We start from the raw sequence: 57,671 nt of genomic DNA, 5'->3' as shown, positions 1-57,671 counted from the left end.
CAATAATTATCAAACACGATTGAATGGTTACGGTGCTTACCCTTATTCCGGGTTATATAATAATGCCTATCCTGAACAGACTTACTATTCGAATCAGGGGTATGCAGGATATTACTCTAATGCTCAGTATCCGCAGAACCAGTATCAAGCTCAATATTATGCACCTAACGCAATACCTGGAATGACGCCTTTTGGACTTAATCAATATAATCCATTTGCGAGTTATGCTGGCTATAATAATTTTGGACAATCTTTTCCTGCTTATAACGGAGGAATGCCAATGAATGCCTTTGGCTCTTCGGCTTATCCATCGCTGGGTTTTCCGATGAGAAATGGACTAGGTTCAACTGGCTTTGGTTACGGCTCACCTATGAGTGGTTTCGGGTCACCTATATCTCCTATGTCGCCAATGTCCACGATGCCAATGGCAGGATTTGGGGGATCACCATTTGCTAGTAATGGCTTCACTTCGTTTAGATAGTATGATTTTATAAAAGAGCAAAAAAAGTCGCTCAAAGTAGGGGGGTGGGTTTTTATTCTATTTTTTAAAGCTAAAAGTACATTGAAGAGTTAATAAGCATTACATCAATGTAAAACGCATATATCGTGATTATTGTATTTACGATATCTAACGTCTATTAAAATCAACTCAGTTTATTTCAACCGTGCTAAATTCGGCAGGTTTATCTAAGGCGGTAATAGATTTTATTTTATCCAGTCTGATCTGGGTTATATCTTGATTGATATCGGCCGCTACTTCAGTACTGACAAGCAAAAACTCCTGTTTATTTGCGATTCTGGTTGTTTCGGCGCGCCCTTGAATTTCGCTTCCATCCATTAATTTTATAGAGAGTTTATAATGCCTTAAACAGGCAATCTCAATATAGTCGTATAATTGACATTGAATTGGGGTATAGGTCATTTCTCGTCACTTTCCTTTCTGCCTGCGTGTGTTTTAGGATAAGCGATATTTTCATACTCAACGACTTCAGCTTTGCCATTGTGACGATAGATTCGTTTATTTTGATTAGGATAATCGCCAATATCGTGTTTTAAGCGCTGTCCCATGACTAGGCAGAAAAGTGTCTCATTGCTGTTATTAAATAGACTGTGGGCGACTTCATTCGCAGGAAAACCAATAAAGTCACCTTTAGTCACAGTATAGGTATCTTGTTCTATCGTTAGCTCACCACTACCCTCAAGAATATAAATGCATTCTTCTTCGTATTGGTGTTTATGAAATTCAGTGGAATCACGATCCGGTTCAACAGCGATCATGTGAACGCCCATCTGGGACATGCCGACAGCATCTCCCAGAGACTTATTCAATCTTATAGCGTTAGGATTGAGAAAGTGGGTAATTTCCTGTCCTTCTAACGCCCCTATATCAGAAGCGGTTAAAAGGTATTTACGGGTATTATCTGTGATGTTACTCACTCTCGGCAGGAGGGTTGATTCCTGTCATTCCTACGGTGCTGTAACCACCATCAACATACATAATTTCTGCTGTGATACCGGAAGCCAGGTCAGATGATAAGAAAGCTGCTGCGTTACCTACTTCTTCAATAGTAACATTACGGCGTAACGGAGCCGCCCCAGAGAATTGCTCTAACATCTTACGGAAACCTTTGATTCCCATTGCGGCAAGGGTGCGAATAGGGCCAGCAGAGATGCAGTTGACACGAATACCTTCTGGTCCAAGGTCTGATGCCATGAAACGTACAGCCGACTCAAGACTTGCTTTTGCCATGCCCATGACATTGTAGTTTGGTATAGCGGATACAGCGCCTAAGTAGCTAAGTGTCAGCATAGAAGGATTTTCACGACCTTTCATTAGTGGTCGAGCCGCTTTGGCCATAGCGAGGAAACTATAAGCACTGATATCGTGCGCGATTTTAGAACCTTCGCGAGTAGTATTATCGACAATACTGCCTTCCAGTTCTTCTTTCGGGGCAAAACCAATTGAATGGATAAGGATGTCTAAGCCATCCCATTTTTTACCTAACTCGGCAAAGCATGCATCAATCGATTCATCACTACCTACATCGCACTCAAGCACGATATCTGATCCAAACTCATTGGCGAATTTTTCAACACGACCTTTTAGACGTTCATTCTGATAGGTGAATGCCAGTTCAGCACCTTCACGATGCATAGCTTGTGCGATGCCGTAGGCAATTGATTTATTACTTGCGATACCCGCAATAATGGCGCGTTTTCCGGTTAAAAAGCCCATAAAATTCCTTTTGCTTGTTTCTAATTGAAAGAGGGAATAATACGACTCAGGCGAGGTTTTTACAATCTTATGCACTTACAATCTGTAAGCGGGGTCTTGAGAAAGGTGATTCCCATGAAATTCATCATGGGAATCGTTTTGATTTTATCTTTTAGCATTAGTGTTATCTAAAAATATCACTAAATGAAAATGATTAATCTAGAACAAATGTTACTTTAAGGCGTACATTGTAAGCAGATACTTTTCCGCCTTCTACTGATACGCTTTGATCCGCAACCCATGCGCTCGTGATGTTCTTAAGTGTTTTATTAGCGCGTTCTACGCCATTATCGACAGCATCTTCAAAGCTCTTTGTTGATGTTGATGTGATTTCTGTTACTTTTGCTACTGACATATTTAACTCCTTTGATTAGTAATTATTTTTTTCGTCTTTCATAGTTTCTTACATTTTTGTCTTTTATCGAGACTTTGTGACGTCTATAGCTTAATGCTAAATTACAGCTGACCTACAGACGTTAGCAATTGTTTGTAGGCAATTAAAGTGTAGTCGTTCAAATTAGAAGGTGTTATTTATTTGCGATGACGTGAATGTGATGAATCGACTGTCTTTATTAGTTTAAAATATATTTTAAAGACTATTTTAAGATGGTTGCACCATCAGCTTCATCGAGAAAAACTTTATTTATTTTGTAGCCATTAATTTCGACATAACCGTCTAAGCGACTATCTCTGTCTAAACTAAAGTTGAATCGATAAACACGCTGGAATCCCATTCGCCCAGTGTTAGTACGAATTAGTTTTAAAGACTTCAGTGAGGCCGTTTGGTCCAGAAATTGTGCGTGAATTTCCTTACATGCGTTCGCTGAAGCCTGCAGAGCTATTTCTTTGGCGCGAACGGAATTCATCCAAAACCATGCGATGCTAGCCAATATGAGTAGTATTATTATGCTTGTCATTTGTTAGTATATGTAAGAGCTTATGGATAAATATGATGCCGAATAATTAAAATTCAAGATGAAAAGTATGTTACCAGAGATAGAGTTGCCAGAACTAAGAGAACTAGAAGATATTATTCGAGAGGTTGCGAAAGAAGAAATTCTGCCTCGTTATAATAAGATAGATTTTGTGGTGAAAGGAGATGGTAGCTTATTAACCGAAGCAGATTTATCTACAGATAAGCGAATTCGCCAGTCCTTGGCAGAGCGATATCCAGATATCGATTTCTTAAGCGAGGAAATGGAACCAGAGCAACAGGAAGCTTTGGTCAAGAACTCGGAAAAGCTCTGGTGCTTAGATCCTCTAGATGGAACCAGTAATTTTGCTGCCGGCATTCCTTTGTTTGCTACCTCGCTCGCATTATTTGTTAACGGTGAAGTGCAAATTGGAATTACTTACGATCCACTTCGAGATGAGATGTTTAGTGCGGTTAAAGGGCAGGGGGCTAAGTTAAACGGTGAAGTGCTAAAATGTGGCGAGAGTGGTTTTGATTTGAACAAGTCTATTGCTATTGTTGATTTTAAACGATTAAAGCCTGATCTCGTGCAACGCTTAATTTCCCATGCACCTTATAAATCCCAAAGAAATTTGGGTAGTTGCGTACTTGAATGGGCGTGGATGGCTGCCAATAGAGGGCATTTGTATTTGCACGGTGGAATGAAGTTATGGGATTTGGCGGCAGGTACTCTAATTTTGTCCGAGGCAGGAGGTCATGCCTGTACACTTGAAGGTGAAGATGTTTTTAGACCGTCGATGAAGCCTCGTTCTGTTTTGATCTCACCGGATAAAAAGCTATTTGATCAGTGGAAATATTTTCTAATTGATCAAGAGAAACAATAAGCACCAACTATGAAAAGCAAATCACTGTGGGCAGGATTCTTGTTGTTAACGTTTGTCATAACCTTGCCTGTCAGCTGGGGGATGTTAGCTAAAGTAAATTTTTTATATCCGGTGCTACATGATGTGGTCGGTATTGATAAGCATATAGAGATTTATGCGCCTAAGAATAGAAAAAATAAGTTAGGTTTCGAAAAGACTTCTAAAGAGGAACGGGCCCGCCTGTTTTTAGGCATTGTTGATGCCATACATAACCATGGTGAGGGTTTATCTGCACTTAGCTATGCGACGAGCAATCAACAAGGCACAACCCAGTTAACGCCATTGCTCACTGAGCCTGAGATTGTACATTTGAAAGACGTGGCTGTATTGCTGGATAAAATTAAGCCGCTAATGCTTGTATTAATCACTGTTTGGCTGTTTGTTGTAATTGTTCTTAAAATGAAAAAAGTGGGGATGCCTGATGCTGTCCAATTTTTGTGGAGTGCGCTGATTTTAATAATCTTATGTGGATTATTATTGTTATTAGGCCCTGAGAAAATATTCAATCAATTACATGTCTGGGCATTTCCAGATGAACATCAATGGTTTTTCTTCTATGAAGACTCATTGATGAGTACCATGATGAAAGCGCCTGTAATTTTTGCTTATATCACTGGGATATGGATTATTTTATCAATCGTTTTGACGAGTATCATTTTGAAGCTATTTAGCTTGCCAATACTATTAGGTGCATATAAAAAAGCCCATGCATAACGAATGCATGGGCTTTTTAGAAAAGATAAATTTATTGTTAGTCGAGCTTATCTACTAACGATTTAATGTAAGTCATTCTGGTGTGAACTTCCTCTTCGAGTCTGTTGATTTCATCAAGTATGATCGCTTTATGCTCTTGATGAGTATGTTTCAGTTCTACCACCTGATGTAGTTCATCGATAACTTTATTCAAGAACGGAGAAATTTCACTAAGAATTTCAGTGCTGTTAGTTCCACTGTCTGCTACAACCATGCGCTTAGATCGAGCAAATCTGAATTTCTTGCTATGCGGCAATAAAGAGCCTTTCTGACGTTTATAGACAACGCGTAAAATGTCTACGTCATTAACATTCTGTAATGAGTATCTTGATATGTCTTCTGGGTTTTGGATGCCCATTTCATGAAGAGAAGGATAATTAACTGACATATTGTCTCCTAATTAAAAGTAGTGTTGGTATTAACATTCTATCAATTACTTTAGCTGGGAATTGATATGCTAATTAAAAATTCACATATTAAAAAACCCCTTATAAGTAGGGGGGTGTGTTAAATAGAGATATTAGACCCATTTTGCTGTTTGTGCATGATTTTATGCATAATAAAGCGATATAAATCAAAGTTGTAATGATCTTCAACGCTAAGAAATATAAGTCTTTAAGGTATAAATGGCAGATAAAAAAAAGCCCGCGATGAAATTAATCATCGCAGGCTTTTCAAGCTTAATGCTTTTTAGCTTATCTGTCGTCTTCGTCAACAAATGTGCCAATAGGCTGCTTCTCTACAACTTCCATATCACTATCAGCATCTGGAGTAACGATTACTTTAACAGTAGTCTCTACATCAGTGTGTAAGTGAATAAGTACATCGTACTCGCCAATAGCGCGAATAGGACCTTCTGGCATACGAACTTCACGACGTTCGATATGTACGCCTTTAGCAATAATTGCTTCAGAGATTTCGTGGTTAGAAACCGAACCAAACAACTTGCCTTCCTGACCAGCTCTTACTTCGATATTAAGCTCGCCAACACCGTTGATAGCAACAAGACGATCTTCGGCTGCTTTAGTCGTTTCTGCTGCTGCTTTTTCTAGTTCAGCACGAATAGTTTCAAATTCTGCAATGTTAGTTTTCGTTGCAGTTTTTGCTTTTTTCTGAGGAACTAGGAAGTTACGTGCGTATCCAGATTTAACTGAAACGATATCGCCGATCGCTCCTAAGTTCTCAATTCTTTCCATTAATATAACTTGCATGGTTATCACCTTTTCGACCCTTGGGCCGGTTATCTATTTAATTAACGTATTCTTTAAGTATCTTTAATTTGAGTTGCCTGGTTTCTTACGGCGAAAATCAACAAAAGTGTCAATAATTCCGAAAGTTGCAAGCAGTACAATCATTTGTATCAGCAATAAAAACATCATTAAATAGAGGCCAATTAACCAGGCTTTATTCAAGTTATGTTTTTTTACCAAGGCATGTGCCAGAGCTAAGCCCTGAAACATAAAAACTGCAATCCCCACCATAATGAGTTCAACAACTAGCTGATTCATGGTGAGTACTGCTATTGCTATACCTACTAGTACTGCAATAGCGGATTGTTTGCCCAAATTAATCTGGCGAAACTCTTCACCAAAACCACCCGGGTTATACAATACTGCTTGCCAATTCCTCGCGATGATCAATGATAGTATTGATATCAATGCTAGGGCAGCGGCAAATGTTCCTGTCATCCACTTTGCGACATCATTGATACTCTCATCAATTTTGGCATCGCTAAGTTGATAGCCTTGTTTAAGCAGGGGCTTGAACTGTTCTAATACAGGCTTCCAGTATGCTGCTGCATCTGGTTGCATGAAATGAAACAATAAAACACCTGCTGTTGCTGTTAGCAGAACTAGCTGTAAGGTTTTACTCCATGATTTTGTTATGGCAAGCGCACTTGCTATAACTACCATAGGCAACCAGTTGGCTAAACCTGCTAAGAAGCCTCTACTTGCTTGTTGATCTAAAGCGACACTAATGATTAAAAGAGTGACACTAGCAAGTAGAGTGTAAATGATCCCTTGTTGCCAACCCTTACGTAACGTTATTAATGCAATAGCTGCATTATTGAAAACGATAAGGGGTGGAAATAGTAATGAAATCAGGGTGGATAAAACAACAAATATCGCTGCTTGTATCCGGCCTGCCATTATAAAGCCGGCCATCATTTAGTTCTTCCTATCTATTCTTAATATTACTTGTGTTGATCCGTGTAAGGAATCAACGCAAGAAAACGAGCGCGTTTAATAGCAGTTGCTAATTGGCGCTGGTATCTAGCTTTAGTGCCTGTAACACGGCTAGGTACAATTTTACCTGTTTCAGTAATGAACGCTTTTAAGGTATCAAGATCTTTATAATCTATCTCTTTAACACCTTCTTTGGTAAAACGACAAAATTTTTGACGACGAAAACGTTGTGCTGACATGATTAACTCCTATTAATTAAATGATTTTCTTTCTGGCTTCTTTTCATTCTCTTTGCTGAGAATTGAAGGGTCAGTGTCAGCTTCATCGCGACGGATAACCATATTGCGAAGTACTGCATCATTGAAACGGAATTGATCTTCAAGCTCACTTAATGTAGCTGAATCACACTCGATGTTCATAAGCACATAGTGTGCTTTGTGTAATTTAACGATTGGGTAAGCTAAAGGACGACGACCCCAGTCTTCTAGACGGTGGATTGTGCCTTTATTGTCTTCGATAAGCTTGCGGTAACGCTCTAGCATGCCTGGAAGTTGGTCGCTTTGATCTGGGTGTAGCAGAAAAACGATTTCATAATGTCTCATAGTTATCTCCTTATGGACAAGTTGGCTATGATTTTTGTGTTTTTTACTGTGTAAATTACAGCAAATTTCATAGCAAGGAGGGGTCATAGACCCACGGAACGCGGCATTATTATGGAAAGCAAATTAAATGTCAAACAGTACCCGCTATTTCTTATGCATTAAGGAATTTATACGCTGAAATGATAAAAGAAAACTGCTTTATGTTAATCATGGCGGAAGAATATTTCAGTCAATCAAGCGCTTATGTCCTAGACTATGCTCTAGGAGGAAACAGAATAAGAATGAGTTTATCAGTATTGTTGATTCAAAATACAGGTGTCCCTGAGGATATCAAGGTAATGCTTGAGTCGAAAATACCACATTTGACGTTAGCTCAATATGATTATGCTTGTTTGCAACTTCTGAGCAGGGAAGAGCTGCTACAAAAGCTCAAGCCTTTTGATCTGGTTTTTTTTGATAATAAAAAAGAATGTAAAAAACGATCTTTGCAGCCGAATAAATGTTTGTATTGGAAAAATATTTCAGATCTATCGTCGAAAATAGATGTTTATCTACAGCTGCGAAGGTGTTTAGCGCTTTTCCCTCTTAATCTGAAACACTGGGTGTTAGTAGAGGTTCTACATAACAGTCAGGATTGTATTATCTATCGGGGCGTCAATAAAAAAGGTGAGTCTGCCGCGATTAAACGCTTTAAATTTAAACCGAATGAATTATCCGATGAGATGATTCAAAAGTTTTTAGAGCGTGTCGAAAGGCAATGCGCTATCCGCTCTGAGGGTTTAGTGCACTTCTATGATGGCGGTATCTGCAATCATGCCTTCTATCTGGTGATGGAGTATCTCGAATTTGGTACATTGAGACAGGCTCTTAATAATTGTGAGAGATCTCTTCCTTTATTACATGCCTTGGAATGGTTTAGAGAAATCACGTCTGCCCTCGATTGTGTACATAATGCTAATTTAATTCATCGCGATTTAAAGATAGATAATGTAATGCTCAGAAGTGACGGTGTGCTAGCACTCACCGATTACGGTGTATCTAAAAGGATATTGCTCGATGCGGGTTTTTTGAAAGAAGATGAACTGCATTGTTCGCCACATTATGTAAGCCCTGAATTAGTTGCAGGGGAAGATTGCACAAAAGCGTCCGATATCTATAGCTTGGGTGTGATCTTCTATGAGTTACTGATGGGGGAGAAGCCCTTTGCGGGAAATAGCCCGACAGAACTTATGATGCAACATGTTATGGCACCCATACCGATTTTGGATGAATCCATTGCTCATCTTCAGCCAGTGTTAAATAAAATGATGGCTAAGTGCCCGGATGATCGGTTTTTAAGTCCGGGTAAAGCGTTGAAGATGCTTGAGTCTCTATTGAGAAAAGAGCCTTCTTATCAGTATGAACAACATGCACCCCCCACCTTATAGGGCTTTTTTTAGTTTTGATACGCTCTAAGTCTATTAAAGGTAGCCCACCATTTTCATTTCTTTTTCGCAGGCTTTAACTATGCGATTTTGTAATTGAGGTTCTAATTCAGTTTTCCAGCGGTTTGCTTCACCTTTGTGGAAGAATTCTTGACCAACAGTCTCGCGAAACCCTGATTTTTTTTCCTGTTGTTTTAGTTTGTCAAAAGCACACGCTTCAATGCTCTTATGCACAAGGTCTTTATCATAGTCCAGATTGAGGAATTGTATTATTTCACTTAAAACTTCAAAAGTATTAGATAGAAGATCTTCGTATCGAAGCGCATAAACTGGGTAGGGTAGGTTTCGCATCCAGGAAGCCACATGGATATTCCAGGAAAGCTGGGGAACAAAAAGACCTTTATTAGGGAAGCGAGTAACAAACTTATTATCTAAGAGTTTATCGACTGCTTCTTTATTAGTGGACGTGTTGTAATGATTTTTAAATGACAAAGCAACATCTCTAGGGTCTCTTACGATATAAATAGCTGCTCTGGTAATATCGTGTGGAATTTGTGCAACACCTGACAGGTCAATATTACAGTCGTGTGTTTTTAGCATTAAATTGCCACCGGCGTCTTCTAGCATTCGCATCATTGCCGCAGGTTTGATCAAGGCCTGGTCAGATGTTGACCATTCTTCAATAGGTTTTTTTATAATGCCATCATAGTACTCTGGATTTTTGTCACCGGTTTGCATGATGTTGTTAATCGTTACTTCACCATTGTTTGAGTACGCTGTTATTAGCGCTCTTACCCAGGTGTTGCCGCTTCTAGGAAAGCTGGCGATCCAAGTGATTTTGCCCGTATCTTGTGTCATTTTAGTAAAACCCTAATAACTCTATTGTTTTAATCAGTTGAGTGAATTGCGGCAATATTATAAGCTGTAATCTAGCCTGATTGATAGTTTGTCTATTTCTTACCATTAAATATTTTGTTGTAAAATTGATACACTTTTGTGTGACTGTTGTTTTTTTTTAACAAAATTTGTTGCAAAAAATCTAAATTAGGCTAAAGTAACCATGTCCTAGCGAAGGTCTTAATTGATTTTTGCGGGTTTTTATTAATTTTCGGGGTTAATTCGATGAAAAAGAATATTATGATTAAAACAGCAATTGCTGGCGCGATTGTTGCTGCTACAACTGCTACAACTATAGCTGATACTACACTATACGGTCGTATGCGTGCAGGTCTTGTATGTACTGATGACGGTTCTAACACAGATTGTGGTTTAGAAAATCGCTCTTCACGTTTCGGTATCAAAGTAAACCAGGAAATCTCTGATGGTTTAACTGCATTTGGTAAGTACGAATTCGGTGTAAACCTTGATGAAGGTGCACTTTCTAACGGCGAAGATACAAACCGTTTAGCTTATGTTGGTGTTAAAGGCGGTTTCGGTGAAGTTTCTATCGGTACTCGTTGGTCTCCATTGTACAGCTACGTAATGAGCCCTGTTGACCCATTCCAACTTCTTGGTGGAACTTCTGGCAACAACGTATGGGATTTAGCTGGTGGCGGATACCGTAAAGGCGATTCTATCAACTACAAGAACAAGTTTGGTACTACTGGTATGCACCTTATGGTAGTAATGGACGACGACGACGCTGATTACGGCGGAGCTGACGCAAACGGCGATACTGATGCAATCGATGAAGTACAAATCGGTGCTGGTACTAAAGCTGGTCCAGTTAACCTAGGTTTTGCTTACCGCGACGTAACTGATCAAGGTTCACAGATTGGTATTCATGCTGGTGGTAAATTCGGTATGGCTAACCTTGGTGTTTCTTTGTTAAACACTGATCCAGAGAATGGTGATGATGTTCTTTCTGTTGCTACTCTTGCAGGATTTGGTCTTGGTGGCGGAAAAAGCGTTAACGTAAGTATCCAGACTACTGACGAAGATAACGAGCCATTAATCGTTTCTGCTGAATATGCTCACAAGCTTAGCAAAAATTACCAGTGGTTCGCAGCAGTACAAAATGCTGACGACGGTGATGATTCTACAGATGACGTACTTAAGTACGGTGTTGGTATGCGTCTAGAGTTCTAATCTAGTCTCATAACTATGCACAATAAGAAGGACGCCTTTGGGCGTCCTTTTTTGTGCCTGAAATACTCTTAATTTATCTTAAAATTACAATATCTATTTTATATGTCATATTTTGGGTAATTATTAGTATTTAAGAATGTAAAATAACTAAGTACAATAAGCTTCTTACAAGTAAAAAAATAAAACTAAAATGATTTCTAAAAATAAAATTATATATCTGACATTGTGTTCATTTTTGTCATTAGCGCTGATGTCTGTTTCATTTGCAGAAACTCGCTACAAAGTTAAATCTACAGATAATCTAAATAAAATTATCGAAAGGTATTATTCGCAAAGTGATTTAACAAGGTCTCAATTATTAATAGGATTGTTAGCCAGGAATCAAGAGGCATTTCGAGGTGGTAATATCAACTTCTTGCTCCGTGGAAAACAGCTTATATTGCCCAATGAGTCTGATATTGAAACGCTGTCTGACGAAGAAGCAAAAGCTTTGCTAAGCGAACATGCGCGTTATTTCAGAAGAGGGCAGACGGGAGATTTTGGTTCGCCGATCGCCAACGGTTATCTTGTTAACAAAAGCAAGAAGGCAGATGTTATTCAAAATAAGCAAGAATTACAGACCATTAAAATTGATCAATTAGAGAAAGAAAGCGATGATCTTCGTAAACGATTAGATCAACTTATCGCCGACAAGAATGAGAGCGATGCGCAATTACGTAAAGTTGAAGAGGCATTACAAAAGACCTTAAGTAAACCGCAAGCTGCTGATACAGATGCTACTGCAGCATCTCATGCTCAGAAATTTGAGGAATCTAAAAAAAAACTAGATGAGCAAGCAAAGGAAAAAATTGATATTTTCCAAAGTATTAATGCTGAGAAATCTCAAATATCAAATGCTCAAAATCAACTAGAAGTAGAGGGCAAATCCACAAACGTTAGCGCAAACAATGAAGCCTCTAAAGAGGCTGGTATGAAGTCGATTATGTCGATGTTAGAGAAATACTATTTGCCTATTATCGCTTTCCTATTGCTTCTATTTGGGTGGATGTTCTGGGTTAAGAATAAACAAAATAGATTGATTGCAGATGAAGTGAATATTCAGCCGGAAATTGAAAAGGCTTATCTGGAAGAGAAAGATTTTCTTAATGTTGATATGGAACAAGAGCCTTTAAAAGATAGCGTAAAGATTGATATGGCTGTAGCTTATATTGATGCAGGGGATATTGATTCTGCTAAAGATATTTTGCATAAGTTGATCAATGAAGGTGATTCTCCTCAAAGAGACAGAGCGCAAAAACTATTGAATACTATTTAGTTTTTCTAACTAGTGCGTATCAATAAAAATGCGCGAGTCATTTCTTTCAATTGTCCAATAAATGAATCCAGTGAATAACAGGAACGTTGCTAGCTGCTTGTAAGTGAGTCTGGCAGCCTATGTTTCCAGTTACGATCATCTCTGGCGTATGTTTCTGTAGACTTTCTATTTTATTTTGCTGAAGTTTACTTGAGATTTCAGGCTGTAAAATGGAATAGGTGCCGGCAGAACCGCAACATAAGTGTGAATTTTCAACGGGTAGTAAATTATATCCACAATCACTTAGAATTTTTTCCACTACTCCTGTTATTTTTTGTCCGTGCTGTAAAGTGCATGGAGGGTGCCAACTAATTTTGGTTTTCTCTGGTGCATTTAATTGTTTGTAATCTTCATTAATTACAATCTCGGAGATATCTTTGCAAAGCTCTGAAATACGCTGAGCTTTGCTGGCATATTCTGAATCGTGTTGTAAGTGGTGTGCGTATTCTTTTACCATTGCTCCACAGCCACTTGCTGTCATGACAATAGCTTCGGCGCCGCTTTCAATTTCGGGCCACCAGGCATCAATATTATTTCTCATAAACACTAATGCTTTTTCTTCTTCCCCTAGATGCTGGCTAACCGCTCCACAGCAGCCTGCTTTTTTTATTGTGAGTAGAGATATTCCGAGTTTATCCAAAACGCGTGCAGTAGCAGTATTTATATCTGGTGATAGCGCAGGTTGCACGCATCCATCAAGAATTAGCATTTTGCGGCTATGAGAATTGCCAGGAAGTAATCCTTTTGTGGTCTTTCTTGGGATTTTTTTGCGCAATACTTTAGGTGTAAATGGCTTGAAAAACTGACCGGCTTTCAATAAAGTGGTAAAGCGTTTCTCATAAGGAAGTATATTCAGAATGAGCTTACGAGTGATTCTCTCTTTGAAGCTTCTTGGTACTTTTTCTTCAATTAAACTACGACCTATATCGAGTAGTTGAGAATACTTCACGCCTGAGGGGCAGGTAGTCTCACAACTACGACAGGTCAAACAGCGGTCTAGGTGGAGCTGAGTTGATTCGGTAACATCTTTGCCTTCCAGTAGCTGCTTAATGAGATAAATGCGACCTCGTGGGCCGTCATTCTCATCACCTAATAGCTGATAGGTAGGGCAGGTAGCATTACAAAAGCCGCAATGTACACAGGTTCTGAGAATTGCATCAGCCTGCTTGCCTTTTGTAGTATTCAATAAAGAAGGTGTGATATCAGTTTTCATAGTATTAAGCCCTAGGTGTTATAAACCAGAGTAGATTCGTCCAGGACTAAAAATGCCGTTTGGATCCATATTACGTTTGAGTTGTTTGTGTAATAGCATGAGTGGTTTATCTAGCAAAGGGAAGCAAGGTGTTTCTGGTAAGTCCCCTTTAAACATATATGCATAACCATTGTTTGAAGTTGCAATATTCTGGATGATGTTGGCAGGAGCATTGCTATTAATCCACCGCTGAGCGCCACCCCATTCTATGAGCTGATTGTCATCGACACTTGATATTTGTTTTGTCGCAGGCGGTAAGGATAAACGCCATAGCGGCTTATCAGTGCGTCCGAAAAAGTGATGTTGATGGTCTCGAATATCTGTCCAGAAATCATCGTAATCGCTTAATAAATCAAAGCCTAATTTCTTTATGGACTGCTCAAGTACGGTTTCACTTTCTGATAGGCGCAAATAGACTTGATCATTAAACCAGGTACTAGCAGTGATCGGTAATTGCTGCAATCTGGATTCTTGAAAAAACTGTAGTGCTGATTTCTGATCAGAGTCGAACGTGAGTGTAATTTCTTTTGGTGGTTTGGGTAATAGCCTCAATGAAACTTCAAGAATTACACCCAGTGTTCCTTGCGAACGAACCATCATGCGAGACAAGTCGTAGCCAGCTACATTTTTCATCACTTGTCCGCCAAAACTAACAATTTCGCCGTTACCATTTATGATCTTTACACCGAGAATGGCGTCCCTAACTGATCCGGTATAAGCGCGTCTGGGGCCGGAAATTCCAGCAGCAATTGCGCCACCAATGGTTGTTTCTGCTGTGTATTGAGGTGGCTCAAAAGGTAGAATTTGATTGGTGTTATTAAGTAATGCTTCTAGATCAGATAATAAAGTACCTGCCCTCAATGTAACGCAGAGTTCTGTTGGTTCATAGCTGATTATGCCGGTATGTGGGCTAATATCTAATGGTGTGGCATCAACCGTATTGCCGTAGAACGCCTTGCTATTTCCGCCGTGAATATAGAGTGGTTGTTTGCTTGCTATCGACTCTAGTACGCGTTGTTGCAGGTCAGAACTAATATCGTTATCTTGTATTGTCATGTGTGTCACAAAGGATAAATTACCCAAAGCCTTTTCGTAGTTGTTTGCGTTACTAAAAAAGTGGCTAAAAGTAGGGGGGTGTCATTTTAAAATAATTACTCGTTTTTATGTGTTTAAAACGCTAAAAACGAGGGATTTCAGGATGTGGCAATTGGCCGTTATGTACATGCATTCCGCCGAGTTCAGCGCAGCGGTGTAATGTGGGCACCGCTTTTCCGGGATTGAGTAATGCATCCGGATCAAAAGCATTCTTAACGGCAAAAAACTGAGTGAGTTCTTCGGGTGAAAACTGTACGCACATCTGGTCAATTTTCTCATGGCCTACGCCGTGTTCGCCGGTAATAGTACCGCCCACTTCTACGCAAAGCGTCAAGATATCGGCGCCGAATTTTTCAGTTTTCTCAAGCTCGCCTTCTTTGTTTGCATCGTACAAAATTAATGGGTGAAGATTGCCGTCTCCTGCATGGAAAACATTGGCTACACGTAAACCACATTCTTCAGATAATTCGCTAATTCTTTTGAGTACGTAAGCAATCTGTTTTCGGGGAATGGTGCCATCCATGCAATAGTAATCAGGTGAAATTCTTCCAACAGCGGGAAATGCAGATTTCCTTCCTGCCCAAAGTCGTGCTTGCTCATCTGCAGAGTCAGCAATTACGATATCGTCTGCATTTGCGTTGCGCAGTGTTTCTGAAACGGTCTCGATTTGCTCTGCCAGTTGCTGTTCGCTTCCATCTAATTCACACAGTAAAATAGCTTCTGCATCAAGCGGGTAGTTGGCTTTAGCGAAGGCTTCTGCCGCATGAATGGCAGGTTTGTCCATCATTTCTAAACCAGCGGGAATGACGCCCTCAGCGATAATGTTAGCAACGGCATTGCCTGCATCTTCAACTTTTTTGAATGACGCCATCAAGACTTTAACAGCATGAGGTTTAGGTAATAGTTTCACCACAATCTCAACGATAATGCCGAGCATGCCTTCAGATCCAGTAATCAATGCTAAAAGATCATAGCCAGGCGTGTCTAATGTCTGGGAGCCTAAAGTAACTAATTCGCCATCGACGGTCACAATGGTTACTTGCTGAACATTATGAACGGTTAGGCCATATTTTAAGCAATGCACTCCGCCAGCATTTTCTGCCACATTGCCGCCAATAGAGCAGGCAATTTGAGAGGAGGGATCGGGTGCATAATATAAGCCGAAAGGTCTTGCTGCTTCGGTAATGGCTAGGTTTCTAACGCCGGGTTGAACCGTTGCGGTTAGATTGTCAGTATCTATCTTCTCAATTTTATTAAATCGGGATAACCCTAAAATGATCCCGCCTTCGTGCGGTAATGCACCGCCTGATAAGCCAGTGCCAGCACCGCGAGCAACAATCGGTACTTTCAATTGAGAGCATATTTTTGTAATACGTTGTACTTGCTCAATCGTTTCGGGCAAAACAACGGCAACGGGAAGCTTTTGATAGGCTGATAAACCGTCGCATTCATAAGGTTTGATCGCTTCTTCACTGGTGAGTAAATATTCTTCTGGTAGAATTTCGCCTAGTTGAAAAAGTAAATTATTACGTGTATTTGTATCTAGAGACATTCCACCATTCTAACCTTTCATATACACTATTGCCCAGTTCTTATGCTAGGTCTTTGGAGATATATTTGTCACTTTCATTCACTCTTTCTGGTTCGCAAGCATTGGCAATAATGGCTGGTGGTTCCGTAGGTGCTTTAGCGCGATATGTGCTGTCGTCAGTTGTGACTGAAAAGCTCGGCGGAAACTTTCCTTATGGAACGCTTTCGGTCAATGTTATAGGCTCATTTATGATGGGTTTTTTGGCGATTGTTCTGGTTGAAAGAATGGAGCTGGATCCATTGTTGCGGTTGGCTATTTTTGTTGGGTTTCTTGGTGCTTTTACCACATTCTCGACATTCTCTATGGAAACCATGAATTTATTCGAGGAAGGGCTGCATGCGCGGGCTTTGTTGAATATGTTTATCAGTGTGATGTTAAGTGTACTAGCGGTATGGCTAGGATTTATAATCGGAAAAACAATCAGTTAAATGACTCGTTGAGTCTTTTGGGAAAATTAGATGTTAGATATAAAATTATTAAGAAGCGATATCGATGCAGTTGCAAAACAATTGTCACGTCGTGGTTTTGAATTAGATGTAGCGGCATTCCAGTCTCTGGAAGATCAGCGTAAAACATTACAAATGACCACGCAGGATTTACAGAACGAGCGCAATACAAGCTCAAAAATGATTGGTAAAGCCAAAGCGAATGGTGAAGATATTCAGCCATTGCTCGATGAAGTTGCTGACTTGGGTGAAAAGCTAAAAGCAGGGGAGCAACAACTCTCTGATTTACAAGCTCGAATTGATGAGATTGTAAGTGGCATTCCGAACATTCTTAATGAGTCTGTGCCTGACGGTAAAAGCGAAGAAGATAACGTAGAAATCAGACGCTGGGGCGAGCCTGCTTCATTTGATTTTGAAGTTAAAGACCATGTTGATCTTGGGGCGACAAATGGCTGGATGGATTTTGAATCAGCAACCAAGCTGACCGGTTCACGTTTCGTTGTGATGCGTTCAGCGATGGCACGTATGCATCGTGCACTCATTCAGTTTATGTTGGACACGCATACCACCGAGCACGGCTATGAAGAAGTCTATGTGCCGTATATTGTAAATTCAGACAGTCTTTACGGTACTGGGCAATTACCTAAATTCGCTGAAGATTTATTCAAGTTAGAAGGTGAGTTTGGCGATAAGGATTTTTACCTTATTCCAACAGCAGAAGTGCCAGTGACCAATCTAGTCAGAGATGAAATTGTCGATGCTGATAAATTGCCGATGCAATACACTGCTCATACTCCTTGTTTCCGTTCAGAAGCGGGATCTTATGGTCGTGATACGCGTGGCTTGATTCGCCAGCATCAGTTCGAGAAAGTTGAATTGTTACACTTTGTAAAACCTGAAGATTCGGACGATGCACTGGAAAGACTCACCAGACATGCTGAGATTATTCTAGAGAAATTAGAACTTCCATATCGAACCATCGTATTATGTGCGGGCGATACCGGTTTCTCATCAAATAAGACCTATGATATTGAAGTATGGGTGCCAGCTCAGGAAACTTACCGTGAAATATCTTCTTGTTCAAACATGAAAGACTTTCAGGCGCGTAGAATGCAAGCGCGTTTTCGTAATCCTGAAACCAATAAGACAGAATTGCTGCATACATTAAACGGTTCTGGTCTTGCGGTGGGTAGAACCTTAGTGGCGATTGTTGAAAATTATCAGCAAGCGGACGGTAGTATCAAAGTACCTGAAGCGCTACTCCCGTATATGGGTGGTTTGACCGAGCTTAAGGTGTAAGAATTAGTTCGCTGCACTGTTTGTTTGAATGCTTTTTAAGATAAGCCACAACAACTATTTAAAACATCACCCCCCTACTTATACGAGGTTTTTATTCGTTATGATTAAAAGCCTCGTTCTTTGAGTTGTGATAGTAAGGTTTTAACACTAGTTCAACTGGATTCTTTTCAGTTGTAAATAAATAGCTGTTCCTTAATGGGAACTTTCCTTGTTATTTTTTAATCGTATAACCTTTGAAAAATCGTGAAATGACAATTTCGCGCTAAACTACTATAAATTTTGAGTCAGGAAATGAAAGCCAAAACAATCGTTCAGATAATTAACGAATTCAACAACAATAGAATATTTCAGTTCTTTATCATTGCTGTCATTGTTGTTTCGGCATTGATGATTGGGGCGAAAACGTATGACATTGATCCTCAATATATTACCTTGCTCGGTTATCTGGATACGGCAATTACCATCTTGTTTTTGTTTGAGATTGTGGTTCGATTTATCGCCGAAGGTCATTCGCTGGCTTTCTTTAAAAAAGGCTGGAATGTTTTCGATACGCTGATTGTCGGCATCAGTTTAATCCCTATAGAAGATTCAGAAATGGTGCTATTAGCACGTCTGGTAAGAATCTTCCGCGTGTTGCGACTCATTTCGATTATCCCGGAATTGCGCATATTAATTTCTGCATTACTCAAAGCATTGCCGCCAATGGGCTATGTGCTGCTCTTAATGTTCATCATGTTTTACATCTATGCGGCAGTCGGTAGCTTCTTGTTTGAAGATATCAATAAAGTACTGTGGGGTGATATCGCGGTTTCAATGCTGACTTTATTCCGTGTCGTTACCTTTGAAGACTGGACGGATGTCATGTATGAAACGATGGAAGTCTATCCACTGTCATGGATGTTTTACCTGTCATTTATTTTCCTGAATGCGTTCGTGTTTTTAAATATGATGATTGGTATCGTCATCGAGCGCATGCAGGCAGAGCACGATGCCTATAATTTAGAAAATGACGAAGGTGATGTTTCTGACATTAAACACATCCATGAGGATACCCGAGCGATTTTAAAGCGCCTGGAGCAATTAGAATCCAAGTTAGTAGAGCAAGGTCGTGCTGAGCTTTCGAATCAAAAGAAAGCAGTATAGCGATATAAAAAAGCCCTTAAAGTAGGGGGGTGACTAAATTAAACATAAATCATCTGGACAACTACTTGTCCTAACGATCTAATTCTTATTAAATAAGCGTTAAATAAATAAGGCACTTTTAGCAATGAATGAAAACGAAAAACCACTAAATTTCATCGAAAAAATTATTGAAGAAGATCTCGCTTCTGGAAAAGTTTCAAGTGTTCAAACACGCTTTCCACCTGAGCCTAACGGTTATTTGCATATAGGTCATGCGAAGTCGATTGTGTTGAATTTTGGTCTTGCCGAAAAATACAACGGCAAATGCAATCTGCGTTTTGACGATACCAACCCTGAAAAAGAAGAAATCGAATACGTTGATTCGATCAAGCAAGATGTCGAGTGGTTGGGATACAAGTGGAATGGCGATGTGCATTTTACTTCTGACTATTTTGACCAGCTTTATGACTGGGCAGTTACCTTAATCAAAGAAGGTAAAGCATATGTGTGCGATCTTAATCAGGAAGAGATGCGCGAGTACCGTGGCAACTTAAAAGAGGCTGGAAAAAATAGTCCTTACAGAGATCGCAGTGTTGAAGAAAACCTCGATTTGTTTGAGCGCATGCGCGATGGCGAATTTGAAGATGGAAAGCGTTCTCTCCGAGTTAAGATCGATATGGCGCATCCGAATATGCAAATGCGCGACCCTGTTATTTATCGTATAAAGAATATGGAACATCACCAGACGGGTGACAAGTGGCACATTTATCCATCTTATGATTACGCACATGGGCAGGGTGATGCAATCGAAGGAGTGACGCATTCCGTATGTACTTTGGAATTTGTCGAGCATCGTCCTTTATATGAATGGTTTATTGAGAATTTGCCGGTTCCGTCTGAGCCTCATCAATATGAGTTTTCTCGCCTGAATGTGAATTACTCGGTAACCAGTAAGCGTAAATTAAAGCAGTTGGTTGATGAGAATATAGTTAAAGGTTGGGATGACCCGAGAATGCCAACGATCTCTGGCATGCGTCGTCGCGGCTTCACCGCCAAATCTATACGAGACTTCGTTGAAAGTACCGGGGTGACTAAAGTCGATGGTGTGGTTGATGTCAGTCAGCTAGAGTTCTCAGTACGTGAAGATTTAAATAACGTGGCACCGCGTGCGATGTGTGTGATGAATCCATTAAAAGTGACGCTATGGAATGTTCCAGAAGATATGACGGAATACCTTACTGCACCTCTACATCCACAAAATGAAGAGATGGGAACACGTACGTTGATTTTTGATCGTGAAATTTATATCGATAAGGCGGATTTTCAGGAAGAGGGCAATAAGAAGTATAAGCGTCTAGTGATTGGTAAGCGCGTGCGTTTACGTAATGCATACGTCATCGAAGCTGATGAAACAGTTAAAGACGCTAATGGGGAGATCATTGAGGTAAGAGCCAGAATCATCGAAAACACGTTGGGTAATAACCCGGAAGATGGCATTAAACCCAAAGGTGTTATTCACTGGGTGTCAGCATTGCAGAATGTTGATTGCGAAGTTCGTATCTATGACCGATTGTTTAATGACATTGCGCCAGATGCCGGCGGGAAAGACTTTATGGAAGCACTCAATCCGAGTAGTCTAGAAGTGCTTACAGGTTGTAAGGGTGAAATAAGCTTGATGGACCCAAAAGCAGACGTGCCCTATCAATTTGAAAGAGAAGGGTATTTTTTCCTGGATTCTGATTCAGTGATAGACGCGCATGAAGAAAACGAAAAACTAATCTTCAATAAAACAATAGGTTTACGAGATACCTGGGAAAATAAAAAATCCGAGTAACTAAATCTTAATTGTATTTACGCTTCAAAATTACAAAAAAGCCTCGCATTGCGAGGCTTTTTTTATGAATGCTGTAATAATGCCTCTAAGCAGCAGTTACATTAACAGCGGCAGGGCCTTTGGCTCCATCTTCTGTTTCAAAGTTCACTTTTTGTCCTTCTTCTAAAGACTTGTAACCATCCATTTGGATAGAGTTGTAGTGAACAAAAACATCATCACTTCCGTCATCTGGAGCGATAAAACCAAAACCTTTACTACTGTTGAACCACTTAACTGTACCTGTAGCCATTCCTAAGAACCTCTAAAATATAAAAAATAACGCAGACTTTATGCAGAAAAATGCTGAATAAAATCAGCAAAAAAACGGACACATCACTTATCTGCGAGGAAGCCGTTAAACTGCTTCAGGGTAAATACTAAATACTTACCATCAAAAACTGCATGACCAGAATATCATAATTACAGAGAATTTCTATACTGAGGTGTTTTTTTCGGGGTTAATAAGATAAATTATATTGATATGGTCGACCGTTTAGGTAGGTTGTAGCTGCCGAGAGCTTAAAAAATCATCAAATAAAGCAGATAAAAATAAACTTAATTAATGGCTTTCGCTTTATGGCTTAAGATTTTCAATACTGCTTTGTACGCCAGCTAGATTTTCAGGTTTTATGAGTTGAAACTAGCTTTTTCCTGAACGCGTAATTTTGATGCGATAAAATCACTGTGTGAGACATGAATTAAATCAGCAATACGACGAATAACATGATCTTCATGTTTATCTAATACATTATCTGCAAATGCCACTTTCCAAAGTTTCTCAATCAACTCAATGCGCTGTGTTGCAGAGTAATGTTGATTGATCAAACTGGTAAATTGAAAGTTGTCTGTAGATTCTGCATGTTCTTGTTTCGCAAGATCAAGCAGTTCCTGGGCTTCGTCTTTATCAAGGCCAAAAGATTCTTCCACCAGTTTGAGCAACATCGCTCTCTCTTCGGGTGCGTTTTCATAATCCGCTTCAGCGACTTCTATCATCAGCGAAGCCAAAGCTAGTTGTAAGCGATGCTCAGAATCAAGCTCGGACGAGCCTGATTCTGCAATGAAATGATTTTCAAAAAATTGTTTTATTTTGGGTAGCATTTTTAAGATTTAAATTCTCTAATCAAATTTCTACTTTTTCTAAGTATTATTAGATTTCAGCAGGTTTACGCGAAAGGGTTTGTTTTTTCTCCATCGCTTTTCTTACCGCGCGTTCTGCACGATGACAGCAATTATCAATCGCTGCATATAAATTTTCTTCACTATCTTCGATAACAACCGTCGGCATTTTCTGTAACTCTACATGAATCAGGCAATGTTGTGCTTCCCCACCTTTTGGACCATTCTCGTCAGACAAATGAACATGAACATTGATAATTCTATCGCCATAGTTACGAATCATAGGCTGAAGCTTCTCTTCTGTATGAGTTTTCATTGCTTCTGTTACTGAAAAATTTTGAGATTGAATATCGATCATTCTTTATTATCCTCTTGATAGGTCTTTCGTTATTTTTGAAGTTCTCGTGTGTAGTTTGTGAATAAATTATTCCCTACAATTTAACTATAGTTTCAGAAATCGTAAATTCAAGCCAATTGATTGTTAAAAAGTAGAATATTTTACTAGCATCATGGAGCAGTTTTTATTATCCTACGCGCTCTTTGAAGTTTATCGACTAGAAACTTCAAGGAATACAACAATGGAGAGGTGACTGAGTGGCCGAAAGTACCGGTTTTGAAAACCGGCGACGGGTTAAACCGTCCCAGGGTTCGAATCCCTGCCTCTCCGCCATATTTCAAAAGAAACCCACTGATTTTCAGTGGGTTTTTTGTTTCTGGGGTATGTAGAACCGTCAAGAAGACCGTCAAATAGGGTTGTTACAACTCTTATTAATACCTCTCAGCTAATAAACAAAAGCATAACTAAGAAAGGAAAGGATATGATGAGAAACCAAATATTGATGAGCGTGATCTTATTTTTTACCTTGATAAGTAATCCCAGTTACGCAATGCAAATTTTTGTTATAACGCCCACAGATAAAACCATTGCATTAGAAGTTGAAGCAAATGATACAATTGATAACGTTAAGGCGAAAATCCAGGACAAAGAAGGTATCCCTCCAGATCTGCAACAATTAGTTTTTGCTGGAAAACAATTAGAAGATGGAAGAACCTTAGCTGACTATAATATTCAAAAAGAATCAACGCTATATCTTGTTCTAAGAATAGAGGAGCCAAAGTCTATTCCTACACTTTCACTCTGGGGATTTTTTCTACTCACGACCTTATTAGCTATTTTTGGCTTAAGACGTCGCCCAATAAATCAGGCTTAAATTCATTGAGATAAACTATTCTGGCTTAATAAGGGAAGACACATCGACTTTAGATAATATAATTTAAAGGCATAGGGCTAAGCATCCCCCTTAATCATTATTAACAATCTCTCTAAAAACCAATATCCACTCCCTAGCTACTTTTACAGTTCTAACAGGTCTTTTTTATTAATATCTGAGAGATTGCCAAGACAGTCTTTGCTGGATTCGGGATGGCGGAGCTTCAGGGATTCGAACCTCTGGCTTATCAATACATTTTTACACCCCCCTACTTATAGGCACTTTTTTAAAAAAGTGCCTATAAGTAGGGGGGTGTATTCAAGTATCTAATTTAGTGTTTATTGCTGACTAAAACTGACTTCATCGCCATTTCTTTTGACGGTAACACCTGTCATATCAAACACGTGCTCATCGCCATCTTCAAGAACCTTTAACTGTTCTGGTCCGCAGTTGATTTTAAATCCTTTGACAACGCCACAGTGAATTGATCCTAATTTATCGTAATAGCCTTCTTTTACTTCTACTGATTCTGACATGTTTTCTCCTGAAAAAAGGGTGTAAAGAAACTATGGGTGTAGTGCATGAATATACAGTTTTTCTGCCGCTTTACGAACTTCTAAAAACATTCTTTGAATTACATATAGATATGAGTTTTTCATATTTATAAGTAATTCAAAGCGCTTTGATAATCACCATTGTCCAGATTTTTACTCATTGTTATTTTTGTCTCAACTGTAAATTCAAATGTTATTGTGAAGTAATTGCTGGACTAAAAATTTTTATGAGATACCCTAATCTATAGAGGTATTACGCAATATATGAACCATGAATAATGGCTCAAAAGAATAAACATAAAAACGTTTCATAGTTAATTTTATAGGTAATTAAAAAGATGGATCAAAGACCAAAAATTACAATTTCATCACTCGATGCTGAAAGGCTGGAAGAGATGATTGATTCCTTAGGAAATAATCAATTCCCGGGTAAGGAGGAGCTGCTTGCGGAAATAAGCCGTGCAGATATCGTCGAGCCAAATGAAATGCCGTCGAATATCGTTACCATGAATTCGAAAGTAAAATTTAAAAACAAATCATCAGATAAAGAGTTTTCGTTAACGCTCGTCTACCCAAACAATAGCAGTGGTGAAGCAACCGTTTCGATACTCGCGCCTGTTGGTAGTGCCTTATTGGGCCTTACAGAAGGCGATGAAATAGAATGGCCAAAACCTGGTGGTGGCGTACTATCAGTAAAAATTATTGAAATAGAATACCAGCCAGAACGAGAAGGCGAATTTCACCGCTAGCCAATACGGTTAAACGTGCGTGTCTGATCGCAGTGATTCACCTTGAATCACTGCGATGATTTCTCTAATAGCATGCTTTTATTAGTACTCACCTAAATTATTCATTTAACCATCACCTAAATCTTACTTAACCCTTAAAATATCATTCCAGCTTGTCGTGTACTTGGGGGACAGTAGATTCTGATTCATATACCAGCGCTTCTTGCTTTCAGATCCTAGTCTTAAGGTTTGCCTCCCATACTTACTGTTCACATGATCCATGAGTTTCATGCGCTTGCGAGCGTTGCTATCGTATTTTTCGGGTTGGAATAAACACAGTTGCTGTTTGCTGTCGGGGATTATGTCTAGAATCATGATGCCCCCTTTTTGATATTCGTATCCGTCTTTGTAAATATTCTCCAGAATGTAGGTTGCCATCTTGATAAACGTGGCAGTGTCTGCAGAGTATTGGTTTAGGCTTACAGTTCCTGCATTGCTGTATTTCGGGCTATCATTGAACGGGCTGGTGCGAATGAATACCTGAATGCTGCTGGCCACGCTGTGTTGTTTTCTCAGCTTTTCACAGGCTCTGGCGACATAGCCGGAGATTAGCGAGCGTAACAGTTGATAGTTGGTGATTTTGTTTTTAAAGCTACGAGAAACGAGTAGCTGTTTCTTTTCCGGTAGTTCCTCGATAGAAATGCAATTTTCGCCGTTTAGTTCACGTTGCGTGCGCTGCATAACCACACTGTATTTGCGCCGGATCCAGGTGCTATCTGCTTGTGCCAAATCGTACGCAGAATGAATACCACAATGCTGGAGACTCATCGACCATTTTCGTCCTATGCCCCAGACATCACCAATGGCTATTTTTTTAAGTACATTGTCTATTTGTTGCTGGCTATCAAAAACGAACACCCCCCCACTTTTAGGCGTTTTTTTTGCTACGCGATTGGCAATCTTCGACAGCGTTTTGGTGCTACCAAAACCAATCGATACTGGCATTCCGATCCATTTGAGTATTTTCTCTCTAACCTCCAAACCGTGAGTGTTTAAATCGAAATGATTAAAACCACGCATATCGGCAAAGGCTTCATCGATTGAGTAGATTTCGATATTGGGTGACAGGTATTCCAATACGCTCATAACGCGTGCGGATAAATCACCGTAAAGTGGGTAGTTAGAGGAAAATACATGAATACCTTTCTGCTTCATTTCTTGCCGAAATTTGAATTCGGGCGCGCCCATGGGGATACCCAGCGCCTTTGCCTCGTTGCTTCGGGCAATCACACAGCCATCATTATTCGATAACACTACAATAGGTTGGCCTTCTAATTCCGGCCTGAACAATCGCTCACAGGAGGCATAAAAGTTATTGCAGTCGACAATAGCAAACATGATTTATACCGAACTAATATTGATGAATGGTCGCGGTGACCACGCCCCACACATGCAACTCTCCATGCACGGGAATGTCTTTATGATGCTTACTTTCCGCTTTTAATAAAATGCCATTGGGGTGATTGGTAATGAGGCGTTTCACCGTGGTTTCGCCATCAATCACCGCGATGATAATATCCCTATTGGATGCTTCAAGAGAGCGATCAACGATCAAAATATCATTCGGGTAAATACCGACGTTAACCATCGAATGTCCAACAACACGCACAAAAAAGGTCGCCTCCTGATGTTTAATGAGTAGCTTGTTGAGGTCCAGGTATTCTTCGATAAAATCATCTGCAGGCGAGGCAAAACCGGCACGTACTTTATTGCCATAGAGCGGAATCAGTACAGATTTGGCAGATGGGCTTAATCGTTTTATTTCTATTATTTCGTTTGTCATAGTAAAAATAAGCTTAGCAGAAAATAAATAAAAAGCGAACAAAAAGCGAACAAAAATATACTGAAGTTCATTCACAGGAGAAACGTACTAAGCAGAAATATTAGTGAGACTTTATTGGCGTGTAGTGATAGTCACAGTGAAACAAGTATGTAATTGAGTTCTGTCTACTCTAAACAGAATAAAACGTACTTTGAAAAAACGCCCCAAAGTAGGGGGGTGACTATGAATATCGCATGAAATCAAACATTACACTTCATCGTATTTTTTCGCGATTTTTGATAATCCAACGTACACTTGATTAGAAACTCTATAAATAATCACAATAAGTTGGGGAAAGTGGGCGCTTTGAATACACAACTACATCATGAAATCAGTTCCAGTCTTACAGAATTAAATAAAGTAATCTTGGGAAAAGAGCAGCAAGTACAGCTCGCTTTTACTTCTATTTTAGCCAATGGTCATTTGCTGGTTGAAGACTTGCCGGGTATGGGTAAAACCACATTGGCGCATGCGCTATATAAAGTCTTGGGGCTTGATTATAACCGTGTCCAGTTCACCAGTGATCTATTACCTGCTGACCTTATTGGCGCGTCGGTTTTTAATGCGCAGACCTCATCATTTAGTTTTCATCGAGGTCCAATTTTTAGTTCGATCTTTTTGGCGGATGAATTAAACCGCGCAACCCCTAAAGCGCAAAGTGCCTTGCTAGAGGCGATGGAAGAAGGTCAGGTGAGTGTTGATGGGGAAACGCATGATTTGCCGAAGCCTTTTTTCGTGATTGCTACTCAAAACCCGCAAAGCCAATCGGGTACGTTTCCATTGCCTGAATCTCAACTGGATCGTTTTTTATTGCGTATTTCATTGGGATATCCTGATCCTGCGATTGAAAGAGAAATTTTAACGGGTAAGAAAGGCAGAGCTTCGCTGGACCAAGTAAAACAGGTTTTAAGCAAAGAGAGCTTATTAGAAATTCAGCAACTCGTTCCTGAAATCAAAGTATCAGATACCTTACTGGACTACGTTCAGCGTTTAATAGCGCAAACACGTCAGGATGAATTGTGTCATCTGGGCTTATCACCACGTGGGGCGATTGCTTTGGTAAAGTCTTCACAAGCGTGGGCTTTATTACAAGGTCGTGATTATGTGTTGCCCGAGGATGTGCAAGCGGTATTTGTTGCTGTCGTTGGTCATCGTGTTGTGGGTAAAACTGAAACCCAGGGTGATCAGTTGGCGCGTCATATCTTGCATTCGGTAGATAGTGTTGGTGGTGGAGTGGCAGCAGTCGCTTAATTGGCATCTGTCTATTTCTCTACTGACATAAATAATAATGAATAGCTCCCTTGGCAACTTCAAACTCTCCAAATTTAAGCTTGGGTCTAGAAACTCTGTGCCTAAGAAAAAAACGAGTCCAGAATCTGAAAAAGGAATAGAAAGTAATCGGAAGTTGCCCCAGTGGATGGAAAAACGCTTCCCTGAAACACGCCAGATGACACTGGACCTTAAACGTATTTTTGTTTTTCTCACCGGAACCAGTGGCGCCTTGCTAATAGCTATCGGGTTATTATTCTTAATGGGCGTGAATTTCCAGAGTACCTTAATTTACGCTCTGAGTTTTTGGTTGCTGGCGCTTATTATCATTTCGATCTTTTTTACCTATCGAAACCTTTCTGGTTTAACCGTTAGGGCTGTTCAGGCAAGTCCCTGTTTTGCTGGTGAAAAGGCTGTTTTCGAATTAGAAGTATCCTGTCCCAGGCAACAAAAAAAGTCAGCAATATTTATCGGCTGGAAAAATCAGGATGTCGCGACGGTTAATTTACATGATAACCATACCATCCATATCAAACTGTCCCATAGCACAAAGCATCGCGGGCGCTTTAAGCCGGAAAAATTAAGCATTCTTACCAGCTATCCGCTTGGGTTAATAAAAGGCTGGTCATACGCATTGCTCAATATGAATAGCATTGTTTACCCCGCACCTTTGCTTCAGGAAAGCGAAGACAAGGGCGATAGTCTGGATGAAGAGGCTGATCAGGGAATGGAAATTCCTCGCGGAACGACGGACTTCTCTGGTATCCGAGATTATCAGGCGGGAGATTCGCCAAGACACATCCATTGGGGAGCTTATGCGAAAACTGGCAAGGTACAGACCAAGACCTTTGTCGATTATGCGAGCCACGATCTTTGGCTGGACTGGGATGCTTTATCAATTTCCGGAACCGAGATTAAGCTGTCTCACTTGTGCGCTAAGATCTTGCAATATCATCAGGAGCAACAGGTGTATGGCCTAAAAATTCCGGGTAGAACGATTCAGCCAGCCAGCGGTGAAGCGCATCGTAATACCTGCTTAACAGCATTAGCCCTGTTTGGTGAGGGTGATCATTCTGATGCTCAGACTCAGGTAAGCACTGATGGGATAGGGAGTTAAGCGGAATGTTTGAGAAAGGTTTTCCTCAAGACAAACTAATTACCTATTCAGGGATGCTGTGGTTGCTCGCCGCACAGATCGTGGTGATGCTGCCATTGATTTTCTATTTACCCATCTGGTTATTGCCAATACTCATATTTTCCGCTGTTTGGCGAATCAGGGTGATGCAAGGGCATAACGCGCAACCCGGTAATTTTATTAAGATCATCATCGGTTTGCTTGGATTAGGGGCGCTCGCAGCCAGTGGCATTAAAATAGTGTCTCTGGATATGATGGCTTCGTTGCTAATGCTTGGCTTTGCCTATAAAGCGCTGGAAGTGATTCAGCGTCGTGATGGTATGGTGGTGATCTTAACCGGATTCGTTCTGATCGGTGTGTTGTTTCTGTATAACCAGTCGATGCTGATAGCACTTTACGGTGTGCTTTCAATGACGGTGCTGACGGGGGCATTGATTGCGATTCAACAATCTAAAAGTTATGCCATTTTGCCAAATCTTCGATTGTCATCGATGATGTTATTGCTGTGTTTGCCGTTAATGCTTTTATTCTTCTTTTTTGCGCCTCGCTTCGAACCCTTCTGGAAAGTGCCACAAACAAGTGGGCATGCTAAAACAGGCATCTCTGACAGCATGACACCTGGCGATATCGCAGAACTAAGTCAATCTGATGATCTTGCCTTTAGCGTTAAATTTGAGGGGAAGCGACCTGGTCAGAATGAGTTGTACTGGCGCGGTTTGGTGTTGCAACACTTTGATGGGAAAACCTGGACGCAATCAGATATTCCCAATGGGAAAGGCATCAAAATTGGCAATGATCGACTGTCTGAAAAACAAGTGGCAGAGAGTATTGTCAAACGCGGTGACAGCGTTGAATATGAAGTGATTTATGAAAAATCAGGGCAACCCTGGTTATTTGCGTTAACGCCCGTATTAGAGGTGAAAGGTCGTGCCTTTTTGGGCGGAGATTTTCGCATCATTTCTTATCGTGATATCAACGAACCTAAACTACTGAAACTCACGAGTTACCCGAAGTCGCTACGAGGCGTCGAATTATCGGATTACGATCGTGATTTAGCGCTACAACTTCCCGACGGTGGTAATCAGAAAAGTCGCTTGCTGGCTGATCGTTTAATGGCATCGTCTGCGAGTAAGCAAGAATATATAAATCGTGTTTTAGATCGCTTTAGACAAGACCAGTATTTTTACACCTTAAGACCACCAACATTAGGCAGTGAAAACTCAATTGATGACTTCTTGATCGACAGTAAAAGAGGTTTTTGCGCGCACTATGCGGGCAGCTTTGTCTTTATGATGCGCGCAGCGGGAATTCCAGCGCGTGTTGTTACGGGCTATCAAGGTGGAAAATGGAATGAGCAAGGACAATTTCTGGCGGTACATCAATTTGATGCACATGCCTGGACTGAAGTCTGGTTAGAAGGCCAGGGTTGGGTGAGGTTTGATCCGACTGCTATGGTTGCACCTTCAAGAATAGAACAAAATCTTGAGACAGCGATGGAAAGCGAAGGCAGTTTTTTGGAAGATAACTTTCTCTCCATGTCTAAAATCAAATGGCTGGATGGCATTCGTGAAAAAATAGATTCTGCCCAATACGCGTGGCGTCGACATGTATTAGGTTACGATAAAAACGCCCAACAAAACTTCCTGAAAAAGATGTTTGGTGAACTGTCAGTGCAGAAGATCGGCTTAATCGTCGGAGGTCTCTTCGCAGGTATTATTTTGCTGTGGGTTATGTTCCTCGGCTTGGCTCGCAAGCGCGAAACAGAGGCGGAAGAGCATCAGCTGTATCGACGCTTTTGCGATTTAATGGCTAAAAAAGGCGTGACTAGAGACATCTCTCAAACCCCTGAAACGTTTCGTCGGTTCGCCATGCAGGAATTGCCCGATTTAGCTGGCGAGATAAATCGCTTTACTCAAGCTTATTCTTCCGTTTGTTACGATCCTTCCATTCAAAGCAAGCATCAATCGTATATTGATGACATGAAGTCGTTGCTGAAAAAACTCAATCGTTAATAGATTAAATTTTATCTAATCAATTGTTAAAAAAAACTGCCTGTAAGTAGGGGGGTGTATTCTATACTCTACACAAATGGATGAATTAGAGGTTGTTGATTAAATGCCTGAATTGGTAGACCGCGAACACGTATTACAATTACTGTCTGAATGTGCTGATGTGAAAGGTCAATTCACAGCCAATGAGTACGAAATGTATTCGCATATCAAAGAAAAATACGATAACGAAACTGATGAATCTTTTGACGATAAGATCTGTCTGGAAGTCATGTTGAGAAATATTTCTATCCGTAAAGACCTCGCCATTGACAAAAATGATATTACGCGAGTCATTGATGTTGAGAAGAAGGGCTGAAGGATTATCTTCGATGAAAGTAGATGGATTACTCGAAACGGGTGTTTTTGAAACGCTACATTTAGATAAAAGCTTAGATAAAAAATTAGACAAAAGCCTAGAGAACTCATCGAAAAGCAATCAGGGTGTCACTGCCCAACTAGCTGCCTCGCTTAGAGATAACCGTACTATTTTCGTTAAACTTCGAGAAGGTAAAGTCCATTTTGTCAGTAGTACCCGAAATCTCTATTTTGTAGATTCTCTGGACTTCCCAGTCTCAGAAATGATCAAGAAAGTATTCAAAGGCTTGAAGCAAATTCCGAATATCAATCAATGTTATTTAGATCAGCATAGCTACTTTAAAGGTGCTTTTTGTATTCATTTAAATACATCCCAGCATGATGCCGTTTTAGTCGCATTGAGGCTTCAGGGAATTATTATTAAAGTCACAAAAACGGCTATAAGTAGGGGGGTGTGATTGTCTTCTTTAGGCTTACTTCATAAGCTATTTCTTAGTGCAATTACATCACATAAAATTTAGTAAAAAAATCAAATAGGTTAGACGTGAATATACTCCAACAATTAAACGATATTTTCACTCCAGAGAGAGTGTTAACAGACGAAGATTCGTTACAGAATTACGGCAAAGACTGGACTCAGGTTTACACCCCTGACCCCTTGGCAATCGTTTTTCCTACCTCTACAGAAGAGGTTCAAGCTTTGGTAAAAATGGCTAATGAAGAGGGGGTTGCATTGGTTCCTTCTGGCGGCAGAACGGGCTTGTGTGGCGGCGCGGTTGCGATGAATAAAGAGATCGTCGTGTCGTTTGATCGAATGAATAAAATACTGGATTTTAATTCGATAGATCGAAGCGTGGTTTGTCAGCCTGGTGTGATTACTCAACAATTACAAAATTTTGCTGAAGAAAATAATCTGTTTTACCCTGTCGACTTTGGTTCATCGGGTTCCAGTCAACTGGGTGGAAATATCTCTACAAATGCGGGTGGCATCAAGGTCGTTCGTTATGGTCTGACGCGTAATTGGGTGCTGGGACTAAAAGTAGTGACGGGTGCTGGCGAGGTTCTGGATTTGAATCACGGTCTGGTTAAAAACGCGACCGGTTACGACTTCCGACATTTGTTTATTGGCGCAGAAGGAACGCTAGGGTTTATTACTGAAGCGACGATGCGTTTGACGAATATCCCAAAGAATTTAACCGTGTTTGTACTTGGTGTGACAGACATTCCAGCATTGATGCAGGTGTTCGAAACGTTCCAGAATACTATCGAGTTGAGTGCGTTTGAATTTTTCTCTGAAGATACATTATCGTTGATGGTAAATGATAAAGGTTATGCCAGACCGTTTGATACGGAAGCGCCGTATTACGCCTTAATCGAATTTGAAGTTGATCACGAAAGTAAGGAAGAAAGCGCCTTGCAAGCCTTTGAGGCTTGTGCAGAAGAGGGCTGGGTGGTCGATGGAGTTATGAGTCAAAGCTTGCAACAAGCAAAAGATTTATGGCGCCTAAGAGAAGATATCTCAGAAACAATTTCAGCTTACACACCTTATAAAAATGACCTTTCGGTGAATATTTCAAAGGTACCAGAGTATCTTGATAAGGTGGAACAAGCAGTCAATCAGAATTATTCCGAATTTAAAGTGCTTTGGTACGGCCATATCGGAGACGGTAATTTGCATTTGAATATTTTAAAGCCAGATTCGATGGAAGTATCTGAATTTTTTGAACAGTGCTCAAAGGTAAATCCAGACATATTTGAAGTAACCAAAGAGATGAACGGTAGTGTTTCGGCGGAGCATGGCATAGGCATAATCAAGAAAAATTACCTAAAATATTCACGTTCAAAAGAAGAAGTGGAGTTAATGGCTTCAGTGAAAAAAATATTCGATCCTAAAGGGATTATCAATCCAGGAAAGATATTCTAACTACATAATTAATCTATCTATTTATCAAAAATATAAAAAAATAAGTAGTCAATTAATTTATTTTATATTTTTAAAATTTCCTGAAACCTATGCATACCAACAAATTGCAAGGAAGCTAGACTTGCTTTTTGATTGGTGTGTATTTCTTAGGCTTGACTATTTTTTTAAAAAATGTTCTTTTGTCTGTCATAAGAAGAACTGATGAACCCCCCATGCATCAGATTTTCTAAAATAATAAGCTGGTTATTACAAGGAAGATAAACAGCCGGTTTTAATGCTGAAAGATTAAAACCAGATAACTAGAAACAATAGTAAATACAAACCAAAGGATATGCGCCCATGCTTTTTCGTACTCTTGGATTGGTAACACTGTGTGTTACTTTAACTGCTTGTAATATATCTGGATCAGCTCAAAAAGGGCCCTTCAAAGAAGGCTCCAGGGTATCAGCTACACAGTTAGATTCTCAATCTTCTCCTATATCATCAACTACGCTAAATACTCAAATATCGGGTACTCAGGGTGAGTTTCTGGTTGATAGAATTGAATGGAGTGGCTGGACTGAATTAATAGCGACAGGCCAATACTTTGATGAGTACAATAATAGTGAAAGCAGTAATGAAATAACGTTAAATGTAATCACAAATAAAGATCGTCGTTTTGACACTGCTAACATTAACCTTTTTACACATTTGGCTGCTGCAAGAATTCGTGCTCAAGTCGCTGAAGGGGAAAGCATTAGCAGGGCGTGGCGTGACACTCAAACAGAGATAAAACAGTTATTTAATTTAAATCGTGTCAGTAGCAATAGCAGTCGCGGAGTAGAGCAGCTGGACTTGCTTCGTGGGAATGGCAGTTTTAGAAGAGATAATGCCAATCTATTGTTATTCACGGGGGCTTTTTTAGCTAATGGTTCGAATAATGATGACTTGCAATCTTTAACAGATGATTTTGCCGATGATGCCCAGTTTAATGGTTCTGGTGTTAATGTTTTTAATAACATCGCTATTAAAGCAGGGGAAAGCGGTCTTCTAGATGCCTTATCCAATAATCTAAAGTCACTGGGTGTGCGCAATCCGCCAAACAGCGGCGACATGAGCGAGCTTCCTGATTGGGTAAATACTGATGAGGTAACTGATAATGAACCACCAGTAATTTCAGTAACAGGTCAAAACCCGTTAACTATCGTTGTGGGCACTCAATATAATGATGATGGCGCAACAGCCTTGGATGATACCGATGGCGAAGTGGCAGCAACTGCTGTTGATGGTTCGGATATTATCGACACCTCAGAGGTTGGTGAGTTTACGGTTACCTATGAAGCAACGGATATAGCTGGAAACACTGCCACTGCTACACGAGCAGTTATTGTTGTAGAGGGGACTGATAATGAACCTCCAACCTTAACGCTTTTAGGTAATAACCCTGATCAGATTGAAGTGGATACTAGTGGTGGTGTCGTTTATGGAGATGAAGGATATACCGCTACAGACAATCGTGATGAAGTCGTTAATGTAATTGTCGATGGTGAGGTAAACATGGGTGTGTTAGGCACATACACGCTTACTTACACTGCAACTGATGCTGCTGAAAACTCAACAATCGTTGAGCGAGAAGTGAATGTCGTGGATACGACACCACCTGAAATAGAACTTGATGGAGCAAACCCTCACGTTATAGAAGTTGATACAAGTGAGGTGCCTGCAGCCTATGAAGAGCAGGGCGCAACAATTACCGATAATTACGATACTGAGTTAAGCTACGACGTCGATTACTCACAACTAGACACAACACAAGCTGGCACTTACATCATAACCTACACAGCAATTGACTCATCAAATAATGAGGCAGAACCTGTTACACGTGAAGTGCAAGTCCAGGAAGCTGAGAACGTACCTCCGACGGTCATTGCAGGAGAAGACACGTCGGTATTGATTAACTCAACAATCACATTAGTAGGCACAGCTTCTGACTCTGATGGTGGCATTGCATCCTATGTTTGGACAGGTGCTGAAGGCAATGAATTAGCGACTACCAATGAATTTGTATATACCCCAACCTCTATTGGTGCTCATGAACTTACGCTTACTGTAACTGATGATGATGGCGCTGAAGCAAGTGATTCATTGATTGTTACAGTTAATCTGCCACAGCCTTATCAAATAGTTTTTAATTCTGCGACTGTTTCTGTTCCTCGTAATATTTCTGTGTCGGAATTAACCCAGTTACTTGAGGGGAATTCATCGGTAAGAAATGGAGAAACCACAATTTCAACCGAAGCTTCTTTTAATACCTCTAGTGCGAACACAAACACTCCGGGTTCTTACACTGTCCAGGCATCTGTAACTGATCCATACAATGGAGTGATCACACGCGATTTAACCGTAGTTGTCACCAACAGCTCACCAGTTGCTTCTGCGGTTAACATTACTATCGAGGAAGATTCTAGCAATAATGGCATCTCACTAAATGCAACAGATGCTGAGAATGATCCATTGCAGTATTCGTATCCTTCCAGCACTGAAAATGGTGACATTACTGGAAGTGGTGCAAGCATTAATTACACGCCGAATAGCAACTTTTATGGCACAGATAGCTTTACTTACACCGTAAGTGACGGTTTTGCTAATTCATCGGCAACTGTGACAATAACTGTAAATAATGTGAATGATGCACCGGTTGCAGAAACTAAGACAATCACCCTAGAAGAAGATTCGTCAGGTAGTGCAGTAGAATTAAATGCAACTGATGTTGATTCTGAAGCATTGGAGTTTACGGTTGAAACACAACCGGCTAATGGATCTCTAGAAGGAACGCCACCTAACCTTACTTACACACCTGAGGCAAATTTCTCAGGAACGGACAGTTTTACTTTCGCAGTCACTGATGGTCAAGCTAGTTCCAAAGCAACAGTAAGTATTGTTGTTAACTCTGTGAATGATGAGCCTGTTGCTATAGCCAATGTAAATGGTGCTGTTGAGGTAGTGAGGGGCGAACAGGTTACGTTAAGCGGAATAGAAAGTAGTGATTTAGATGGTGAAATTGTTAGCTATCAGTGGGCTCTCAGTGGAAACTCAAATTATTCAAGTTCTCAAGAGTTTGTTTTTGATACAACTAATGCGGTACTTGGAGATATAACCTTTACCCTGACTGTGACTGATGATAAAGGAGCCACTGCAACAGATACCGCAACTATTACAGTTCTGCCAGCTGCTTCTAGCCCCAGCACAATGGTTTTTGGTTTTGCTCAACCACTTGAAATAGAAGCTGGTGCCTATGATGATGCAAGTGACCTCTATGCTTATATAGAGTCGCAAATCACTATCTATGATGAAAATGGTGAGCTTTTCGATAATACAAATGATTCCTATACCTATGATATTGAGAGTTTCCGCTTCGAGGATGAGGAAGAAATAGATCCTAATGTAGCGAGTTCAGGTATTGTTTACATTTATTATTTTAACGAGTTTGGTGATGGAATAGAGGCTGATATTGAAATAACTATCAATGAAGTTGCCAGAATAATTCCTGAGCTTTCTCAAGCGCAAATTGACGACTACCTCAATGTGATAAACACAGCGAGAGCTGAGCCACAATATTGTGGAGAAGAGCAAGTATTGTATCCTGCAGTATCTCCTCTAACATGGAGTGATAAGCTTTATAGAGCTGCGTACGAGCATAGTCAGGATATGGCGATCAGTGATACTTTTTCACACGAGGGTTCGGGTACTGCTTCTGATTGGACAGGGTCTGATTTGGAAGTCCCAGGCCCAAGTAGTGCAGAAGACAGAGTCGCAACTTATGATTATCAATGGACTAATTTAGCAGAAAATATAACCGCAGGAACTAATAGGGATACAGCCCAAAAAGCGATTGATGCTTGGTTAGCTAGTACCACCGGCCATTGTGAAAGTATGATGAATGCTGATGTAAGAGAGGTCGGTTTAGCGTTTGCTGCAAATGCAGATTCTGAATATACGAACTACTGGACTCAGAAATTAGCTAGACCTTCAGGTTATGTTGATGATGCAATAGTCAATGTCAGAATTACTACAGCAGATGGTGCTGTAGTAAGTGACGTAAGTGTGACAACTTCAGCAGGGACCGAGCAGTCAAACGCTAGTGGAAATGCTAGCATGGCGTTATCAGCGGATCAGGAGTATGTGTTAACGCTGAATAAAGAAGGTTATGCTACGCAAGTGTCTCCTATAAAAGCTCCGTTAGCTGGAGAGCAGATCAGTCTTGATTTCACTATGATTCAACGGGGTGCTGTTCAAACATTTGATGCAGGCTCGGGCGGAGTGATTACTGGCATTGATGGTGCTTCTGTTACATTAAATCCTGGTGATTTTCGATATCCAAATGGTGGAGCAGAAGTTACTGGTGATATTGAAGTAACTATAACCCCCGTTGATGTATCTAACCCTTCAAGTTTGGCAGCATTCCCTGGTGAGTTCACGGGAATTATAGAATTTGGCGGCGAAACACCAATCATCAGTTTTGGTACGGTTGAATATAAATTTACTCAAAATGGTCAAGAATTAGAATTGGCGCCAGAAACATTGGTTGAAATACTGATTCCAATCTACATTACCACTTACCAAGATGGCTCACCTATTGAAGCCAGTAGCTTTGATCCGCAAACTATTCCTCTATGGTCATTGAATGAAACTACTGGAATATGGGAACAAGAAGGATTTGGAATTGTTGTTGAATCTGAGGCTTCACCTACAGGTTTGGCTTTACAAGCTGCTGTAAGCCATTTCACTTGGTGGAATGCTGATGCGATTATGAATAGCGCAACAGCTAATGTTACGGTGTTAAGCGCTGAAGCTGAAAATGCTTCAGTTACTCTGATTGCAGATGCAAGTTCATCTTGTCGTGTTGGATGGAAAGCAACAGTCAACACTACCGCTACTGTCGGTATTACAAAAAGTCTAATTGTCCCTGCTTCTTGTGAAGTCTGTTATAAGGCTCAATGGAGTATGTCTCAAACTCAAGTAGTAACAAGTAATTCAGTATGTACAACTGCAACTAGCGGTCAGGTTGAAGTAGATCTAACGTTAGCTGAAACCGGTCCACTGAATATTGTTGCAAATGATGTTGAGGGTCCTGTAAATGTTAATGCTCTGATTAATAATCCATCAGCACGTATTCAAATAAGACCAACCACTCTAGAGGCGGACGTGATTTACACAATTACTTCTGGTGCACTTCCTGATGGGATTTCACTACAAGCAATCAATGGAACACTGTCTGAATTAGTGGGTGTGCCAACAGAAGTAGGAAACTTCTCAGTCACTGTACAAGGAACAGATTCAATAGATGGTATTACAGATTCCGTAACAATTAACTATTCTGTTTTTGATCCTAGCACTACTGATGCTCCTCCAGGGTTTGGATTTACTTTCTATAGGCTTCCTTTCACTGTTGATTCGATTTCAACCGACTTTTCTGTTTATAACATAGGGGGAGAGGCTACTAGTTGGGCGCTAGAGGTTGGCCCGTATTGGAATTCTTTGCCTGTGCCAGAGTGGCTTGAAATAAGCTCTACAGGTGTTGTAACAGTCTTAGGCGACTATCCATACAATGATGGGTGGAGTGGTGCGATTACAGCAACAAATGCTATAGATTCGGTTACTGTTAATATTTCTGTATGTACTGGTAGTGAAGGAAGCACTAGTCTGTGTGGCACACCACAACCGATACCTGGTGACTATTCTTTTTCAGTCTTTGATTCATACACATACCTCATCGGGCAAGATGGTATTGCTTACTTTTCTATAAACTTAAACCAAGCTTATACTAATGATCTTACTATCAATTATGTAACTTCTGATGGAACGGCTGTGGCGGGAACAGATTATGAAGCAACTTCATCAAGTGTTGTTATACCTGCCGGTGAAACGTGGGGCTTTATACCTATAGAGGTAACGTCTTATAGTCAGTTAAATCCACCTGATTGGATGGGGGTGAGAACTTTTAATCTGAGTATAAGTACTGATGATGATGTTAGAATTGAAACAGAAACAGTTCAGGCGTCCTTAATTCCAGAATCCCAGCCTCAACCAGAATAAATTACATTAGAGTGTTTATTACGCAGCCTTCGGGTTGCGTTTTTTTTGCCTGGAGAAAGTTAAAATTATTAAATTAGATTCTGATTAAGTTATTTATTTACGATTCTTTCTCCAGCGTTTTTTACGTTCAGCTTTAGTCGCCTTTTTATCTTCTATTTTCTTTTCAGATTCAGCCTGTGCGGTGATATTTTCATTCTCAAAAGAAATTGGCTCTTCGAGTGTTATTCTACCCAGAGTTCCTAATCGGAATTCATTGATCAGGATCTTACAGGCTTTATCTATTTCAACTTGTCCACCACTGCGTAAGCAGCCTCTTTGACGTCCAATGATCTCAATGAGTTCAATTTCTGTTTGTGGGCACTCTGAAAGCTCATAACGCTTTGTCAATAATTCAGGGTAGTGTTTGATTAAGTATTCGGCTAAATAAAATGCTGCATCATCACTCTCAAACGCTGTGTCTTTTATGGCGCCTGAGATAGCTAATCGATATCCACTGTGTTCGTTATTAATATTTCCCCATAAAAGTCCAGGGGTGTCGAAAAGAACCACATCATCATTGATTTTAATGCGTTGTTGTTGTCTTGTAACGGCTGCTTCGTTACCTGTTTTGGCAATGGTCCGACCTGTTACGGTATTAATGATGGTTGATTTTCCGACATTAGGAATGCCTACAATCATCGCATGAATTTCTCTATCTCTAGCGTCGCTAATGGTTACCATTTTTCGGCATAGGCTTGAGATTTGTTTGATTTTTTCGGGTTGCTCACGAGAGACGCAAAGGGTTTTAATACCTTTATCGCGCTCGTAATAGGCTTGCCATTTTTCAGTTAATTCTGGGTCTGCCAAGTCACTTTTATTAAAAATCTTGATGCAGGGAATGTCTCTTGTCGAACTATTACGAATAGCCGCGATCATTGGGTTTTCGCTAGAACCTGGCAAACGTGCATCGAGCACTTCTATGAGTAAGTCCATTTCTGGAAGCTTTTCACGTATTTCTTTACTGGCCCTGTGCATATGGCCGGGAAACCATTGAATTTTCATATTGTTATTGTGCTGTCCATATTTTTAGATCGAATCAGACCATTTTACACGCCAATCTACAAATGTCACTTTGAATAGCAGGGTAGGAGCTATAGGTTCATAAATACTTCTACCATTAGTCTAGCGGTTTAAAAATGATAGGGTGATTATGGTAGATTAGGAGGAGAACTGTTACCAAGTAATAATAAAAATTATCACAACCCCAGTGAGAGAGAACAAAATGTTAGATTCAGTGAAAGAAATCCTTACTAAAGAAATAGATCTTCACGATGTTTTAGATAAAGAGATAGATACTAAGCATCTGAAAAAATTCCTTGCTCAAGAAATTGAAATTAAAAAGTTAAAAGAATTATTGGCGACAGAAATAAAGCTGAAAGAATTTCTGGTGCAAGAAATCGATGTTAAAAAAATGTTCTCTACTCATGAGCAGGCGAAAATTGATAAAGAAGAAGCAGAATATAAATCAATTAATAAAGCGGTTAGCGATAATAACTTAAAGATGTTAGACGCAGGCTCAAAAAAAGCCGAAGCAGCTAAAGAAAACACAGAAGAAAATAAGCATAAAAACGCTGAAGCTAATGCTGTTCCAAGCCCTAAAAAACTCCCCCCTTATGATTACAGTTTAATCAAAACGCTTGAAGAAGAGCAGGCCGAATTATTGTTTGTTTATAAGGAGATGATGAAACACGCGGAAGCTGAGCAATACAGTGCAGCGGCAGGTAGGCTGGAAGCCTTTTCATCTAAAATTAAAGCCCATTTTCATAAAGCGGATAAGGAACTTTACTCGTACCTTAGAACTTTCATTCAGCTCAAATACCCGAAGCGTGAAAGAGCGTTTAACGAGTTAAACCTCGAGATGAAGAATATCTCTATAGAAATTTTCTTCTCGATAACACAAAGTCCTCATATTCCTGTGAATGAAAGAAATCGCAGTGAATTCATCAAAGAGTTTACTCACTTAGGTAAGCTATTAGAAACACGTATTCACCGAGAAGAAACGGTGTTACATGTTATGTATGACGAAAGTAATGGACCTACTGATATTAGTTAAATTAAAGCTTTGTATCTTAATGGTGTAATTGTAATGCTAGAAAGATTACAACTACTACAAAGTAGCATTAGCCATTTTTTGCTACTAATGTCTCATTGGAATACTTACAGTCGATAGCGCTGATCAAAATCTTTAAAGCCGCATAGCTGATGTGGATAGTTTTTCGTTAATCCGATACATTTAAAACGTTCCCCCATTTCTGCGGGGAGCGTTAACGTACGTATCTGTTGTGCGAGTGCGTATTGATCATCTAAATTATTTTCCAAAGCGTGTTTGAAATATTCTTCTAAACCTGTATTCGCCAGAAAACACGCTTGAGAAGTAAACCCTGCAACCTCCAATGCAGAGAAGTCAGCAGCTTCTGCAACTGCTGTAAAATCAACGCTGGCAGTGATGTCTTGTAAGCCAATATGTAGCAATGGTGCCTCGTTCACTAAATGCTGATAATGGCAAATCAAAGTGCCTTTATTGCGCTCTGCCAAATAATATTCTTTGCGTGGGTATCCATAGTCGATCAAAAGCACCAATCCTTCTTCTATGATTTCAGCGATTGATTTTAGCCAATGCGTTATATGTGAATTGATTTCTGATGTGTAAGGAGTCGCTTCTTTAGGGATATTCAAACGTAATACGCGATCATGAAGTGCCTTATTGGTTTCAGTCGCAGGTCTTAATTGTTCGAGAAGCGCATCATCCTGCCAAATGACATGATGTTCGTAGACGATGTCTCCATGTTGGGTAAATACATCAACGGGCATGGCGTCTAATACTTCATTGGCTAACACGATGCCTGAGAAGTGTTTGGGCAGGGTGGTTAACCAAGTGACTTTGGTCAGTAAATGTGGCGCTTTTGATTCAATCGTTTGTTTCTGGCGCTGTTGTAATTCGGGACTCAGATCGAGAATGAAATAAGTCTCAGGTAAGCTGTTTTGCTTTTCAAGTTCCAATAGGATTTCGGCAGCCATAATACCCGTGCCTGCGCCAAATTCTAAAATGCACCCCCCCACTTTGGAGGCTTTTTTTGTGTGTATTGACTTTAAGACCTCGGCACATTGATTCGCAATACACTGTGAAAATAACGGTGATATTTGCGGTGCAGTTGTAAAATCTCCCTGTTCACCAATTTTGTGAGTGCCTGCGACGTAATAACCCAAACGAGGTTCGTATAAAGCCATTTCCATATAGCGTTTAAAACTAATGCTACCACCATTGCTTATGATTGCGTTTCTTATGCTAGCGACTAACTTTTCGCTATGTTCCAAGGCATCTGCGGAAGGTTCTGGTAAACTCTGAACGTGTTTCATGAGCGTAGAGTATATAGGGATTAATGACTATGCAATTATTGCAGGGGAAAGTAGCGCTGGTAACTGGATCAGCTCGACGAATTGGCGCTGTAACGGTTCGTGCTTTGCACCAACAAGGTGCCACCGTGGTTGTGCATTATCGCAACTCCGCGAATGACGCCAAAGCGCTTTGTGATGAACTCAATGCCATGCGTGAAAATTCCTGTTTGATGCAGCAAGCAGAATTAGCCGATATAGATTCCTTGCAAAGCATGATTGATCAAATAATCAGTAAAACGGGAAGGCTGGATATATTAATCAATAATGCCTCGAGTTTTTATCCGACAAAAGTGGGAGAGATTAAAGAATCTGATTGGGATAATTTAATGGCGAGCAACCTGAAAGCCCCTTTGTTTTTATCTCAAGCTGCCACACCTCATTTAAAAAAGGTACAGGGCTGTATCGTGAACATGGTTGATATTCATAGTGAGCGTCCTTTAAAAGACCACCCCGTTTATTGTTCGGCGAAAGCAGGTTTGGCGATGCTGACTAAATCATTAGCCAAAGAACTGGGGCCAGACATTAGAGTGAATGGCGTCTCACCAGGTGCGATTTTGTGGCCAGAGGATGATGACGATAGTCCAGAAATGAAAGCCCAACACCAATCGATACTGGATAAAACCAGCTTGAATAAGACAGGATCAGCGGAAGATATCGCAAATACGATTATGTTTTTGGTTACTCAGGCAGACTACATAACCGGACATATCATTCCCGTGGATGGCGGGCGATTGTTGAATCAATAAAATCATACTTAAACATGTTTTAAAAAAAGCCCCCAAAGTAGGGGGGTGACTTTCAATGTGGCTATAAGCCATTTAACAGATAAAAAACACATTAAAACGGGCAGTAATTCTATATGGACAGTATTTTTCTCTTAACCATCGGATTTATTTTTCTCGGTGCGTTGTTATCCAATGTGCTGAAATGGAGTAATAAAGACCGAGTGCTTAAAGATTTGCAGGGTTTTCATTCCACCATTGAAATGCAAAGCGGCAAGAAAGTCTGGGGTAAAACGAATATTTATTCGAATGGTATGGAGCTACACTTTTCTCGCTCGGCCTCTAATGCTTTGGGTAATCCTATCAATTCGTTCATTTTCTATGGGGCTGATATTGATAAAATTCGCACGATTTTCAGAAATCACGGTGAGTTATCCGAAAAGAATCAATTAAAGCGAGCTAAAGAAGTGGCAAGGGTTTCTAACCCTGACTTTTTACATCGCTCGTCGCGTAAATTACGGATCTTTTTTAATGTATTTAATGATGCGATTGGTGAAGCGTTGAATGTGTTTTTAAGTCGTATGAAAGGTTCGGGTGGTGTGCTTTCTACACAGGGCGATTACATTAAAAAAATGGGTACCACAGCGCTATCTTCTAGCGGTAATGAGTACGACCCCATTCTTGAGTCCTATATCAATAAACGAGTAAGTGTGAATCTCGAAGACGAACATGGGCACAGCGAATACTGTGGTTATTTAAAAGAATATTCATCTGCATGGATGTCAGTGCTGAATTGTAGCGTAACGCATGCGCACAAAATCGATTTGGATGACTTGACGCGTTTATCGTTGCAGCGAGATCTGGATTTTCACTATACCTTGTATGAAGTAAAACCGGGTGAGTATGCTTTGGACGTTAAAATAGACGCGTTTGGTGAAGAGCCAATGAAGCTTATTGGGGTAAAAGGAGGTGATGACGACAAAGATGTTGCGGAAAATACGCGAAATTATCAACATAGATTGAATAAAACGCTGAAACAAGGTGAATCGCTGTCATTTACGCTGAATAATTTACCCACTGAAACCCTCGTAGACGTTGACCCAACTTTATTACCGCTATCAATTGAGATGGTTTCTGAAGTACGCAGAGAGGGTGAATTACCCGAAGCGTATTTTACTCATCAAAAACTATTACCAGAGCTAAAGCTGGAGATTGAATCTACACATATTGCTGATGTTTATTTGCCAAGAACAATCGCAATCGTTAGGCATAGTGCTGGCTAAGGTACCTGAAAGGCATTGTTTTGTTAGTCGTCTTTGTTAGTTATGTATGCATGTATGTATGTATGTATGTATGTATGTATGTATGTATGTATGTATGTATGTATGTATGTATGTATGTATGTATGGTGTTAGGCATTAACCGTCATTTTGTGCGTTTCAATAAGATCGGATTCGAAAAAACTTATTAATAGATCGCAGGTTTCTTCTATGCGTTTCTTTCTCTTTGGGAATGCAGTGAATTGCGCTTTTTTCCAACTCTCGATTTCATTCTTCATATCTTCTGCGCTGAACATATAAATGGAGCCGCTTTGATTTAAATGACGCATAAACCAGGGCAATGCAGCTTTGGTGATCATGAATGCTTCCTTTTTGGCAGGACTGCTTTCGCTGCGTTCCTCGACCCATTCGTCTATGGCAATATCCAGAGTTTGCTGGCTAAAGACAAAACAGATGTTTGTATTATTGTTAGTGTTATTCATAAGCTTAGTTATCAAAAAGAAAGGGTGTTATGTTTGTTTGCGCACCTTTTAGTATAAGGTGAATGTTAAGCAAATCAAATGACCTGAGTAAAAGAACAAATAAAAAATCAAGCCAAGCGAAGCCTTAAAAATATGCCTCAAAGGTGGGGGGTGTCATTTTTTATTCTTTGTGGCGACCAAGATCACAAATTTCTTATTACTGGCGACCGTCTGGCAATTACCAAAAAGCTTCTTTAGTTTAATGTGATAGGCAAGGTGTCGATTTCCGACTACCCAGAGTTCACCGTTTTTTTGTAACTTTTGCTGGCTTTGTTTAAACATGGTCCAGGCAATATGGTCGCCGACGGCATGTGCCTGATGAAACGGTGGGTTGCATAGAATCAGATCAGGTGCATTGCCTTGAAATTGATCGAGGCTGTTACTCATTACAAACTCTGCATCGTCAGTATTTTCATCGATTGTTTCGTTACTGTAGTTAATTTTTGCAGAAGCTATTGCAGCGTAAGATTCATCAGTAAAACTGATTTTTGCATGGGGTATTAATTGTTTCGCCGCAATTCCAAGTATTCCGTTGCCGCAGCCTAAATCAATGATATTAGGTGCTTGCTCGGCATATTCTCCATGTTGGTTTAAATGCTTTTTAATTGTCTCAAGAAAAAAGCGTGTGCCGATATCCAGATGATCATTGGCAAATACATTGGCAAAATTTTGTAGATTTATTCCAGATGATTCATCTTTGATGGTTTTCGGGTAGGGAGAAACGACGATATTTTGTTGGTCATTCTGTGCATAAATCAATCGCGCTTTTTTGGTTGCGCGCGAAGTCGTTGTAGTACCGATAATTTTTTCAAACAGCTTGAGTGTCGAGGTGTGAATATGTTTGCTCATGGCTGCGCCGATAATCACCGTTTCAGGGTGTATATGTGGCTTAAGTCGGCACAGTTGATCTTCCAGCAACGATAAAGTCTTGGGTATTTTAATCAAAACCAGATCGTACTTTCCTTCTGGTTCTTTTGTCGATGGAATTAATACGGGACTAGCAGAGATTTTATTGAGAGATAGGTTATGCGTAGTGGCAAGGTGTGAGATAAATGAATCAGACCAGCTATGCACCGAGTATTCATTAAAGGCTAATGCAAGAGCGCCAAAAGAATCATTGGCTATAAGTGGGGGGGTGACTAAAAGATGAGAATAGTCAGTAAGCACTGTTTCTATTAAAAGCTCATCGGCGGCATCCCAGCCACGTAAGGTATCGTTTTTGATTTTTGGCAGGCGTTCCAGCTGGAATTCACCCGAATGAATATTTAATGTTTCCACGATTATCCTTGACGATTTTTACTCAGATAAGGCTTGGTGTAGTTCTGATTTAGCCCTAGCTTTGCTCTAGATTAGATCGGGGAATTGTAGTCTAAAAATGGAATGACAGGTATTTTATAAATCTCTTACAACACGAAAACCGAGATTGGTGTCCATTTCATCATATAAGCGTTTTTTTCTGGCGGCACTGCGTGCGTGGATCGCTTCATCGAACCATGAGCCGCCTTTGGTAACAATCGCAGAGCTAATAAAGCCAGAGTCATTAGAGCCATCTCGATTGCTATTAACATGAGAATCACGCCAAGGTGTGCTGGTAAACTCCCAGACGTTGCCGTGCACTTCATGTAAGCCCCAGTTATTGGGTGGTTTGCATCCCACTTCTAAAGCGGTTGCCATGGGTGAACATAAAGGTAAAAACCAGCGCTTCTTCTTTTTCGCTTCATTGTAGGGAAATAGCGAATGAAAATGCACTTCCTTACAAGTGACTTCGTCGCCAAAATGAAATGCTGAATTTGTACCTGCGCGGGCAGCGTATTCCCATTCAGACTCTGTGGGTAATCGGTAACGTTTTCCCGTTTGATCGCTGAGCCATTTTAGGTATAACGCGGCATCCGCCATACGAATATTAATTACCGGTTTTCTTCCTTCGGACCAAATTAAATCATTCCGCAAAAACCATTCTGTATCTTCGCGAAATTTTTCAAACTCTTCGGCGGTTACGGTAAAACGACCAATCGCAAAAGGTTGAGTAATACGCGTGTAGTGCTGGGGGTATTCGTTAACGGAGTGACCGAATTCATCACGGTTCGATCCCATTTCATATTGGCCAGCAGGGATAATAGCTAGCTCAGGCCCTTTGCCGCCGATCTTTAAGTCATCAGCAAAGTAGGGGGATAGATTAAATTTCTTCGCCGTATCTTGTTGCAGCGCTTTAATCTCATTTTGATTAAGCTCTGGCAAAAACTTGCTAGAATTTAAGTGGCTATCTGCTGTCTCTGGTGTCGTTGAAGAATACATATAAAAACAAGCTATATTAATAAATACTTATATTATCGCTTTAGTTTTGAAGAGAATTCAAGAGTTAGATCAATAAACAGATATAAATATTGATTAGAATCGAATTTTTATTTTCTCTATTAAATTTTATAATTTAGTAAGAACATTATGCAAGAGCCATAGCAAGTGTGTACAATCTCGGCTTTGGGTTTTACAAATCTTTAGGTTGTATCCTTGAGAGTTGTAATCGAATCCCCATAATTAAATAATCTTAAATTTTGGAGTAACAGTGTATGCCTTGGAATGAACCAGGTGGCGATGATAAAGACCCTTGGAGTAAAGGTAAATCGGGTGATAATTCTAATGGAGGCTCTAAAGAAAGTTCGAAAGGAAATTCTAAAGGCAATCCAGTAGATAACATTGAAGATATCACGCGTAAAATGAATGATAAAATCGGTGGCTTATTTGGGAAAAAGAAATTGGGTAGTGGTAATGGCCCAAGCAGTACTTCTCTAATAATAATCGGTCTTGTGGCACTATCTGCATGGTTAGCAACAGGATTCTACACAGTGGATTCTGCGCAACGTGGAGTAGAGTTTAGATTTGGTGCATTCACCGAAACAACGCTTCCTGGCTTGCATTGGCATATCCCTTACCCAGTTGATACGGTTGAGCTTGTTGATATCGACCGAGTTCGTACAGCAGAAGATCGTACTCACATGCTGACACGCGATGAAAATATCGTGGATTTAGGTGTTGCTGCTCAGTACAAAATCAAGAATGCAGAAGATTACTTATTTAATATCTACCTTCCAGATTACGAAAGAAACCAGTCAATTGGCACACTTTTTCAAGTAATGCGAAGCGCTGTTAGAGAAATTGCCAGTCTTAATACCATGGATTCTATTTTGAAAGAGAATCGTGGCGCGATTGCTCCTGATACTCGTATCGTTATGCAAAAAGTATTAGATGACTACAAATCAGGTTTAGAAGTTGTCAAAGTCAACGTAACTTATGCTGAAGCTCCAAAGCAGGTTAAAGATGCATTTGATGATGCCAACAGAGCGCGTGAGGATTTGGATAGATTCAAAAACCAGGCGGAAACTTACGCAAACAGTGTAGTACCTATCGCTGAAGGTAAAGCATCTCGCTTAAGTGAAGCGGCGACTGCTTACGAAAGTCAGGCAATCTCAAAAGCAGAAGGTGATGCGTCACGTTTCAGTCAGTTAGTTGCTGAATACGAAAAGGCTCCTGATGTAACCAGAAAACGTCTTTACCTGGAAACAATGGAAAGCGTTTATGCAAATACAACTAAAATCATGGTTGATTCAAAATCAGGTAACAATTTATTGTACTTGCCATTGAATCAATTAAATACGAGCAAACCATCAACCAGTGCAACGGATGATTTTGATCCAGCGACAGCAGGTTTAGTAGAGCAGGCGCTAAGAAATCAAAGAGCCCAGCAGAGCGGTAGTATTCGCGATGGTGTAAGAGACGCAACGAGAGGGTCACGATAATGAAAAATATAGTAATTATTGTTATCGCGGTTATCGTATTTATTTTTGCTACGGCAACCTATACGGTAGACCAGCGTGAAACTGCAATTAAATTCCGATTCAAGGAAATTGTAGAAACTGATATTAAACCAGGTCTACATTTCAAAATTCCTTTTGTGAATACGGTAGAAAAGTTTTCAAAGCTTATTTTGACGCTTGATGCGCAACCTGATCGTTTCTTAACAGGAGAGAAGAAATACGTACAAGTAGACTTCTTTGTTAAATGGCGTATTGCCGATGCCGGTGTATTTTATCGTGCAACTCGTGGTGACTTGAATCGTGCTCAGAACCGTCTTGAAAGTATTATGAAAGATGGTCTTAGAAACGAATTCAGTACGCGTACGGTTAAAGAGGCAATTACCGGTGAACGTGGTGAAATCATGACCGAATTGCGTGAGAAAGCGGCAGAGTCTGCCAAGTCTCTGGGTATTGAGATTGTTGACACTCGTGTCAGTCAAATTGACTTTCCTGAGTCTGTTAGTGAATCTGTTTATGAAAGAATGCGTTCTGAAAGACAACGTGTAGCTCAGGACTTCCGTTCTCGTGGTAAAGCTGAAGGTGAAAAGCTTCGCGCTATTGCTGATCGCCAGGCTGTCATTATTGAAGCAAATGCTTACCGTGATGCTGAGAAAATTCGTGGTAACGGTGATGCTAAGTCTGCTGAAATCTACGCTAAGGCTTATCAGAGAAACCCAGAATTCTACGCTTTTTACAGAAGTTTAGGCGCTTACAAGAAGTCGTTGGGTAATGGTGGAGATATTATGGTTATCGAACCTGACGCGGAATTCTTTAAGTACTTCAAACAACAAGGTGGGCAATAAGCCCACTTTGTGTTGTTTTTAGTAGCTTAACTTCACACTTTAAATAAACGTTAATTACGTTATTATTTACGTGATTAACGTTTACTGGTTATAACCTTCTATGAATTGGCACGATTTACTCAATGCGATTGCATTATTGTTAATTCTTGAAGGTTTATTGCCTTTTATAAAACCCGAAAGTATTAAGAAAATTTACCATACCATGTCGCAAACCCCTGAAAGTTCCTTGCGTATGATTGGTTTGGCAAGTATTGTTGCTGGTCTTGTTTTGCTATACTTAAGTTAAACCCGATCTAAAACTAAGTATACCTCCGCTACTAACCCGTTTAGTCTCAGAGCTACTTTTACAACTACTCTTACTCTTGTAATTAGATATCCCATTATTTTTATATGAAACAGCTGTTATGAATACGTGGTTACTTCCTGAGGGCATCAATGAGTCACTTCCTGATGATGCAGAAAAACTAGAAAAATTACGCCGTCAACTGGTAGACCGTTACGCAACATGGGGATACCGTTTGGTTATGCCACCAATGGTTGAGTACTTAGAGTCTTTACGAGCTGGCATGGGCACACAACTCGATTTACAAACGTTCAAAATTACTGATCAGCAAAATGGTCGGATGATGGGCGTGCGTGCAGATATGACACCTCAAATTGCGCGAATCGATGCACATCGAATCTCAAAAGGTGACGCCAAAGCATCAGTTAATCGCTTATGTTATATCGGAACGGTTTTAAGAACCCGCAGCGCACAACAGGGTGGTTCTCGATCGCCTGTACAAGTGGGTGCTGAGATTTTTGGTCACTCGGGCGTAGAGAGTGATTTCGAAATCATCTCATTAATGCTGGATACTCTACACAGCATCAATGTTACTGAGTTGGTGTTAGATATTGGACACGTGGGTGTCGTCAATGGCGTTGCTGAATACGCAGGTTTAACTAAAAACCAGCAGCAAAACTATTTTGATATGTTGTCTCGAAAGTCTATTCCGGAAATTAATGTCTGGGTAAAAGAACAAGGCTTATCAGATTCTGTAGGTGCAATGCTTGAAGCTCTTCCTATGCTGATTGGTTCTAATGACGTTATAGAAACAGCTAAAGAACGCTTGAAAGAAGCCGGCCAACCTGTTTTGGATGCGCTACAACATCTTGAAAATATTACTCAGCTAGTTAGCAATAACTTCCCTGAAATTAAAGTAAATATCGATTTGGCAGAAATGCGTGGTTATTCATACCACACTGGTATTATGTATACCGTTTATTTGCCTGGACGCGGTGAATCAATCGCTAACGGAGGCCGTTATGATGGTATTGGTGAAGCCTTCGGTAATAGTCGTCCGGCGATTGGTTTTAGTACTGATCTGCGAACCCTTGCTTCAATGATGAAGCATACAGAGATTAAGTCTGATGGGATCTTGGCGCCGTTTACACTTGATAAAGATCTGGATCAGCTAGTCACTGAACTACGCCAACAGGGTGAACGTGTAATACGTCAGTTAGATGAGAGTTCTACAGCATTTTCTGAACAGAAGGGCTGTAACCGAAAGATTGAAAAGCAAGGTGATAACTGGATAGTTGTTGCAAACTAAACCGCATCAGCATTAACCGCCTTATGCGTAAACGCTGATAAAGGCAGAAAAGTTAATCGCTAGCGAAAGAACATTATTGTGTTAGGTAAATAGTAAGGAATTGAGAAGATGGGAAAGAACGTTGTAGTGCTAGGAACCCAATGGGGTGACGAAGGTAAAGGTAAGATTGTTGATCTACTTACAGAAGACGCTTCAGCAGTAGTGCGCTTTCAGGGTGGTCACAATGCTGGTCATACCTTGGTTATAGATGGTAAGAAAACCGTACTACACCTTATCCCGTCTGGCGTTTTACGCGAAGGCGTGGAGTGTATTATCGGAAACGGCGTCGTGTTAGCCCCTGATGCATTATTAGAAGAACTAAAAATGCTCGAAGATGAAGGCGTACCAGCGAAAGAACGTCTTAAGCTTTCAGCAGGTTGCCAATTAATCCTTCCTTATCATGTTGCTCTGGATATGGCTCGTGAAACGGCACGTGGCAATAAGCCTATCGGCACAACCGGCCGTGGTATTGGCCCAGCTTACGAAGATAAAATTTCTCGTCGTGGTTTACGTTTAGGTGATTTGCTCGATACAGAGCGTTTTACTGAAAAGCTAAAAGAAGTGATGGAATATCATAACCACGCGCTTAAGCATTACTTTAAAGCAGAAGAAGTGAGCTACGAAAAAGTACTCGCTGAAAGTCTTGAGATGGCGGAAGTTATGCGTCCCATGGTGATTGATGTGCCTCACACATTGAGTAAAATGCGAAAAGCCGGCAAGAACATCATGTTCGAAGGTGCGCAAGGCACATTATTAGATATTGATCATGGTACTTACCCTTATGTAACTTCATCAAGCACCACAGCGGGTGGAGCATGTACGGGTTCTGGTGTGGGCCCAAAAGATTTGGATTACATTTTGGGTATTACTAAAGCTTACACAACACGTGTTGGTTCTGGTCCGTTTCCTACAGAATTATTTTGTGAAATTGGTAAGCACATTGCAGAAGTTGGCAAAGAGCAGGGCGCAACTACAGGTCGTGATAGACGTTGTGGATGGCTTGATGTAGTTGCACTTCGACGTGCAATGGAAATTAACAGCATCACTGGTGTTTGTGTGACCAAGATGGATGTACTTGATGATTTAGAAACCATTAAAATCTGTGTTGCTTATGAGTTAGATGGCGTGCAGATGGAAGTACCGCCGATTAATACGCCTGAATTTGCGCGTTGTACGCCAGTGTTTGAAGAAATGCCAGGTTGGCAAAGTAAGACCTTCGGCATCACCAAGTACGAAGATTTGCCAGAAAAAGCCAAAGCTTATTTAAATCGTATGTCTGAATTACTAGATACGCCGATTGATATCATTTCAACCGGTCCTGATCGTGATCATACGATGATTATGCGAAACCCTTACGAAGTTTAACGCTTCGTAACTAATGCCCTCTCTGGAGGGCATTTTTATTTCTGTTTTATTGTTTTTACCAAATTTAAAGTATCAATTTACTAGCAAGTACTCATTCAAATGCGCTTAGATAAACTACTCTCCAGTTCCACTGCTTTCACTCGTTCATTAGCCAAAGTTGCGATCAAAAAAGGCAAAGTAAAAGTTGATGGTGTGGTCGTCAAAAATCATGCCCAAAAAGTAGCTGAAGATGCTTTAGTTGAGTACATGGGCGTTAGTATTAAAAAGCCCAAGCCACAATACATTATGTTTCATAAGCCTGCGGGCGTGGTTTGTGCAAATAGCGATGAGGATCATGAAACGGTATTCGATTCATTGTTTCTGCCGCGAGTGGAGACTCTGCATATCGCAGGTCGTTTAGATATTGATACCACGGGACTTATTCTCATCACAGATGATGGCCAATGGTCGCATCGGGTCACTTCACCCAAACACAATCATGAAAAAAGTTATTTGATCGATTTGGATACGCCGATCACAGAGAAACAAATTCGAATATTAAGCGAAGGAGTGCAGCTCAAAGCTGAAGAAAAACGCTGTCTTCCTGCCCAAATTGAGGTGTTGTCAGAACTGAAAATCAGAATGACGATCACCGAAGGTAAATACCATCAAGTTAAGCGTATGATGGCTGCGGTTGGAAACCATGTGGAAAAATTGCACCGGGAACAGATTGGAAAGATCAAGCTCGATGAAAGCCTCAAAGAAAACCAGTGGCGCGAATTAACTGCAGAAGAGATTGAGCTAGTTTAAATAAAGGCCTGGCCCTGCATAAATTCTATTTACGTTTTCAAAGTGCAAAAACGTAATATCATTCAAAAGTAGGGGGGTGGCATTGGCTATTTTGTTCTGGTCTTTATTTAACTAAATCTAAATAGGAATAGCTAAGGCGCTACCAAACCTTCTTGTTTCAACACACTACCCTGAAAAAGATCTATAAAACGCTGTTGATGTCGGCGTAAGTATTTATCTTTTTTGTAGGCAATCTTGGTCGTTTCCCATGGAAATAATTTACTGAGGTCTCGCAATACTAAGTCACTGTCTTTATCTGTTACATAGGTCATATTAGCAATTACACCCACACCCATACCGCTGCGTACATAGGTTTTGATAACATCGGTGTCGGCTGCACTCAATACAATTTGAGGCTTTAATCCCGCTTTTTTAAAGGTTTCGTTGAACACTTCTCTACCGGTGAAGCCATGTACGTAGGTGACAATCGGATAGGTGCTGAGCTTTTCCAGGGTAATCTCATCACTCTCAAGCAAAGCGCTGTCTTTTAGGGTGATCAAACTTCTATTCCAGTTATAACTTGGCATACTCACAAGGTCCTTACTCTCGCTAAGCGCTTCAGTGCAAATGGCAAAATCAACTTCATCGTGAAGTGCTTTTGTAACCAGTTGTTGTGGTGTTCCCTGGTGGATTTGTAATTCAACCTCTGGATATTCCTGACTGAATGCTTTAATTACAGGGGGCAAAATATACTGAGCCTGAGTATGCGTGGTACCTATACGCAGCATGCCTTCGAACTCATTGATGTGATCATGAGCGATCTCCAGAATGCTATTGGCATTGGCTAGCGTGCGATAGGCATAAGCAACGATTTCATCACCTACAGGAGTTAAGCCTGCTAAACGTTTACCTTTGCGATTAAATAATTTAACCCCTATCTCTTCTTCGAGACGGCTAATTTGTTGCGATACAGCTGATTGCACCAAATGTAACTGGTCTGCGGCCTGACTGATATTTAAATTATTTTCGACAACTGATATCAGCGACTTAAGCTGTTTTAGATCCATTACCTTTCCTGTGTCTTCTATATCATATATTATGATATTAAATTAATTTTAATCATTTTACGTGAATAGAAGTCTACTGTAAATTTCACTCCAATATATTAATTCGAGCTGGACAACATTATGAGAGCTTCTACTTCACCATTAAAAACTACAGATGCGTTTATCTTGTCGCTGTTTGATGAAGATGAATTTATGACTAATCCAGATCTTTGGACGCGTTCAATTGCAGAGCAGTTAGCAGCGAATGCCGAGATTGATGAGCTAACCAAAGAGCATTGGGAAATCATCGAATTTATTCGTGATCGTTATATGCGTTTGGGCGCTATTCCACCGATGAGTCGTGTATGTAAGGCTTTCGGGCACGAAAGAGATGGCGTGCGTAAGTTATTTGGTGGTTGTTTACAGCTTTGGCAAATATCTGGATTACCTTACCCAGGTGAAGAAGCTAAAACCTATATGAATTAATTGCCACAGATAAGTGGCTGAAAGTAGGGGGGGGATGACTAAGTCATCCCTTTTTTTTGCATAAAGATTTACTTTTCAGAATTATTTATCTGACGTTAGCTAATACTTCTACAGAGTCTTGTCTGGATCTGGATATCTCTGAACGCTGCAAGGCAATAGCATCAAGTATTGGCATCGGGCGACCTATATAAAATCCTTGTATTTTGTTTACACCGAGCAGCCTCAGTGCATTATATTCTTCCTGAGTTTCTACGCCTTCTGCGATAATTTCTGCATTTGTTTCTTTTGCAAATGAGATTATTGCTGTCGCAAGCGCATGTCGGGCAGGGTCGACATTGACATCATGAATGATACTCGTATCAAGTTTGATAACATCTGGGGCTATTTCAAGAATATGCTGAAAACTGGCGTAACCTGCGCCCGCATCATCTATGGCTAATAGAATTCCTCTGTCACGAAGTGGTTTGAGTGCCTCGCGAAATTCAACATAGTCAGTAATAGGAGCATGCTCAGTAATTTCTAGAACGACTTTCTTTGGAGAAATCTCCTTAAGTGCCGTGGCTATCGCGCCATTTATTATATGTTCTGGTGATGTATTAATGGATACGTAGGTATCTTTTGGTAGCTGTTCAAGTTCCGTTGTGGCTTTCTTGATCGCCATGATCTCCAGATTCGCAGAAACTCCGACTTGTTTGGCCTCATTTATCCATACATCAGGAGTACGATAAGGGTTTGTCATTACGCGTAATGTTGACTCATATCCAGTTATTTTATCTTGCTGGATATCGTAAATGGGTTGATACACCATATTCAGTTTTGAAGGATCTAGGATTGAGATCACTCTATCGGTCATCTCTTTTTTCTCAAGATTAGATTTAATATTGCTGTCTATCTGTTTACCTGCGAGATCGGCAAATATACGCAACATGCTGAGTTCGCGTTCCCCTATGGTCTCATCTGTTTTGTGATTAAAACAACAGAAGGTCCCATAAATGCTACCATCTGCAATGCGGATAGGAACACCCATGTAATGACGAATAGAGAGTGCTGTCGTAACATCGAGTTTTTCTGTGATAGGGTTTTTTAACGTATCTGTAATATGTTCGGGTATCTCACCGTTTACAATTTTATGGCAATAAGTTTCGTTCACAGGGTCAGAGTCACCTGCTTTAATTACGCACGATTCTTTTTTCGAATCGATATATTTGAAAACGCGTTTACCTTGAGAAAACTCAGCGATAAAAGCAATATCCATATCAAGATGGGTGCGAATGGCGCTTAGAATTTGTTGCAAACCTTCAGAAACTGACTCGCGGTCTTTTCTGGCGTTAGCCAAGAGAAGCTCAGCCAAAATCTTTTTATTCACTAGGTATGTCCATTTTAAGTTATGGCACGATATTAAGTTAATACAGATGTCATATATACAGTTATCCGATGAATGCGTGTTTAACTTTATTTATAAACTCAATTACTTAGAAAGATTAATAAAAAAAGTGCCCCAAAGTAGGGGGGTGACTTAGATAATCTTTTTTGGCCAAATAGCCTGCTAACTTAAGTGGTTTTTTAAGACTCATAAGTCGAGATAGTTGCTTGCATTAGAATAATTGAATGCTTTTCATTCGCTCGGAATGATTTAATCGTCCAACATAGTGTATGACGCGTATAGCTTAGAGCACATGGTGATTTGTAAAATTTGATAAGCAGATAGCCACGATAGAACTGAACACTAAATATTAAACTTTGAATGTATAAAAACAGGATCGTTATAATGAGCAAAAAAGAATACACACCACCAAAAGTTTGGACATGGGATACTGAAAGTGGCGGTAAATGGGCAAGCATCAATCGCCCAATTGCAGGTGCAACGCACGAGAAAGTTTTGCCCGTAGGTGATAAGCCCCTGCAGTTATATTCACTAGGAACACCAAACGGTGTGAAGATAACGGTAATGCTGGAAGAACTGCTAGCACTAGGCACAGAAGGGGCAGAGTACGACCTACACATTATCGATATCGGCGAAGGCGAGCAATTCGGATCCGACTTTGTGAAGCTAAATCCGAATTCAAAAATTCCCGTATTGCTTGATCAATCAAAATCACCCCCGCAATCGGTGTTTGAATCTTGCGCAATTTTGCTCTATCTCGCAGAAAAATATCAAGCCTTATTGCCGGAAGACAGTGTTGACCGAATGGAATGCATTACCTGGTTGTTCTGGCAAGAAAGCAGCGCCTCTTTTCTTGGTGGTGGTTTTGGTCATTTCTACAAATATGCACCATACCCGATGGAGTATCCGATTGATCGTTATAC

The 57,671-nt window shown here is 40.3% G+C and carries 57 protein-coding genes and 1 tRNA gene (2 of these 58 running past the window's edge); 31 read left to right on the top strand and 27 right to left on the bottom strand.

Translation table 11 applies throughout. The annotated features are described in order from the left end of the window. A protein-coding gene (locus OO007_RS15735) for a hypothetical protein (protein ID WP_325809501.1) crosses the window boundary here: on the top strand, positions 1-481 show its 3' portion. The gene continues 272 nt to the left of window position 1, outside the view; 481 of the gene's 753 nt are visible here — the last part of the coding sequence; its start codon lies beyond the left edge, outside the window; its stop codon occupies positions 479-481. Between the two features lie 168 nt (positions 482-649). Here OO007_RS15735 and OO007_RS15730 read toward each other — a convergent pair whose 3' ends face one another. From OO007_RS15730 to OO007_RS15710, 5 genes are all read right to left on the bottom strand, one after another. Next, positions 650-922 (bottom strand): Rho-binding antiterminator, encoded by a 273-nt coding sequence (locus OO007_RS15730; protein ID WP_325809500.1) that lies wholly within the window; start codon positions 920-922, stop codon positions 650-652. Then, complete coding sequence (locus OO007_RS15725) at positions 919-1,437, bottom strand: cupin domain-containing protein (protein ID WP_325809499.1); 519 nt, start codon at positions 1,435-1,437, stop codon at positions 919-921. Before OO007_RS15725 ends, OO007_RS15730 begins: the two co-directional genes overlap by 4 nt. Beyond that, positions 1,430-2,236, bottom strand: coding sequence for an enoyl-ACP reductase FabI (locus OO007_RS15720; protein WP_131907032.1), 807 nt, complete (start codon positions 2,234-2,236; stop codon positions 1,430-1,432). The genes OO007_RS15725 and OO007_RS15720 overlap by 8 nt, the downstream gene beginning before the upstream one ends. 193 nt (positions 2,237-2,429) lie before the next feature. Then, positions 2,430-2,630, bottom strand: coding sequence for a dodecin family protein (locus OO007_RS15715; protein WP_131907031.1), 201 nt, complete (start codon positions 2,628-2,630; stop codon positions 2,430-2,432). A gap of 241 nt (positions 2,631-2,871) precedes the next feature. Further along, positions 2,872-3,192, bottom strand: coding sequence for a DUF3301 domain-containing protein (locus OO007_RS15710; RefSeq protein WP_131907030.1), 321 nt, complete (start codon positions 3,190-3,192; stop codon positions 2,872-2,874). 67 nt (positions 3,193-3,259) lie between these two features. Between OO007_RS15710 and OO007_RS15705 the strand changes: the two genes are divergently transcribed. Both OO007_RS15705 and OO007_RS15700 read left to right on the top strand, forming a co-directional pair. Beyond that, complete coding sequence (locus OO007_RS15705) at positions 3,260-4,072, top strand: inositol monophosphatase family protein (protein WP_325809498.1); 813 nt, start codon at positions 3,260-3,262, stop codon at positions 4,070-4,072. A 9-nt stretch (positions 4,073-4,081) separates the two neighbouring features. Next, positions 4,082-4,825, top strand: coding sequence for a lipoprotein intramolecular transacylase Lit (locus OO007_RS15700; RefSeq protein ID WP_325809497.1), 744 nt, complete (start codon positions 4,082-4,084; stop codon positions 4,823-4,825). Positions 4,826-4,862: 37 nt separating this feature from the next. Here OO007_RS15700 and OO007_RS15695 read toward each other — a convergent pair whose 3' ends face one another. The 5 genes from OO007_RS15695 to rpsF all read right to left on the bottom strand — a co-directional run bounded on the left by OO007_RS15695 (position 4,863) and on the right by rpsF (position 7,652). After that, entirely contained in the window at positions 4,863-5,252 is a 390-nt protein-coding gene (locus OO007_RS15695) for a DUF3461 family protein (RefSeq protein ID WP_131907027.1), read from the bottom strand. 307 nt (positions 5,253-5,559) lie between these two features. After that, positions 5,560-6,075: a 50S ribosomal protein L9 gene (gene rplI, locus OO007_RS15690; protein WP_131907026.1), complete on the bottom strand. Its 516-nt coding sequence runs from the start codon at positions 6,073-6,075 to the stop codon at positions 5,560-5,562. A gap of 63 nt (positions 6,076-6,138) precedes the next feature. Further along, on the bottom strand, positions 6,139-7,032 hold the full coding sequence (locus OO007_RS15685; protein ID WP_325809496.1) for a hypothetical protein: 894 nt from the start codon (positions 7,030-7,032) through the stop codon (positions 6,139-6,141). A gap of 26 nt (positions 7,033-7,058) precedes the next feature. Continuing rightward, positions 7,059-7,289: a 30S ribosomal protein S18 gene (rpsR, locus tag OO007_RS15680; protein ID WP_131907024.1), complete on the bottom strand. Its 231-nt coding sequence runs from the start codon at positions 7,287-7,289 to the stop codon at positions 7,059-7,061. Positions 7,290-7,301: 12 nt separating this feature from the next. Further along, positions 7,302-7,652 (bottom strand): 30S ribosomal protein S6, encoded by a 351-nt coding sequence (gene rpsF, locus OO007_RS15675; protein WP_131907023.1) that lies wholly within the window; start codon positions 7,650-7,652, stop codon positions 7,302-7,304. Between the two features lie 281 nt (positions 7,653-7,933). Between rpsF and OO007_RS15670 the strand changes: the two genes are divergently transcribed. Beyond that, complete coding sequence (locus OO007_RS15670) at positions 7,934-9,079, top strand: serine/threonine protein kinase (RefSeq protein ID WP_207907116.1); 1,146 nt, start codon at positions 7,934-7,936, stop codon at positions 9,077-9,079. A 33-nt stretch (positions 9,080-9,112) separates the two neighbouring features. Here the strand turns inward: OO007_RS15670 and OO007_RS15665 are convergent, their stop codons facing one another. Further along, the gene (locus OO007_RS15665) at positions 9,113-9,934 is read right to left on the bottom strand and encodes a sulfotransferase domain-containing protein (protein ID WP_131907021.1); all 822 of its coding nucleotides are present in this window, start codon (positions 9,932-9,934) and stop codon (positions 9,113-9,115) included. A gap of 264 nt (positions 9,935-10,198) precedes the next feature. On the opposite strand from OO007_RS15665, the gene OO007_RS15660 reads away from it, so the two are divergent. Further along, positions 10,199-11,164 carry a porin gene (locus tag OO007_RS15660; RefSeq protein WP_131907020.1) on the top strand — a complete coding sequence of 322 codons (966 nt, stop codon included), beginning with the start codon at positions 10,199-10,201 and terminating at the stop codon, positions 11,162-11,164. A 190-nt stretch (positions 11,165-11,354) separates the two neighbouring features. Then, on the top strand, positions 11,355-12,479 hold the full coding sequence (locus OO007_RS15655) for a FimV/HubP family polar landmark protein (RefSeq protein ID WP_325809495.1): 1,125 nt from the start codon (positions 11,355-11,357) through the stop codon (positions 12,477-12,479). Positions 12,480-12,525: 46 nt separating this feature from the next. On the opposite strand, the gene glcF is transcribed toward OO007_RS15655, so the two are convergent. From glcF to OO007_RS15640, 3 genes are all read right to left on the bottom strand, one after another. Next, positions 12,526-13,731, bottom strand: a complete 1,206-nt coding sequence (glcF, locus tag OO007_RS15650) for a glycolate oxidase subunit GlcF (protein ID WP_325809494.1) — start codon at positions 13,729-13,731, stop codon at positions 12,526-12,528. Between the two features lie 18 nt (positions 13,732-13,749). Next, the gene (gene glcE, locus OO007_RS15645; RefSeq protein WP_325809493.1) at positions 13,750-14,826 is read right to left on the bottom strand and encodes a glycolate oxidase subunit GlcE; all 1,077 of its coding nucleotides are present in this window, start codon (positions 14,824-14,826) and stop codon (positions 13,750-13,752) included. 121 nt (positions 14,827-14,947) lie between these two features. After that, positions 14,948-16,417, bottom strand: coding sequence for an FAD-linked oxidase C-terminal domain-containing protein (locus OO007_RS15640; RefSeq protein ID WP_131907016.1), 1,470 nt, complete (start codon positions 16,415-16,417; stop codon positions 14,948-14,950). Between the two features lie 65 nt (positions 16,418-16,482). Here OO007_RS15640 and crcB point away from each other — a divergent pair, with 65 nt between their 5' ends. The 4 genes from crcB (at position 16,483) to OO007_RS15620 (ending at position 21,157) form a co-directional block, all read left to right on the top strand. Next, positions 16,483-16,884 (top strand): fluoride efflux transporter CrcB, encoded by a 402-nt coding sequence (crcB, locus tag OO007_RS15635; protein ID WP_325809492.1) that lies wholly within the window; start codon positions 16,483-16,485, stop codon positions 16,882-16,884. Between the two features lie 30 nt (positions 16,885-16,914). Next, positions 16,915-18,201, top strand: coding sequence for a serine--tRNA ligase (gene serS / locus OO007_RS15630; RefSeq protein ID WP_325809491.1), 1,287 nt, complete (start codon positions 16,915-16,917; stop codon positions 18,199-18,201). A gap of 291 nt (positions 18,202-18,492) precedes the next feature. Further along, entirely contained in the window at positions 18,493-19,344 is an 852-nt protein-coding gene (locus OO007_RS15625; RefSeq protein ID WP_325809490.1) for an ion transporter, read from the top strand. Between the two features lie 124 nt (positions 19,345-19,468). Then, entirely contained in the window at positions 19,469-21,157 is a 1,689-nt protein-coding gene (locus OO007_RS15620) for a glutamine--tRNA ligase/YqeY domain fusion protein (RefSeq protein WP_325809489.1), read from the top strand. Between the two features lie 85 nt (positions 21,158-21,242). Here OO007_RS15620 and OO007_RS15615 read toward each other — a convergent pair whose 3' ends face one another. The 3 genes from OO007_RS15615 to hpf all read right to left on the bottom strand — a co-directional run bounded on the left by OO007_RS15615 (position 21,243) and on the right by hpf (position 22,670). Next, complete coding sequence (locus tag OO007_RS15615; protein ID WP_131907012.1) at positions 21,243-21,446, bottom strand: cold-shock protein; 204 nt, start codon at positions 21,444-21,446, stop codon at positions 21,243-21,245. 377 nt (positions 21,447-21,823) lie between these two features. Continuing rightward, positions 21,824-22,294: a tellurite resistance TerB family protein gene (locus OO007_RS15610; RefSeq protein ID WP_325809488.1), complete on the bottom strand. Its 471-nt coding sequence runs from the start codon at positions 22,292-22,294 to the stop codon at positions 21,824-21,826. 49 nt (positions 22,295-22,343) lie between these two features. Beyond that, complete coding sequence (hpf, locus tag OO007_RS15605) at positions 22,344-22,670, bottom strand: ribosome hibernation-promoting factor, HPF/YfiA family (protein ID WP_131907010.1); 327 nt, start codon at positions 22,668-22,670, stop codon at positions 22,344-22,346. Positions 22,671-22,892: 222 nt separating this feature from the next. Here hpf and OO007_RS15600 point away from each other — a divergent pair. Both OO007_RS15600 and OO007_RS15595 read left to right on the top strand, forming a co-directional pair. Further along, a tRNA-Ser gene (locus tag OO007_RS15600) sits at positions 22,893-22,982 on the top strand. Positions 22,983-23,130: 148 nt separating this feature from the next. Next, the gene (locus OO007_RS15595) at positions 23,131-23,523 is read left to right on the top strand and encodes an IPTL-CTERM sorting domain-containing protein (RefSeq protein WP_207907115.1); all 393 of its coding nucleotides are present in this window, start codon (positions 23,131-23,133) and stop codon (positions 23,521-23,523) included. Between the two features lie 338 nt (positions 23,524-23,861). Here OO007_RS15595 and OO007_RS15590 read toward each other — a convergent pair whose 3' ends face one another. After that, the gene (locus OO007_RS15590; protein ID WP_131907009.1) at positions 23,862-24,059 is read right to left on the bottom strand and encodes a hypothetical protein; all 198 of its coding nucleotides are present in this window, start codon (positions 24,057-24,059) and stop codon (positions 23,862-23,864) included. Between the two features lie 356 nt (positions 24,060-24,415). Here OO007_RS15590 and rnk point away from each other — a divergent pair, with 356 nt between their 5' ends. Further along, a complete protein-coding gene (gene rnk / locus OO007_RS15585) occupies positions 24,416-24,826 on the top strand; it encodes a nucleoside diphosphate kinase regulator (RefSeq protein ID WP_131907008.1) in 411 nt (136 codons plus the stop codon). A 123-nt stretch (positions 24,827-24,949) separates the two neighbouring features. Here the strand turns inward: rnk and OO007_RS15580 are convergent, their stop codons facing one another. Both OO007_RS15580 and OO007_RS15575 read right to left on the bottom strand, forming a co-directional pair. Further along, positions 24,950-26,203, bottom strand: coding sequence for a Y-family DNA polymerase (locus OO007_RS15580; protein WP_325809487.1), 1,254 nt, complete (start codon positions 26,201-26,203; stop codon positions 24,950-24,952). Between the two features lie 13 nt (positions 26,204-26,216). Beyond that, positions 26,217-26,648, bottom strand: coding sequence for a LexA family protein (locus OO007_RS15575; protein WP_325809486.1), 432 nt, complete (start codon positions 26,646-26,648; stop codon positions 26,217-26,219). Between the two features lie 345 nt (positions 26,649-26,993). Between OO007_RS15575 and OO007_RS15570 the strand changes: the two genes are divergently transcribed. The 7 genes from OO007_RS15570 (at position 26,994) to OO007_RS15540 (ending at position 39,456) form a co-directional block, all read left to right on the top strand. Further along, positions 26,994-27,938 carry an AAA family ATPase gene (locus tag OO007_RS15570; RefSeq protein ID WP_325809485.1) on the top strand — a complete coding sequence of 315 codons (945 nt, stop codon included), beginning with the start codon at positions 26,994-26,996 and terminating at the stop codon, positions 27,936-27,938. Between the two features lie 97 nt (positions 27,939-28,035). Beyond that, positions 28,036-29,073, top strand: a complete 1,038-nt coding sequence (locus tag OO007_RS15565) for a DUF58 domain-containing protein (protein ID WP_325809484.1) — start codon at positions 28,036-28,038, stop codon at positions 29,071-29,073. Positions 29,074-29,078: 5 nt separating this feature from the next. Next, entirely contained in the window at positions 29,079-31,103 is a 2,025-nt protein-coding gene (locus OO007_RS15560; protein ID WP_325809483.1) for a transglutaminase TgpA family protein, read from the top strand. Between the two features lie 103 nt (positions 31,104-31,206). Further along, on the top strand, positions 31,207-31,458 hold the full coding sequence (locus OO007_RS15555; protein ID WP_131907003.1) for a hypothetical protein: 252 nt from the start codon (positions 31,207-31,209) through the stop codon (positions 31,456-31,458). Then, positions 31,439-31,915: a hypothetical protein gene (locus OO007_RS15550; protein ID WP_325809482.1), complete on the top strand. Its 477-nt coding sequence runs from the start codon at positions 31,439-31,441 to the stop codon at positions 31,913-31,915. The genes OO007_RS15555 and OO007_RS15550 overlap by 20 nt, the downstream gene beginning before the upstream one ends. Positions 31,916-32,001: 86 nt before the next feature. Then, positions 32,002-33,381, top strand: a complete 1,380-nt coding sequence (locus OO007_RS15545) for an FAD-binding oxidoreductase (RefSeq protein ID WP_325809481.1) — start codon at positions 32,002-32,004, stop codon at positions 33,379-33,381. Positions 33,382-33,720: 339 nt separating this feature from the next. After that, positions 33,721-39,456 carry a tandem-95 repeat protein gene (locus tag OO007_RS15540; protein WP_325809480.1) on the top strand — a complete coding sequence of 1,912 codons (5,736 nt, stop codon included), beginning with the start codon at positions 33,721-33,723 and terminating at the stop codon, positions 39,454-39,456. A gap of 93 nt (positions 39,457-39,549) precedes the next feature. On the opposite strand, the gene ylqF is transcribed toward OO007_RS15540, so the two are convergent. After that, positions 39,550-40,497: a ribosome biogenesis GTPase YlqF gene (gene ylqF, locus OO007_RS15535; RefSeq protein ID WP_131906999.1), complete on the bottom strand. Its 948-nt coding sequence runs from the start codon at positions 40,495-40,497 to the stop codon at positions 39,550-39,552. Between the two features lie 220 nt (positions 40,498-40,717). Between ylqF and OO007_RS15530 the strand changes: the two genes are divergently transcribed. Next, a complete protein-coding gene (locus OO007_RS15530; RefSeq protein WP_131906998.1) occupies positions 40,718-41,548 on the top strand; it encodes a hypothetical protein in 831 nt (276 codons plus the stop codon). A 104-nt stretch (positions 41,549-41,652) separates the two neighbouring features. Here the strand turns inward: OO007_RS15530 and OO007_RS15525 are convergent, their stop codons facing one another. Next, the gene (locus OO007_RS15525; RefSeq protein WP_325809479.1) at positions 41,653-42,852 is read right to left on the bottom strand and encodes a class I SAM-dependent methyltransferase; all 1,200 of its coding nucleotides are present in this window, start codon (positions 42,850-42,852) and stop codon (positions 41,653-41,655) included. Positions 42,853-42,881: 29 nt separating this feature from the next. On the opposite strand from OO007_RS15525, the gene OO007_RS15520 reads away from it, so the two are divergent. Beyond that, complete coding sequence (locus OO007_RS15520; RefSeq protein WP_131906996.1) at positions 42,882-43,637, top strand: pteridine reductase; 756 nt, start codon at positions 42,882-42,884, stop codon at positions 43,635-43,637. Positions 43,638-43,750: 113 nt separating this feature from the next. Further along, positions 43,751-44,896 (top strand): hypothetical protein, encoded by a 1,146-nt coding sequence (locus OO007_RS15515; protein WP_325809478.1) that lies wholly within the window; start codon positions 43,751-43,753, stop codon positions 44,894-44,896. A gap of 128 nt (positions 44,897-45,024) precedes the next feature. Here OO007_RS15515 and OO007_RS15510 read toward each other — a convergent pair whose 3' ends face one another. From OO007_RS15510 to OO007_RS15500, 3 genes are all read right to left on the bottom strand, one after another. Continuing rightward, positions 45,025-45,375 (bottom strand): hypothetical protein, encoded by a 351-nt coding sequence (locus tag OO007_RS15510; protein WP_325809477.1) that lies wholly within the window; start codon positions 45,373-45,375, stop codon positions 45,025-45,027. 153 nt (positions 45,376-45,528) lie between these two features. Then, positions 45,529-46,692 (bottom strand): methyltransferase, encoded by a 1,164-nt coding sequence (locus OO007_RS15505; RefSeq protein ID WP_325809476.1) that lies wholly within the window; start codon positions 46,690-46,692, stop codon positions 45,529-45,531. Between the two features lie 114 nt (positions 46,693-46,806). Continuing rightward, positions 46,807-47,709 carry a formylglycine-generating enzyme family protein gene (locus tag OO007_RS15500; RefSeq protein WP_325809475.1) on the bottom strand — a complete coding sequence of 301 codons (903 nt, stop codon included), beginning with the start codon at positions 47,707-47,709 and terminating at the stop codon, positions 46,807-46,809. Between the two features lie 272 nt (positions 47,710-47,981). Between OO007_RS15500 and hflK the strand changes: the two genes are divergently transcribed. From hflK to OO007_RS15470, 6 genes are all read left to right on the top strand, one after another. After that, positions 47,982-49,208 (top strand): FtsH protease activity modulator HflK, encoded by a 1,227-nt coding sequence (gene hflK, locus OO007_RS15495; protein WP_131906991.1) that lies wholly within the window; start codon positions 47,982-47,984, stop codon positions 49,206-49,208. Beyond that, positions 49,208-50,068, top strand: coding sequence for a protease modulator HflC (gene hflC, locus OO007_RS15490; protein WP_131906990.1), 861 nt, complete (start codon positions 49,208-49,210; stop codon positions 50,066-50,068). The genes hflK and hflC overlap by 1 nt, the downstream gene beginning before the upstream one ends. Before the next feature lie 100 nt (positions 50,069-50,168). Then, positions 50,169-50,354 (top strand): DUF2065 domain-containing protein, encoded by a 186-nt coding sequence (locus OO007_RS15485; RefSeq protein ID WP_131906989.1) that lies wholly within the window; start codon positions 50,169-50,171, stop codon positions 50,352-50,354. A 118-nt stretch (positions 50,355-50,472) separates the two neighbouring features. After that, positions 50,473-51,660: an ATP phosphoribosyltransferase regulatory subunit gene (locus OO007_RS15480; protein ID WP_325809474.1), complete on the top strand. Its 1,188-nt coding sequence runs from the start codon at positions 50,473-50,475 to the stop codon at positions 51,658-51,660. Positions 51,661-51,768: 108 nt separating this feature from the next. Next, positions 51,769-53,064: an adenylosuccinate synthase gene (locus OO007_RS15475; RefSeq protein WP_325809473.1), complete on the top strand. Its 1,296-nt coding sequence runs from the start codon at positions 51,769-51,771 to the stop codon at positions 53,062-53,064. Positions 53,065-53,163: 99 nt separating this feature from the next. Next, positions 53,164-53,853, top strand: coding sequence for a 16S rRNA pseudouridine(516) synthase (locus OO007_RS15470; protein ID WP_131906986.1), 690 nt, complete (start codon positions 53,164-53,166; stop codon positions 53,851-53,853). A 131-nt stretch (positions 53,854-53,984) separates the two neighbouring features. Here the strand turns inward: OO007_RS15470 and OO007_RS15465 are convergent, their stop codons facing one another. Next, entirely contained in the window at positions 53,985-54,899 is a 915-nt protein-coding gene (locus tag OO007_RS15465; protein ID WP_325809472.1) for a LysR substrate-binding domain-containing protein, read from the bottom strand. Between the two features lie 120 nt (positions 54,900-55,019). Between OO007_RS15465 and OO007_RS15460 the strand changes: the two genes are divergently transcribed. Beyond that, complete coding sequence (locus tag OO007_RS15460) at positions 55,020-55,364, top strand: TusE/DsrC/DsvC family sulfur relay protein (protein WP_131906984.1); 345 nt, start codon at positions 55,020-55,022, stop codon at positions 55,362-55,364. Positions 55,365-55,449: 85 nt separating this feature from the next. Here OO007_RS15460 and OO007_RS15455 read toward each other — a convergent pair whose 3' ends face one another. Continuing rightward, positions 55,450-56,730: a sensor domain-containing phosphodiesterase gene (locus tag OO007_RS15455; RefSeq protein WP_325809471.1), complete on the bottom strand. Its 1,281-nt coding sequence runs from the start codon at positions 56,728-56,730 to the stop codon at positions 55,450-55,452. Positions 56,731-57,132: 402 nt separating this feature from the next. On the opposite strand from OO007_RS15455, the gene yghU reads away from it, so the two are divergent. Continuing rightward, positions 57,133-57,671, top strand: partial view of a glutathione-dependent disulfide-bond oxidoreductase gene (yghU, locus tag OO007_RS15450; protein WP_325809470.1) — the 5' portion only. Its footprint extends 244 nt past the window's final position; the window shows 539 of its 783 coding nt (coding positions 1-539); it begins with the start codon at positions 57,133-57,135; its stop codon lies beyond the right edge, outside the window.

Origin of the sequence: Cocleimonas sp. KMM 6892, assembly GCF_035798195.1 — a bacterium.
GTDB classification, from domain to species: domain Bacteria; phylum Pseudomonadota; class Gammaproteobacteria; order Thiotrichales; family Thiotrichaceae; genus Cocleimonas; species Cocleimonas flava.
This window is presented reverse-complemented; position numbering and strand designations above follow the sequence as displayed.

Excerpts from the sequence above, each read along its gene's own strand:
- OO007_RS15730 (WP_325809500.1), bottom strand. The coding sequence starts at position 922 with ATGACCTATACCCCAATTCAATGTCAATTATACGACTATATTGAGATT.
- OO007_RS15720 (WP_131907032.1), bottom strand. The coding sequence starts at position 2,236 with ATGGGCTTTTTAACCGGAAAACGCGCCATTATTGCGGGTATCGCAAGT.
- OO007_RS15715 (WP_131907031.1), bottom strand. The coding sequence starts at position 2,630 with ATGTCAGTAGCAAAAGTAACAGAAATCACATCAACATCAACAAAGAGC.
- OO007_RS15710 (WP_131907030.1), bottom strand. The coding sequence starts at position 3,192 with ATGACAAGCATAATAATACTACTCATATTGGCTAGCATCGCATGGTTT.
- OO007_RS15705 (WP_325809498.1), top strand. The coding sequence starts at position 3,260 with ATGTTACCAGAGATAGAGTTGCCAGAACTAAGAGAACTAGAAGATATT.
- OO007_RS15700 (WP_325809497.1), top strand. The coding sequence starts at position 4,082 with ATGAAAAGCAAATCACTGTGGGCAGGATTCTTGTTGTTAACGTTTGTC.
- OO007_RS15695 (WP_131907027.1), bottom strand. The coding sequence starts at position 5,252 with ATGTCAGTTAATTATCCTTCTCTTCATGAAATGGGCATCCAAAACCCA.
- rplI (WP_131907026.1), bottom strand. The coding sequence starts at position 6,075 with ATGCAAGTTATATTAATGGAAAGAATTGAGAACTTAGGAGCGATCGGC.
- OO007_RS15685 (WP_325809496.1), bottom strand. The coding sequence starts at position 7,032 with ATGATGGCCGGCTTTATAATGGCAGGCCGGATACAAGCAGCGATATTT.
- rpsR (WP_131907024.1), bottom strand. The coding sequence starts at position 7,289 with ATGTCAGCACAACGTTTTCGTCGTCAAAAATTTTGTCGTTTTACCAAA.
- rpsF (WP_131907023.1), bottom strand. The coding sequence starts at position 7,652 with ATGAGACATTATGAAATCGTTTTTCTGCTACACCCAGATCAAAGCGAC.
- OO007_RS15670 (WP_207907116.1), top strand. The coding sequence starts at position 7,934 with ATGAGTTTATCAGTATTGTTGATTCAAAATACAGGTGTCCCTGAGGAT.
- OO007_RS15665 (WP_131907021.1), bottom strand. The coding sequence starts at position 9,934 with ATGACACAAGATACGGGCAAAATCACTTGGATCGCCAGCTTTCCTAGA.
- OO007_RS15660 (WP_131907020.1), top strand. The coding sequence starts at position 10,199 with ATGAAAAAGAATATTATGATTAAAACAGCAATTGCTGGCGCGATTGTT.
- OO007_RS15655 (WP_325809495.1), top strand. The coding sequence starts at position 11,355 with ATGATTTCTAAAAATAAAATTATATATCTGACATTGTGTTCATTTTTG.
- glcF (WP_325809494.1), bottom strand. The coding sequence starts at position 13,731 with ATGAAAACTGATATCACACCTTCTTTATTGAATACTACAAAAGGCAAG.
- glcE (WP_325809493.1), bottom strand. The coding sequence starts at position 14,826 with ATGACAATACAAGATAACGATATTAGTTCTGACCTGCAACAACGCGTA.
- OO007_RS15640 (WP_131907016.1), bottom strand. The coding sequence starts at position 16,417 with ATGTCTCTAGATACAAATACACGTAATAATTTACTTTTTCAACTAGGC.
- serS (WP_325809491.1), top strand. The coding sequence starts at position 16,915 with ATGTTAGATATAAAATTATTAAGAAGCGATATCGATGCAGTTGCAAAA.
- OO007_RS15625 (WP_325809490.1), top strand. The coding sequence starts at position 18,493 with ATGAAAGCCAAAACAATCGTTCAGATAATTAACGAATTCAACAACAAT.
- OO007_RS15620 (WP_325809489.1), top strand. The coding sequence starts at position 19,469 with ATGAATGAAAACGAAAAACCACTAAATTTCATCGAAAAAATTATTGAA.
- OO007_RS15615 (WP_131907012.1), bottom strand. The coding sequence starts at position 21,446 with ATGGCTACAGGTACAGTTAAGTGGTTCAACAGTAGTAAAGGTTTTGGT.
- OO007_RS15610 (WP_325809488.1), bottom strand. The coding sequence starts at position 22,294 with ATGCTACCCAAAATAAAACAATTTTTTGAAAATCATTTCATTGCAGAA.
- hpf (WP_131907010.1), bottom strand. The coding sequence starts at position 22,670 with ATGATCGATATTCAATCTCAAAATTTTTCAGTAACAGAAGCAATGAAA.
- OO007_RS15595 (WP_207907115.1), top strand. The coding sequence starts at position 23,131 with ATGATGAGAAACCAAATATTGATGAGCGTGATCTTATTTTTTACCTTG.
- OO007_RS15590 (WP_131907009.1), bottom strand. The coding sequence starts at position 24,059 with ATGTCAGAATCAGTAGAAGTAAAAGAAGGCTATTACGATAAATTAGGA.
- rnk (WP_131907008.1), top strand. The coding sequence starts at position 24,416 with ATGGATCAAAGACCAAAAATTACAATTTCATCACTCGATGCTGAAAGG.
- OO007_RS15580 (WP_325809487.1), bottom strand. The coding sequence starts at position 26,203 with ATGTTTGCTATTGTCGACTGCAATAACTTTTATGCCTCCTGTGAGCGA.
- OO007_RS15575 (WP_325809486.1), bottom strand. The coding sequence starts at position 26,648 with ATGACAAACGAAATAATAGAAATAAAACGATTAAGCCCATCTGCCAAA.
- OO007_RS15560 (WP_325809483.1), top strand. The coding sequence starts at position 29,079 with ATGTTTGAGAAAGGTTTTCCTCAAGACAAACTAATTACCTATTCAGGG.
- OO007_RS15555 (WP_131907003.1), top strand. The coding sequence starts at position 31,207 with ATGCCTGAATTGGTAGACCGCGAACACGTATTACAATTACTGTCTGAA.
- OO007_RS15550 (WP_325809482.1), top strand. The coding sequence starts at position 31,439 with ATGTTGAGAAGAAGGGCTGAAGGATTATCTTCGATGAAAGTAGATGGA.
- OO007_RS15540 (WP_325809480.1), top strand. The coding sequence starts at position 33,721 with ATGCTTTTTCGTACTCTTGGATTGGTAACACTGTGTGTTACTTTAACT.
- ylqF (WP_131906999.1), bottom strand. The coding sequence starts at position 40,497 with ATGAAAATTCAATGGTTTCCCGGCCATATGCACAGGGCCAGTAAAGAA.
- OO007_RS15530 (WP_131906998.1), top strand. The coding sequence starts at position 40,718 with ATGTTAGATTCAGTGAAAGAAATCCTTACTAAAGAAATAGATCTTCAC.
- OO007_RS15525 (WP_325809479.1), bottom strand. The coding sequence starts at position 42,852 with ATGAAACACGTTCAGAGTTTACCAGAACCTTCCGCAGATGCCTTGGAA.
- OO007_RS15520 (WP_131906996.1), top strand. The coding sequence starts at position 42,882 with ATGCAATTATTGCAGGGGAAAGTAGCGCTGGTAACTGGATCAGCTCGA.
- OO007_RS15515 (WP_325809478.1), top strand. The coding sequence starts at position 43,751 with ATGGACAGTATTTTTCTCTTAACCATCGGATTTATTTTTCTCGGTGCG.
- OO007_RS15510 (WP_325809477.1), bottom strand. The coding sequence starts at position 45,375 with ATGAATAACACTAACAATAATACAAACATCTGTTTTGTCTTTAGCCAG.
- OO007_RS15500 (WP_325809475.1), bottom strand. The coding sequence starts at position 47,709 with ATGTATTCTTCAACGACACCAGAGACAGCAGATAGCCACTTAAATTCT.
- hflK (WP_131906991.1), top strand. The coding sequence starts at position 47,982 with ATGCCTTGGAATGAACCAGGTGGCGATGATAAAGACCCTTGGAGTAAA.
- hflC (WP_131906990.1), top strand. The coding sequence starts at position 49,208 with ATGAAAAATATAGTAATTATTGTTATCGCGGTTATCGTATTTATTTTT.
- OO007_RS15485 (WP_131906989.1), top strand. The coding sequence starts at position 50,169 with ATGAATTGGCACGATTTACTCAATGCGATTGCATTATTGTTAATTCTT.
- OO007_RS15480 (WP_325809474.1), top strand. The coding sequence starts at position 50,473 with ATGAATACGTGGTTACTTCCTGAGGGCATCAATGAGTCACTTCCTGAT.
- OO007_RS15475 (WP_325809473.1), top strand. The coding sequence starts at position 51,769 with ATGGGAAAGAACGTTGTAGTGCTAGGAACCCAATGGGGTGACGAAGGT.
- OO007_RS15470 (WP_131906986.1), top strand. The coding sequence starts at position 53,164 with ATGCGCTTAGATAAACTACTCTCCAGTTCCACTGCTTTCACTCGTTCA.
- OO007_RS15465 (WP_325809472.1), bottom strand. The coding sequence starts at position 54,899 with ATGGATCTAAAACAGCTTAAGTCGCTGATATCAGTTGTCGAAAATAAT.
- OO007_RS15460 (WP_131906984.1), top strand. The coding sequence starts at position 55,020 with ATGAGAGCTTCTACTTCACCATTAAAAACTACAGATGCGTTTATCTTG.